Source organism: Arenibacter sp. S6351L (genome assembly GCF_023016025.1).
GTDB lineage: Bacteria > Bacteroidota > Bacteroidia > Flavobacteriales > Flavobacteriaceae > Arenibacter > Arenibacter algicola_B.
The window spans coordinates 115,343-173,013 of sequence record NZ_JALKBB010000010.1; the positions used below are offsets into that span (position 1 = coordinate 115,343).

Consider the following 57,671-nt stretch of genomic DNA (forward strand, 5'->3'; position numbering starts at 1 on the left):
AGTCCTGCACTATGCACTACAATATCCACACCGCCAAACTCCAAACAAGCTTTCTTATAAGCCTCCGCAATAGATTCACTTTTGGTAACATCGCAAACCGCATAACTGGCAGTATCCGACTTATAGGTACCCACGGCCTCCTTCAATCGATCTTCGGCTATATCTGTCAATACCACATTGGCACCTTCCTTTGCCAATTTATCAGCAATGGCCTTACCTATACCACCACCTGCTCCAGTAACTAACGCTACTTTTCTGGATAAGGGCTGTTCTTTCGGCATACGTTGCAATTTGGCCTCCTCTAGTAACCAATATTCAATATCAAAAGCTTCCTGTCTTGGCAAAGAGGTGTATTCCGTTATGGCCTCCGCGCCCCTCATTACGTTTATTGCATTAATATAAAACTCACTGGCAACCCTCGTAGTCTGCTTGTTCTTTGCAAAACTGAACATTCCTATACCCGGGTAAATTATAATAACCGGGTTAGGGTCGCGCATGGCCGGGCTATTGTCCTTTTTACAGGTCTCATAATAGTCTTTGTACCCTTGTCTGTATGCCTCAAAGGCCGGTTCCAGTTTTTTCAATACGGCTTTGTCATCGCTAAGATCCTCATTAGGATCCAGATCCAATACCAAAGGCTGTATTTTGGTTCTCAGAAAGTGATCGGGACAGGAAGTTCCCATTGGCGCCAAGCGCGCCAAGTCATTGCTATTGATATACTCCAAGACCACATCACTATCCGAAAAATGTCCTATCATTCTATTTTCGGAAGAACAAAGTCCCCTTAACAATGGTATTAATTGAGAAGCTTTTTCAGCGCGTTCCTTTTGGGGCAGGCTTTTAACTTTTTGTCCTCCAAAAATGCTGCCTTTTGCTTTAATCTTTTTAGCTATGTACTCTGAAGCCATTTCTATGACCTCCAAGCTGTTCATATAGCACTCATAAGAGGTATCCCCCCAGGTGAAAAGTCCGTGGCTTCCCAAAACAATCCCCCTTATACCGGGATTGTCGTTCAAACATTTTTCCAATTGCAGGCCTAGATCAAATCCTGGTCTTTGCCATGGCACCCAGCCCATGGTATCTCCCCAAATTTCCTTGGTCACCTTTTCACTATCCTTGGCCGCGGCTACCGCTATCAAGGCATCGGGATGCAAATGATCTATATGTTTAAAGGGAAGTAGGCCGTGCAAGGGAGTATCTATGGAAGGAGCTTTACTTTCCAGATCGTAGATACAATGATCAAAAAGACCTACCATTCTATCCTCATCCGCAAGACCTCCATAAACGTTTTTCAAGTTTCTTAATCGTTCTGTATATAATCCCGCGATACCGGCCTTGTTCAAAGTACCTATATCCCCACCGGAACCCTTGATCCACATTACCTCTACCTCTTCATTGGTCAGAGGATCCTTTTCAACGGTCTTACAACTGGTATTACCTCCACCATAATTGGTGATTCGAAGATCGGCCCCTAAAATATTGGACCTATAAAGAAACAGTTCTACCTGATCGTCGCCCAGCGCCTCCGCCTTGCTCTCTTCCCAGAGATAATTAACGTATTTAAAATTCTTTACGGAATGATTCATAATTTAATAGCTTCAAAAGTTTTATGATTGCTAAAGTATTGCACAGTTCTCCTGTATGCATCCTGTACTGTACTGCAACCAGTATTTTTTTTTAATTTTTTCAACCTTCCTGAAACCAAAAGAGCTTTATTTTATTAATAAATTTAAAATTAAATAGCTTATTATTGAAGAATAAACAAAAGCGGCAGACTTATTATTTTATATTACCATTATTATAGATTAGCTTAGATATGTTCAAATACCTCAAAATAGATGAAAATTCCAGGATCCCTAAATATAGGCAGCTAGTAGATTCCGTAATCAACAACATTTCCAATGGCAACCTAAAGATCGATGATAAAATTCCTTCCATCAATAGCCTTAGTGAGGAATTTCTGCTTTCACGTGATACGGTTGAAAAAGCATATCAGATATTAAAGGAACGTAAGATAATTACCTCTATTAGGGGAAAAGGCTATTACATAACCAGGACAAAACTTATATCCAAGGTCAATATTCTTTTCCTCATAAATAAGTTGAGCGCCTATAAAATGCGCATTTACAATTCGTTTATAAATACCATAGGGGGCAACTCCCATACGGATCTTCACATTTACCATTGTGACAACTCCCTGTTTGTAAATTTAATAGAGAAGAACATCAACGCATACGATTATTACGTCATTATGCCACATTTTAAGACAGACGATCTTAAACACATTAGTTCTACCGATGAAGCCATTAAGGCCATCAATATGATTCCCAAGAACAAACTAGTTTTGATGGACAATAATAAACTTGAAATTGAAGGGGATTTTATTGAAATCTATCAAGATTTTGAGAATGATATCTATAATGCCCTAAAAGAAGGGTTGCCAAAGATCTCGCGATATGGAAAATTGATTCTGGTCTATCCCGAAAATGCTGTTTATCCTTATCCCAGAAGAATTTTGCACGGCTTTCGTAAATTTTGCGTGGAGCACAAAATAGATTTCGAGGTTCTAGATGAGATTTTTGATGACATCATCCTCAGAAAGGGAGATCTCTTTATTACCATAGAAGAAAACGACTTGGTAAGTTTGGTGAACCAGATCCGGGACAAAGAGTTTATTTTAGGCGTTGAGATAGGGGTTATTTCCTACAACGACACGCCCTTAAAAGAACTGCTCGGAATTACCGTTATTTCTACAGATTTTAAGGTAATGGGGGAAACCGCCTCCAGAATGATCTTGAACAAGGAAAAAGGAAAGATTAAAAACCCGTTTAATTTTATAGACCGGAATTCCATTTAAGACCTTTAAGGAAACTCCCTTATCAAAATTAACAACTAAACTTTCCAATGGACACCGATTATCTTGAACCACAATTGGTCCTCATAAGCTATGAAGTTACTTCTTATTGCCTTTTAACAGCATACAACAGGATAGTTCCCTAAAATAACCAACGTAAGTTTAACCTTTAATTAGAACTGACCAACAAAGAGTAGGTCTCTTATGGGTATTCAGGTTTTTTTTGGCGGTTCCGGTAAGGCTAACTAAAGCAGGGCCCAAAAACTAAATGTAGGATATATATTTTAAAACTATTCCAAATCAACCAATATGACACATTTCAAAACCTTAGTCTTTTGCTTTTTATCAATCCTTTTTATGGGGTGCAAATCCAAAATGGAAGATAAGTCCAAGCTAAAAGCGACTTCTACCAGACCCAACATAATTTTAATATTGGCGGATGATTATGGTATTATGGACAGTCAGGCCTATGCCCAAAAATTTTCTGGAGAAGACGCCTCCAAAATGTATTATGAAACACCCAACATTGACCGATTGGTCCAAGAAGGCACTGCCTTCTCGCAGGCCTATGCCAACCAGTTATGTTCTCCGACCCGAGCAAGTATCATGACGGGAAAATATGCAGGTAGACTTGGTTTTACAACCGCCATGCCCCCGCGAGAAACCTATTACAATCAAAATTTACCAGTCCCTGACGGATATTATGCCCATGATGTATTGGAACATAAAGATAATATTTTGATAGAGCAGGCATTGAACAATGGCACCTCCAATTCCGCAGTACCTACCGGAAATTCTTATGATAAAGGTAAGGACGAACTTTCAATAGCCGAGGCATTAAAGGACTACCACTCTGCCTTTATTGGCAAATGGCACATAGGTGGTTTCGGAGCACAGGGATACCAGCCTGCGGACCAAGGGTTTGAACCCTTGGCCTGGTTCGACGCTGGTGGCTCGGTATATTATAATTGGAAAAAAAGCTGGGATAATAAAGAAAAGACCCGCTTTCCAAAAATGCCACAGGAACATTCGGAAATAGGCGATTCCGGTCAGGAGACCAATGAGGATTACCTAACGGACGACTTGACGGTTCAGGCCCTAAATTACATAGATAAAAGATCAAAACTTAAAGAGCAGCCTTTTTTCCTTTATTTTTCACATTTTGCCATCCACTCCCCCTATCAGGGCAAAGAAAATGAAGTTGCTTATTTTGAGAACAAGCCTACCAAAGGATGGAATGGTCATAAAGATCCAGTCTACGCTTCCATGATAAAAAGTTTGGATAGATCAGTAGGTGAAATTCTAAAAAAACTTCAAGAAACCGGCCTGGACGAAAATACTTTGGTGGTATTCATGTCTGATAACGGAGGTATCGATTCTAAAATTACCCCAAATGGTGAAGGCACGGACAACAGTCCGTTTTTAGGGGGAAAGGCCTGCGTAACAGAAGGTGGTATTAGGGTGCCCCTTATCTTTAGATGGAAAGGAAAGATTAAAGAAGGGCAATGGATAGACGTACCCGTAGATTGCACCGATATTTATCCCACAATTTTGGAAGCTACGGGTTATGATGCAAAAACTATTGCCAAGACCAACAAGCTTGATGGGGAAAGTGTCCTGCCCCTACTTTCAGACCCCGAAAACAGTAAGAAGGCGTATAGCAAGGAAACCCACTACTGGCACTACCCTTTTAATGTAATTTACAATAGTCCTTACGAGCCATATGCCCTAACACCACATTCTGCAATTCGGGATGGAGATTACAAATTAATATTTGATTGGTACGGTAGGTTCCATCTCTACAATATTAAAGAAGACCCCTTTGAGAAAAACGATTTGGCCACTACAAAGACCGTTTTACGGGAGGCCTTGTTCAAAAAACTGATGGACTGGCTAAAAACAAATGTAGAACAAAGGTACTGGCCAACAGTCAACCCAGATTACAATCCGGAGAATGAGGTAAGGAAAATACCTTTCCGCGATTTGTTCAGCCATTACAAAGAACAATAACTTCCTGGCCATAAAACATCTAGCAACCAGCTAAATACACTTAATAATGTGTTCTTCAATACAATCTTAATTAACCTTGGAAATCTTTGAACACCATTGTTTCTCGGCAATTTCAGTGACGTGCTCTTCAAGGCTACAATACATCATTGGACACCTACCAAGAATTGGTCATTTTATATTAGCACAAGTGTTTGTAAAACTATAGGGTCATGTCTTATTAAAAATCAAATATTTGGATACTGATCAAACATTCCAGGCCTGGGTTTTCAACCTCCTTCATCGCGCTTCAAGTCAATGAATTATTAGTTATTGAACATTTTTGGGATCGGCAATAAAAAATGTTAGTTGATACTAAATAAACTTGTTTGAATACTATATGTGCATGTTAAAAATTTAACAGACTAATCATTATCAGACATGTTAAAAAATTAACAGTTCGAACCAGTACAGTACAGGACAGTTATAGAAATTCACATCCATATATTTGAATAATCCTTAATTTTTTGTGACTATTTTAAGGATTACTAATTAAACTAAACTAAATAATACAAGATTATGAAAAGAAGAATTTACAGGATTTCCCGGAAATTCCTATTCCTTTTAACTATGCTTTATGGCATTACAATGCAGGCACAAGATGTAACGGTAAGCGGTACTGTGGTATCTGCAGACGATTCGATGGGCTTGCCGGGGGTAAACGTGGTTGTAAAAGGTACAACAACGGGTACGGTAACAGATTTTGACGGAAACTACAGTATTGTTGCTCCCAGTGCGAACAGCACTTTGGTTTTCACTTACATTGGTTTTACAGCCCAAGAAATTCCGATTAACGGAAAAAGTCAATTAGACGTAACCATGGCCGAAGATGCTGCTGCTCTTGATGAAGTAGTTGTTGTGGGTTACGGTACCCAGATCAAAAGACAGGTAACAGGGTCGGTATCTACCATACAGGCCGATGAACTTGCCGATATTCCGGTTTCCCAAATTACCCAAAAAATACAGGGTAGGATTCCAGGGGTTCAGATTAATCAGAGTACAGGAAAGCCTGGACAGGGTATGTCGGTACGTATTCGTGGGCAACTATCCGTTTCTGGAGGTAGCGACCCATTGTATGTGGTTGATGGCTTCCCTATTTCCGGAGGGATCAACAATATAAATCCGGATGAAATTCAGGATATTTCTATTTTGAAAGATGCCGCTTCCACTTCCCTTTATGGTTCAAGGGCAGCCAATGGTGTTGTTTTGATTACCACCAAAAGTGGAAAAGCCGGTGAAACAAGTGTAAGTTTAAATGTTTCCACCGGTATGCAGAGCGTTCCAGATAGAGGAAGGATAGAAATGATGAATGCCGTTGAATTCGCCCAATTTAAAAAGGAATACTATGAAGATCAGGGCGATCCTGTTCCAGATATCTTCCAGAACCCTTCCCAATATGAGGGCCAGAACAACGATTGGTACGATGCTATGCTTAGAACTGCTCCAATGACCAATTACAATCTTACCATTACTTCCAACAAAGAAAAGTTGCGAACCTCAGTGATTCTAGGCTTCTTTGATCAGGAAGGTGTGGTCTTAAGTTCGGATTATAAGCGATATTCATTAAGGGCTAATTTGGATTATAGCTTATCGGACAAGGTCCGAATTGGAGTGAATATAGCACCAAATTACATCTTGGACAATATTCCAAGAACAGATGGTAGTAGGGGTACAGGGCTTCTTTTCAATGCCTTGCACACTTGGCCCATCATGCCTATCTATAATGAGGATGGGACCAGAACGGAATTCAATCGCTTTCCGGCAAATACTGGTAACATTTTCTCTTATGCCAACTGGTTAAATTCCGCAGAAAGAATTACAGACGGTACCAAGGAGGTAAATCTTTTGTCCAATGCGTATATTGAATATGAGCCAATAGAAGGGCTTACCATTAAATCCAGTTTAAACGCTGAATTGTACAATGAACAATATGAATACTTCAGTCCAACCAATGCCACCTATGCCATTAACCGTCCCATTCCGACCAATAATGAGGCAGTTTGGGACGATAGGACCACTTTTTCTTGGTTGAACGAAAACACGGTCAATTATAACAAAAGCATTGGTGACCACACTTTTTCTCTGTTGGGAGGTTTTACTTACCAAAAATACCGTATGGACCGAAATAGAGTTGCTGCCAGCGATTTCGCCGATGATAGATTACCGAATATTCAGGGAGCAGCAAACATTAATAGAGGCGGCACCTTCGACCAGGTACAGGAATGGAGTTTAGTGTCCTTTCTTTCAAGGCTTACCTATAATTACAAAGGAAAATATCTATTGACAGGCTCTATTCGTAGTGATGGATCGTCAAGATTCGGGTCTGATAACAGATGGGGTACCTTTCCTTCGGTATCTGCAGGTTGGATCGCTTCCGACGAAGCTTTTCTAGAAAATGTGGAATCTCTTTCACTTCTTAAACTGCGTGCTAGTTATGGTGTTACCGGTAACAATAATATAGGTAACTATACCCAATACGCCTTGATCGACAATACGGTGAATGCTGTATTTGGCAATGATTTTGCACCAGGTTCTGCGGTTAATTCCCTATCCAATTCCAATTTGGGATGGGAAACCACAAAACAGTTCGATATTGGATTGGATTTAAGCCTTTTTAATGATAGGGTATCTTTTGTGTATGACTATTATACCAAGAACACTACCAATTTACTTTACAATGTGCAAGTTCCAAGGGAATCCGGTTTTACCAATTTTAGCGATAACATTGGTGAAATTAAGTTCTGGGGTCATGAATTTGGTATAAATACCGTGAATACCACAGGTAAATTCAAATGGACCACCAACGCCAATATCTCTTTCAACAGAAATGAGGTAGTAGCTTTGGCCGATGGAATTGACAGGGTCTATGGTCCAGGTGGATGGCACATTACCAAGGTAGGAGAACCCTTTGGTCAATTTTATGGGCATCTGTCCGATGGGGTTTATTTAAACCAACAAGACTTGGACAGCTCACCTCAAGTTCCAGGTCGTTCTACAGTAGGTAGTATTAAATTATTGGATGTTAATGGTGACGGAATAATCACGAATGGAGGAGATTTTGACGACCGCGCCGTAATGGGCAGTCCATTCCCTGATTTCACCTATGGTATTACCAACACCATTAATTACGGTAATTTCGATTTTTCCGTAGTGGGTACCGGTTCTTATGGTAATGAATTGTTGGTTAGACATTTGTACAGTACCACCAACTTGGATGGGGTGTTCAATCTTTTAAAAGATGTTAAATACAGGTTTAGATCCGTTGAAAATCCAGGAAGGGGCTTTTATGGAACTACCGTAGGTGGCGGTAATGTTACCGGTATAGAAAGGGATTGGATCAATGACCGTTTTGTGGCGGATGCCTCCTATTTCAATATTCGTAACATAACCTTAGGGTTTACTATCCCTAAAATGGACAAGTATTTCAAATCGGCCCGAGTATATGGATCAATTCAAAACGTACACATATTCACTAAGTATTGGGGTGGACCAAACCCTGAAATTAGTGTACAGAACAATGGAGAGGGAGATGGTGGAAACCTTGCCTCCGGGGTAGATATTTCAGGATATCCGGTTCCACGTATATTTAGTTTAGGTTTAAATTTAAACTTCTAAATCGAAAACTATTATGTCTAAAAATATTTCACTTTCGACAAATTTTAAAACTGAAAAAATGAAAAAAATATTCTATTTTATCGCAGCAATGTTAGGTTTTCTGGCAAGCAGTTGTGACAAGGAATTAACGATTTTCCCAGAAGACTCGTTAAGTGTACCCACTTTCTTTAAAACGGAAGAGGATTTTACACAAGCCATCAACGGGACATATGTTCCCTTAAGGAACATCAACAACGCATCCAAGCCCTATTTAGCCGAAATGCACTCGGACAATACCTATTATGCACGTAACACCGCTTTCGGAGCTACTGACAACCAAGAGGATATTGCCGACCACTCCATACCTAGCGATGGAGGTATTACTGCAAATACCCATGTATATAATGTTTATGTTGGTTATTATGAAGTTATTGCCAGAGCCAATCAGATTTTGGCAACTATAGATGAGGCTGAAATAGATGAAGCTGTGAAAGCGAACGTAAAAGGGCAAGCGCTGTTCTTAAGGGCCTATTCTTATTTTGACTTGGCACAGTTTTTTGGTAGTGTACCTTTGCATCTTGAACCCGTAGTAGACCGTGAAGGAGCTGCTTTACCCCTTGCTTCTGAAGATGAGCTTTATGGACAGATTATCGAGGATGCCAAAGCGGCCATTCCCTTATTGCCCCTTAAATCCCAACAACAGCCTGGTAGGGCAACCTCCGGTGCTGCCCAAACACTTTTGGGCAATGTATATGTAGTGCGTAAGCAATGGGGCGAGGCTGAAACTGTGTTACAGCAAGTTGTAGACAGTGAGGAATACATGCTAATGCCCAATTATGAAGATGCCTTTTCCGGGAATAGCGACAATAAAAACAATATGGAGTCTGTCTTTGAAATCCAATATCGTGAAGGTGCAGACGGACTTAACGGAAGTTTTTTATACAACTTTCTACCAAGACCACTTACTGCCGAAGAAGTAGGTTCAATAACTGGAACATCCAATCCACAACCACTTAACGGGGAAGGGAACAATATACCTACGCCCGATATCATTGAAGCCTATGAAGATGGGGATTTGAGGGAAGATGCCTCCATTATGTACATCACGGCTAGTGAGAGTTTTTGGGAAAATGGGGTTTACCCTATCATCAAGAAGTATGTGGAGCCACATGCATTAAACGGTAACCATGGTATGAACTGGCCAGTATATCGCTATTCGGAAGTATTACTATTATTGGCCGAATCGCTCGAGGAACAAAATAAGGCCGGTGCGGACACCTACTTAAAAATGGTGCGCGATCGCGCTGGTCTAGGGGATTATTCCGGAGATCTGGGAGAGGCCATTTTTAATGAAAGAAGGGTAGAACTTGCATTTGAGAACAAAAGATGGTTCGATTTGGTAAGAACAGGTCGCGCCATAGACGTGATAACAGCCCATGGGAATAAAATAAAAGCCAATCCAATAGACTATTACTACCCTGTGGGTGCAGAACCAAGAGGTAATGCTTTTACCAACATTTCTGAACGGTACGCACTTCCAGCCGCAGAATCGTCATTAAATCCTAATTTCTAATTATATTAGACACATAATTAAAAACTAAAAGATAATGACCAGACTAATTGCCGTACTTATTTTTTCAATGCTTTTGTCCGTTTCTTGTGAGGACAACAAGAAAATGGAAACCGCAAGTGGCCAGGAGCTCCCTCCAAAATTGGCTAAGCTTAAATTACAGCCCGGTTTTGAGGCGGAACACCTGTACAGTCCGGCCGATAACGATCAGGGGTCATGGGTAGCCATGGCCTTCGACAACAAGGATCGACTGATCACTGCGGATCAATACGGTGCGCTATATCGCCTGGAACTTCCTGCTATTGGGTCTGAAGTATTGACGCCAAAGATTGAAAAACTCAAGATACAGACAGGGGAGGCCGTAGCCGATTCTATCATTCAAATGGGTTATGCCCAGGGATTGCTCTACGCTTTCAATAGTCTATATGTAATGGTGAATCATCGCGGCAATGATGAATTCGAGAAGAGCAGTGGGCTCTATCGTTTGCAGGATACGGATAACGATGACCAATATGACAAGATCACCCAGTTAAAGGCATTGAACGGTGCAGGTGAGCACGGCCCACATAGTATTGTTTTAAGTCCTGATGGAGAGTCTTTATACGTTATTGCTGGAAATCATACCGATCTTCCGGAAATGGATACTTATCGCCTGCCCAATGTTTGGCAGGACGACAACCTTTTCCCCCAGGTAAAGGATCCCCGCGGCCATGCCAATGACCGCGGTGCTCCAGGGGGCTGGATTGCAAAAATAGACCCGGAAGGAAAGAACTGGGAGTTGATCAGTGCCGGTTTCAGGAATCCATTTGATCTGGATTTTAATGATGAAGGGGACATGTTCGTATACGATTCGGACATGGAATGGGACTTGGGCTTGCCTTGGTACCGTCCTACCCGTATCTGCCATGTCACCAGCGGTAGCGAATTTGGTTGGAGAACGGGGAACGGAAAATGGTCTCCTGCATATCCGGACAACCTTCCTCCTATCGTAAATATTGGTCAGGGATCTCCCACCAATGTGGTTTACGGAAGGGGAGCGAAATTTCCGGAAAAATACCAAAAGAGCATTTATGCCTTCGATTGGAGTTTCGGTATCATCTATGCTATTCACCTAAAAGCCAATGGATCTTCCTATGACGGGGAGAGGGAGGAATTTTTATCAGGGATCCCGCTTCCTTTGACCGATGGGGTCATTGGCCCGGATGGTGCCATGTATTTCATGACCGGAGGACGAAGATTGGATTCCGACCTTTACAGGGTTCACTATACAGGAACTGAGGACGTAACGCCTGCCAATAAGGCATCCGAACTTACCGAAGGGAATAAGATTAGAAGACAGTTGGAGGAATACCATACAGGTCCAAAAAGTGGCGCGGTCGACTTTGCTTGGCCGTATCTGAACAACGCGGATAGATTTATCCAATATGCCGCACGTATTGCGGTAGAGCACCAGCCAGTTAAGGAATGGCAAGCTAAGGTTCTTTCAGAAAAGGATCCGGTTACCTTGGCACAGGGAATTATAGCCCTAGCCAGACATGGGAATAAAGCCCAGCAAGAACAGATGCTCAATGCCCTTTTAGGCGTAGATTATTCCAAGTTAACATCGCAACAGCAAGTGGACCACCTAAGAGCATTTGAACTGACCCTATCCCGTTTTGGGATTCCAGGCTCATCGGTTAAGAACAAGGTCATTGCTTATCTTTCGCCACAGTATCCGGCAACTACAGATGTCTTGAACCAAATGCTTAGTAAAACACTGGCCTATTTGGACGACCCTACCGTAGCCAATAAAACTTTGGCCCTGTTGGAATCCAATTCAGGGGAAAATGTGGATGTGATGGCCAATACGGCCACCGAGGCTTCGGATCTTATTTTGAGAAATCCACAATATGGAATGGATATAGCCCTAACCCTGAAAAACATGCCTCCTGCCCAGCATACCTATTACGGAATGGTATTGGAGGACGTTGATAAGGGATGGACTCCGGAACTGCGTGAAAAGTATTTTAAGTGGTTCAACAAGGCCTTTTCCTATAAGGCGGGAAGAAGCTATATCGGTTTCATTGACAAGGCCAGGAAAAAGGCATTGACACATGTCCCTAAGGATAAGTTTGAATATTACGATAAGATGTCCGGTGCCGACCTATTGTCCAGCTCGGGCAATGATCTGGCAGTTACGACCGTACAGCCCAAAGGCCCACGCCACAATTGGGAAGTGGAAGATATAGAACCCTTGTTGGCCGATGGCCTCAAAGGGAGGGATTTTGAGTACGGAAAAAGTATGTTTGCGGCTACCACCTGTATCACTTGCCATTCCATGCAAGGTGAAGGAGAGAATATTGGCCCGGACTTAACGCAATTGGGGACCCGCTTTTCGCCCCAGGATATACTCAAGGCCATTATTGAACCCAACGATGTAATTTCGGACCAATACAATACCACAGTGTATACCTTAAAGGACGGAAAATCCGTCGTAGGAAGATTGATGAACGAGACTGAACAAAATTATATTGTCTCGCAAAATCCCTATGCACCGGATCAAACGAGGGAAGTACCCAAGGACCAAGTGGTAAGCACCAAGCTTTCCACAATATCCTGGATGCCTCCCGGAACCATCAATAGGCTCAACGAAGAAGAAGTGAAAGACCTATTGGCCTATTTGGTTGCCGGTGGAAATCCTGATAATCCAATTTATACAGAAAAAGAGGCCAACAACTAGCAATGGCTAATTCAATTGCTTTGACCGGTCCTTACAGGTTAAAAAGACCTGCACCGTTTATGTTAAACGCTATTAACTTAAACGGTGCAGCGTTTTTAATATGCGCTGTCTTTTTACTAACAGGCACTTTCCTTTTTGCACAGGAGAAACCCTTAAAATTTACCAAGCAACAGATAGCTTCCGAAAGTTACGAAACCGCAGGGGTGTTCGATGTGGACAACGACGGCAAACTGGACCTTGTCTCAGGAGCCTATTGGTACAAAGGACCCCATTTTCAAACCCGGCACTATATAGGATCGGCAAAAAGATATGGGGAATACTATGACGATTTTTCTACCATTCCTATGGATGTTAACGGGGATGGACTTACTGACTTCATTACCGGTGGCTGGTTCGGGAAACAATTGGTATGGAAGCAAAACCCTGGGGATGGAGGTGAATGGCAGGAACATTTGATAGCCGAAGCAGGTAACATAGAGAGCAGCCGTACTTGGGATTTGGATGGGGACGGTATCGTGGAAATAATTCCCAATACTCCCAATGACTCTTTGGTAATTTATAGATTGCTGTTGAATGCCAACAAAAAAGGTGTAGGAAGTTTTAGCAAACACTCCATTTTAGGTCCGCACGGACATGGCCTTGGGTTTGGTGATATAAACGGCGACGGACTTACAGATATCATTGTTTCCAAAGGTTGGTTACAAGCACCCGAGAATACCTTTACGGGGGAATGGAAATTACATCAGGAATTTGAATTGGGCACTGCAAGTGTTCCCATAATAGTTGCCGATGTAAACAAGGATGGCCTTTCGGACCTTATTGTTGGTCAAGGACATGATTACGGCCTATTCTGGTACGAACAAAAACCCGCAACCAAGAAACAAAAAACCCAATGGATAAAGCACCCCATAGACCCATACAATTCGCAGTACCACAGTATGGAATGGACCGATATAGATGGGGATGGGGAAAATGAACTGGTAACTGGTAAGCGTTACCGTGCCCATAATGGAAAAGACCCAGGCGGTAACGATGACCTTGGACTTTATTATTTCAAGTGGAACGGGGAGAATTTTAGCAAACAAGTTATAGATTATGGCCCCTATGGCCATGGAAAGGGAACCGGAGTCTACTTTAGTGTTTCGGATGTGGACAATAACGGAATGAAAGATATTATCGTGGCCGGAAAAGACGGCCTTAACATTTATTACAACGAACCTATTAAACAATAAAACATGAATTTGAAAAGAACTTTTAAGCCACTTATATTAGTGCTGATTGCCATTGTAGGCCTACAATCCTGCAAAGAGAAAAAAGAAGATAAACCGCAGCAGGAAGTGGCAGCGGCCACAACAGAACAGGATGGATTTGTACAAATATTTGATGGCAAAACGCTTGACAACTGGGAAGGAGACCCCAATTATTGGAGGGTAGAAAACGGCAATCTTGTAGGAGAGGTAACCCCCACAACCTTATTAAAGAACAATACCTTTATTATCTGGAAAGGCGGACAACCTGCAGATTTTGAACTGAAGCTCGAATTCCGCATAGCGGAAGCTGGAAACAGCGGTATAAATTACCGAAGTGAAAAAATCGACACCATTCCCTTTGCATTACGTGGGTATCAGGCCGATATAGACGGTAAAATCAGATATACCGGACAGAACTACGAAGAGAAAAAGCGAGCTACTCTGGCCTATCGTGGTGAAAAAGCAAGAATAACGTCCCAAGAAAATCCGGATACTCCTGGATCTTTAAGGGCCAATGTGGCGAAGAATGCTTGGCAGAGCAGGGAAGTTTTGGAATCACTTGGGGATTCGGACGAACTAAAGACAAAGATCAAAAGTGAAGATTGGAACGAAGCCCACCTTATCATCAAAGGAAACAAATTACAGCATTACATTAATGGTATTCTAATGAGCGAGGTAATCGACGATGACACCGTTAACCGGGCGTCCAAAGGTCATTTGGGAGTTCAGGTACACGTAGGGCCACCCATGAAGGTGGAATATAGAAATATAAAATTGAAGAACTTATAGTATTGAAAATTTCTTCTCTTTAGAAGATTTGAACCTGACCGTTAATTGTTAGGTAGCGCTTAAGCATAAAAAATTAAGACTTGGAAAAAGGGGTGAAATTCAAAACTTTCATCCCTTTTTTTTTATGGTCCATAGGGAATCAACTCCCCCACTCCAACCTCAAAATAAAAATAATTTTCACTACGGACAGGACAGCACAGGATAGGTAATGGGCATATAAAGATTAAGTTTGATAAAGTCTATTTCTATGGAAGTAATTCCGTTTTTTTTTTAAATCTGGAGTAACATTTCCAATTCATTGGAAAACTACTTTTTCTTTTGAAATTAGACTTGATAAATCTTAATTTATGAACCAAATAACTATGGGCAAATCCTATTTGCCGATTAAAAACAAAAAACACGGATTGATGAAAGTTAGAATTATTGTTGTAATACTCCTTTTCGTTTGCGCCATTCCATTAAAAGCACAAAAAGCAACGCAACAACAGCAAACTAAAAAACCCAATATTATCTTCATTTTAACGGATGACCAAAGATTTGATGCCTTGGGCTATGCAGGCAACAAACTCATATCCACTCCGGAAATGGATAAATTGGCCGAGGAAGGCACTTATTTCAAGAATGCCATTGTAACCACCCCCATCTGTGCGGCCAGTAGGGCAAGCATTTTGACCGGCCTATATGAGCGTACCCATAACTTTAATTTCCAGACGGGAAATATTCGAGAATCCTATATGGCAGACTCCTATCCGACCATCTTGAAAAAAAACGGATACTACACCGGCTTTTATGGAAAGTACGGTGTTAGGTATGATGATCTAGAAAAACAGTTCCATACTTATGAATCCTATGACCGAAACAATCAGTATAACGACAGGCGCGGGTATTATTACAAAACCATAGGCAAAGATACGGTACACCTTACCCGATATACGGGTCAACAGGCTATAGACTTTATTGCGAAAGCCGATACCGATACCCCATTTTGTCTTTCCCTAAGTTTTAGTGCGCCACATGCCCACGACTCGGCCAAAGATCAATATTTTTGGCAACAGGAGTCGGATTTGCTGCTTCAGAACATGGATATGCCCGGACCAGAACTGGGCGAAGACAAATACTTTGAAGCTCAACCAAAATTTGTACGTGACGGATTTAACCGTTTACGATGGACTTGGCGGTACGACACTCCCGAAAAATACCAACATAGCGTAAAGGGCTATTATAGGATGATTTCGGGTATTGACCGTGAAATTGCCAAGATCAGGGAGGAACTAAGAAAAAAAGGGCTCGATAAGAACACGGTTATCATTTTAATGGGGGATAATGGTTATTTTTTGGGAGAACGTCAGCTTGCCGGAAAATGGTTGTTATATGATAATTCCATACGGGTGCCCTTAATTGTGTTCGACCCGCGTTTAAAAAAACAGAAGGACAACGATGCCTTGGCATTGAACGTTGATGTGCCGTCCACCATTCTAGATTTGGCAGGTTTGGAACAACCCAAGGGATGGCAGGGAAAAAGTCTAATGCCGATCATTAAAAATCCCAAAACCGATTTTGAGCGCGATACCATTTTGATAGAACATCTTTGGGAATTTGAGAATATACCTCCCAGTGAAGGGGTACGAACCAAAGATTGGAAATACTTCCGCTATGTAAACGATCAGTCCTATGAGGAACTTTATAATTTAAAAGACGATCCCAAGGAAATCAACAACCTTGCGAAAGATTCAAAATATGCCAATAAACTTGAATCCTTTCGAAAGAAAACGAACAGCCTTATACTTGAACTATCCGATGATTATTCCAAAGGACCTGCCAATTTAATTGTAGAATGGATAAGAAACACCGCCGGGGTTAGCATTATTGATCCCAAGCCAGAATACGGCTGGGTAGTACCGGAAGGCGCTGTTACCCAATCGGCCTATCAAATATTGGTAGCCTCATCCGAAGAAAAAATAAATAACAACATTGGTGATGTTTGGAATAGTGGACAAATAAGATCCAATGCCTCAACGGAAATAGAACACGGAGGAACCCAGCTAAAAAGTGGGGAGACCTACTACTGGAAAGTACGTATTTGGGACCAGGACAATCGACTATCAAGATATTCCAAAACCCAACCATTTACTATGGGCAGTCCCCAAGCAACCATTACAACACCGAACAGTTTTCAAATAGATAAAATAAAACCGGTCCTATTCGAAAAAAGAGGGGACACCTATTTTGTAGATTTTGGAAAAGCGGCCTTCGCTACCATTGATTTTACCTATAATGCCAAAACCGATCATATCCTTACTTTCCGAATCGGGGAACAATTGGAGGGTAATAGCATTAACAGAAAACCTTTTGAAAAGAGCCATATCAGGTACCAAGAAATCAAGGTACCGGTGACGCCCAAACAAACCCAATATCAACTTCAGATCAAACCGGACAAAAGAAACACCCTGCCGGGCAAAGCACTTCCTTTACCTGAAGGCTTCCCGGTCTTAATGCCTTTCCGATACGCAGAAGTGGAAGGGGCCCAAGAACCCTTGACCGCTGACAATTTTACACAACTTGCCTATCATAGTTACTGGGAGGATGATTCCAGCAGTTTTAGCAGTTCCAATGATATTTTGAATCAGGTTTGGGATTTATGTAAGTACTCTATAAAGGCCACTACCTTTAACGGGCTTTACGTAGATGGGGACCGCGAGCGGATTCCATATGAGGCCGATGCCTATTTGAACCAATTGAGCCATTATACTACCGATAGAGAATATGCCATAGCCAGACAGACCATTGAATATTTTATGGAACATCCTACATGGCCTACCGAATGGCAACAGCATGTGGCACTTATGTTTTATGCCGATTATATGTATACGGGCAACACAGAACTCATACAGAAATACTACGATCAGCTAAAATATAAAACCCTTTATGAGCTCGCTAACGAAGATGGCCTGATAACCTCAACCAAGATGACCCCGGAATTAATGGCCAAGCTTGGATTTCCAAAGACCATGAAGGAAACCTTTAGGGATATAGTGGATTGGCCCTCTGCGGGCTGGGGTGGAGATCCCAATAACAAAGGAGAGCGCGACGGTTACGTTTTTAAGGATTACAATACCGTGGTGAATGCATTTTACTACCAGAACATGAAAATAATGGCCGAATTTGCCATGGTTCTGGGCAAAACACAAGAAGCATTGGATTTTAAATTAAGGGCCTTAAAAGCGAAGAAAGCCTTTAATGAAAAGATGTTCGATGCCAAGAGAGGAATTTATATTGATGGAATCGGTACGGACCACGCCTCCTTACATGCCAACATGATGCCCTTGGCATTCAATATGGTTCCCAAAGAACATATAGGTTCGGTAGTTGAATTTGTAAAATCGAGGGGAATGGCCTGTAGTGTATATGGTTCACAATACTTAATGGATGGCCTGTACAATGCGGGCGCGGAAGATTATGCCCTAGATCTATTGACCGATACCAGTGACAGAAGTTGGTACAATATGATCCGTATCGGCTCTACCATCACCTTGGAAGCCTGGGATTTAAAGTATAAGAATAATCTGGATTGGAACCATGCATGGGGGGCGGTCCCTGCCAACGCCATTCCGCGTGGACTATGGGGAATTCAACCCAAAACCCCAGGTTTTGGCATAGCGTCCATTAAACCGCAGATGGGCGATTTAAAGAACAGCAGTATTGAAGTCCCCACCATTAAAGGAACTATAAAAGCAAGCTACACCTACACCAATCCTAGATTGCAATTATATACTATTGAAATCCCCGCCAATATGGTCGCCGAATTTGAAATGGCCCCCGCACCTGGAAAAGAGCTAATGCACAACGGGAAGAAAGTGGCGTCGGCCTTTGGTTCGGTTAGGCTGGAGCCTGGTAAACATGAGATAAAATTGGTAATCAATTCATTTTAGATAATTGAACAATTCTACTTGGAATTACAAAGAACCATGAAATTTAATATAGTATTATATCTTTTTGTTCTGTTTGCCATTAGTGGATCTGCGTTATATGCACAGGCTGCCGACCCCTCCATATCAATTTCTAATGAAGAAATTGCGCTCGTAGTCTCTAAAAACGACTATAATTCCAAGCAATATACCTCAGAAATTGAAAAAGCATATAGCACTGCAGAATTAGGTATCCCAACGATTAATCCACCAGGTGGGAGAGTGGCCATTGTCGCCGATGGTAACTCGCCCGACCCGGATGACCTTGGCGGAACCGCAGTTTCAATTGCTTTACTACGGGCTTCGGGACTGGAAAATAGACTGGTTCATTATTCACACAGTTGTGATTTGGTAGGTGACAACAGGATTTCAGAAGCGGCTGAAAAGGAAAGACATGCATTGATGCAAGCTGCCTGCGATGTAACCGCTAGACGCTGGGGCGGTTTTGATGGACTAACTTTCTTGGATGCAAAATGGCAACAAGAAAAAACCGTTAAGGATCTGAGTACAGCCATTAATGCTTCTTCCAAAGAAGACCCCTTATGGATTATTGAAGCTGGTGAACCGGATATTATTGGAATGGCATTGGCAGCATCAAAAAAATCCAAACACAAATATGTAAAAGTGATCACACATCACCCGGCAAATGATGATGCCGGTGATTTTTATACATGGCAGCAAATATTGGATTTTGGGGTCGAAGAAGTTCGCATTCCAGACCAAAACACTTACTTAAAAGTAGCACTACCGGAATGGGATTGGGCTAAAAACCACCTGGATCCTAGAATGCAATGGGTCTGGATACAAGGAAAAATTGCAGAGGTTGACGATGTTGTTACATTTCAAAAAGGCAAATGGGATTGTTCGGATGCCGGCATGGTATTGTATTGGATTACAGGGGCCACCAATGGCGGTCTTACTTTGGGCACAGTGAACGATATTAAAAAAATATTGTTGTACTTTATAGAAAATTCCGAAGATAATTGAACAAACATTACCTCATAACCTTAACATACTAGCAAGACCATGAAATTATACCTCACTTACCTCCTACTGATATTATCTCTATCGATTACCGCACAAAGTAAAATGAAAGTGCTTATCGTTGACGGGCAAAACAATCATCTTGTTTGGCCCAGATCTACCATTATGATGAAGCAATATCTAGAAGAAACAGGTCTTTTTGAGGTTGATATCCAACGTACCCAATACCTGTGGAAGGCAGAACGGGAAATGGATTATTTACCCCTTGCAAAAACTGGAAAAAGTGAACTATTGGGACAACCCAAAACAGACCCGGAATTTAATCCTGATTTTGAAAAGTATGATGTGGTTATATCCAACTTCGGATGGAAGGCAGCTCCATGGCCCATAGAAACCCAAAAATCGTTCGAAGCCTTTATACAAAATGGAGGCGGATTTGTAAGTATCCATGCCGCCAACAACTCCTTTCCAGAATGGGAAGCCTATAATAAGATGATTGGCTTAGGAGGTTGGGGAGATAGGACCGAAAAAGACGGTCCTTATGTTTATTTTGACAACTTGGGCAATAAGGTGATCGACACAAGCGAGGGAGCGGCCGGTGCCCATGGGGACAGACACCATTTTCCAGTTACCGTTCAACACATAGATCACCCAATAACCAAGGGTATGCCCAAGGTGTGGATGACAGGCATTGATGAATGTTATGCCAAATTACGCGGTCCGGCCGAAAATATGACGGTATTGGCCACGGGTAAGGATTTAAGTGAAAATGCCCCTACGGACCGTCAAGAACCTGTGCTTATGACCATAGAATATGGCAAGGGACGTATATTTCACAACGCTTTGGGCCACGATACCGATTCTTTTGAAAATGTTGGGTTTATCGTTTCCTTTTTGAGGGGAACGGAATGGGCAGCATCGGGTAAGGTAACGCAAGTCATCCCAATCGATTTTCCAACAGCACAAGAACCTAGGCAACGAACATTTAAGCTTGCCAACCATTAAACGAGTATGCTGTGCAGAATTTAACAACAACTAAAAATATAGCTTTTTTAATCTCCAATACCAGTCCTAATCCTTTTGGACAAAATGATATCGAACTCCCCATAAAAAAATTGAACTATAATGAATGGATACCCCTTTTGGGCCGAACCCTATCGCAATGGATAGTGTGGACCGGCATAAATGAACCTTCAGTAAAAAGCTTTCCACAGAACTATAAACAGGAGGAACGAGGTAAAAATAAAGCCCCCACAGGACATGGTGATTCAATAGGTATATTTAAAGTGGATAGGGATTGCTTTATGCAGGACATTAATATTCATCCCATTTTGGAATTCCCAGAACAAATCATAGCGAAGGGGCTAACGTACCTAAACGAAGACTATTTGATTATTTAGAAAGTATAGGAGCCGAATACCCCAACTATTATAAACTTTATGATTCACAATTGTAAAAAGAATTTGATAAGAAAATGGTCGTAGAAAAACTATCAGGTATGGAAACATATAGTTTATATATATCAGAAACAGAGTAAACCCCAACGAAAGCCTATATAGCCATTAATATGATTAAAATGTACTACAACAAAGCAAGACATATCAACCTAACAATCCTAAGCATAATTATAATAATATTACATAATTCATGTGTATCTGAAAAGAAAGAATTTTCAAAAAATTTAATCGAGGATTTTAAAAATCCACCGGAAGCATACAAACCCATGCCCTTTTGGCACATCAATGGTGAACTCACTACCCAAGGCATTCGAAAGCAAATGAAAGATGCCAAAGAACTGGCTGGTTTTAGTGGTATTAGTGTTTTACCCCTAGCACCAAAAAATAATGGAAAGCCAGGTACAACTCCCAAGTTTCTTTCTCCACAATATCTAGACCGTTTTCAGGATGTTTTGGATACTGCCGAAGAATTGGATATGAAGGTAGTATTGTACGACGATAATGATTTCCCTAGTGGAATGGCTGGAGGAAAAATAGGCGAGCTTTTTCCTCAACATACCATGAAACGTTTGGATAAGGTAGAAAAGATTGTAAAAGGACCTTCTAGTTTCAAGGATAACATACCAGAGGGCAAATTACTTTCTGCAGTAGCAATGAACCAAGAAACATTACAACGCTTTGAACTAAGTGATTATGTAGAAAATGGAACTCTTAAATGGCAAGTACCCAAAGGAACATGGAGAATCATGTTCTTCGTCATGGTCAAGGACAGTTATCATAAAGCATTTCCAGTAGTTGATTATATGGATACCACAGCGGTCAGGGAAATGATACGTATTACTTATGATGTATACAAAGAAAATTTTGAATCCTATTTTGGAAATACCATTAAAATGACCTTTTTTGATGATGTAGGTTTTTGGAAACACCCAAGAACCTGGACTGGTCTTTTCAATAAAAAATTTAAGGAACTAAACGGTTTCGACCCTAAACCTTGGTACCCCGCACTTTGGTACGATATTGGATCCGATACTGAAGCCGTACGCCATGCCTTCTTCAATACCCGTGCGGAATTATTGGCAGAAGGGTTTCCTAAATTGGTTGGGGAATGGACTCGGACAAACGGACTCAAGGATACGGGACACCCCCCAGGTAATTATGATCCAACCCCGATAGATATGAACGGTGACATCTTTAAATTCTTCCGTCATACCGCCATACCTTTAACAGACGCCATTATTGAATATCAATTTGGTCAAAACGGTCATAAGCTTATAAGTTCGGCTGCGGATTATTATGACAAGCCCGTTGTTTCTACAGAAATCTACGGGGCCTACAAAGAACAGTCATTTGACTCGTTAATGTTATATCGGTCTGCAATGGATCTTTTCTCCAGAGGTGTAAATTTTGTAGTTCCACACGGGATGTGGTATAACCCCAATGAGGTATATATTCCACCCTTGGTTTCCCCATACAGTAAAAAATTAGCTCCTGCACTACCCGCATATTCCAATTACATAGGTAGATCCTGCATGTTATTGCAAGGGGGGAAACGTGTTGCCAATATAGGTGTGTTATATCCCTTTGAAGAACTGTCAGGTTGGTACCGTTTTGAGGACCCAAAAAATCCAAGACAAGGTTTTTTTGTTTCCCCAGAAACCAACTATCAGGAAATCGGTGGTTTTTTGACCAACGATATTAGGCACGATTTTACATTTATCCATCCCGAGTATTTTTTGGATGATAAATATGAAATAAAGCAAGGTTCCATACTCTTGAACAATCGTGAAAATAATCAAAAGTACGATGCAATAATAATTACCGGTTGTAAAGTCATCTCATTAAAAACGTTACAAAAAATAAAGAAATATTACGATCAAGGCGGGGTGGTAATTTCAACGGGACAGTTACCTTATAAATCTTCCGAAATGGGACAAGATGAAAAAGTTAAGGAATTAATATTTGAAATATTCAATGTGAATCCAGAAGACCCCTTACTTTCAAAAATCAAATTCAATAGCAATACTGTTGAAGGGGAGGCAATTCATATTCCCAATCCTGACGGCGATAATTTATCCAAAACTATAAAAAGGCATGTGGATTCCGATGTTGAATTTTCACCAAACCCAATATTATCAACAAATATGGGTAAGTTTAACTATATTCATAAAATTAAGGATAGCAAGGATATTTATTTTTTTTCTAATTCTAGTGATGACATTATTGAAACTGAAGTTACCTTAAAAGGTAAGTTAGATTTACACCAAGCCAACCCGCATAACGGAAATATACAGCGCATTAAAAATATTTCATACTTTAAGATCAACAATCAAGAATATACTAAATGCAAATTAATCCTTAAGCCTGTAAGTTCCATATTTTGGATAGCCTATCAAAATTAAAATGAAAAAAGAAAGTCGAACAATTATTCTAACCCTGATTTATTCAACCCTATCAAGTTACAAAGAAGAAGTAAAAATGTATTTACGTGAAGTGAATATAAAACCTTTTCTTCTTTCCCTATTTTTAACCGGAAACCTAATAGTGGGTTGCCAAACAGGGCCCAAGAATAGTGAAAAGGAAAATGCAATAGCAAGCCCGATGCAATTGGGCGAGCGACCCAATATTTTGTGGTTGGTAACCGAAGACATGGGCCCCTACATTCCGTCTTTTGGTGATTCCACTATTGTGACACCTAATTTAAGTCGCTTGGCTGCAGAAGGTGTGGTATATCCAAATTTGTATTCTACTTCAGGAGTTTGCGCTCCCAGTAGGGCTGCCATTATAATGGGGATGTACCCTTCCAGTATTGGGGCAAACCATATGCGCACCACGTCCTATACCGAGGTTACCGGGTTGCCTTCCTACGGGGCAGTGCCACCAACCCAAGCCCGTATGGTTAGTGAACTACTTCGTATGAACGGTTATTACTGCTCCAATAATTATAAGGAAGATTATCAATTTGAAGCCCCTAAAACAGCCTGGGACGAAAGTAGTCCCTATGCCCATTGGCGCAATCGTGATGAAAATCAACCCTTCTTTTCAGTGTTCAATTTTACGGAAACACATGAGTCGGGACTTTTTGAGCCCTATGGTTTTAGGAATATAGAAACAAGGCATTATCACGAGGGGGATAGATCTTACAAATGGGATGGAAATCGTATGGCAGAAGAGGAAACGCCAATACATTTGCCAAAAGATACAGAGTTTGATATTCCCCCATACCTTCCGGATACTCCCAAAGTACGGAGGGATATGTGGAAGCTATACAATAATGTGGCGGAAATGGACAAGCAGGTCGGGGCCGTATTAAAGCAGTTGGAAGAGGATGGGCTATTGGAAAATACTATCATCTTTTTCTATGGTGACCATGGCGGACCCCTGCCCAGGGAAAAGCGGTTGATCTATGATTCCGGTTTAAACACCCCAATGATCATAAGGTTTCCAAAAAAACAACTTGCCGGAACCAAAGATACCCAACTGCTCAGTTTTGTAGATTTTGCCCCTACCCTTTTATCCCTCATAGGAATTGAGCCTCCCTCCTATATGCAAGGACAGGCGTTTTTAGGGAAATATAAGGCCGAAAACGAGCGCAAATATATTCATGGTGCCGCAGATCGTTTTGATGGATTTACTGATGCCATCCGTGCCGTTCGCGATAACCAATTTAAGTATATAAGAAATTACAGACCGGAACAAGGATATTATTTACCAGTGGATTACAGGGAAAGGATTCCTGCCATGCAGGAATTGTTGCGTTTGCGTGATGAAGGGAATTTGGATAGCACACAAGCACTTTGGTTTAGGGAACAAAAGGATCCGGAAGAATTGTATGATTGCATTACCGATCCCCATGAATTACATAATTTGGCCCAAAACCCGGATTACAGTAAAAAAATGGAAGAATTACGAGCCGAAATGGATCGGTGGCTAAATGAAATTGGGGATGTGCCCAACCTTCCTGAAAAAGAATTGATATCCAAGCTTTGGAACGGTGCCAAAACCCAACCCATAACCTCAGCACCCAACATAACCTCCTCCAACAATAAAATAACACTTGAATGTGCTACTGAAGGAGCTTCTATAGGGTATAAAATAATAGATAAGAACGGCACTACCCCAAAAGTATGGTCCGTATATCAAAAACCATTTGAAGTTCCAGCGGGAAGTGGGCTAATTGTTCAAGCCTATAGGATTGGATTTGTGCCCAGTGAAATAGTGGAAACAAGAGTGGAATAACGTATTGGATTATAGGGTTTACATAATTCTGCATTCGTCCAGAAAACAAATAAATCATATTTCTATAATTCCAATTTGGTATCTTTAACCAGCACCTTATGGTTTAAGAACGGATTGCACATCTTATGTGTTAAGTTCAACACCTCATAGCAGTACAGTGCAGGAAACGTTCTTTTATTCTAAATACTAATTTTAAATATCTTTTCATTCTTGATTGCTATACAATTATGAAAAAACAATTGAAACAATGATTGGATTGCCCATTCATAGTGCCTTTTGGGCCTATAACCGGGCTAACTTTTAATACTTAATTAAAGAGAATGTCAGTAGAATCTAACAACAATACTTTTGACGCCATTGTAGTAGGAACAGGAATAAGTGGCGGCTGGGCGGCAAAGGAGCTATGCGAGAACGGTCTTAAAACCTTGGTTTTGGAACGTGGAAGAATGGTAAAACACGTGCAGGACTATCCCACTATGAACCTTGATCCTTGGGATCTGCCCAATGCTGGGGAGACCCCAGCAAAAATAAAGGCAAAATATCCCAAACAATCCCGTTGGGGCTTTGATGAGACTACCCGGCATTTCTTTAATGACGATTCGGAATATGATTATGCCGAAGCAAAACGTTTCGATTGGATTAGAGGTACACAGGTAGGTGGCCGATCTCTGATATGGGGAAAACAAACCTATCGTTGGTCAGATTTGGATTTTGAAGCCAATGCCAAGGACGGCATTGGGGTTGATTGGCCCATACGTTACAAAGATATTGAGCCTTGGTATGCCCATGTAGAAAAACATATTGGTGTTAGTGGCGAAGCTTTAGGGCTACCTCATTTGCCCGATAGTGTGTTCTTAAAGCCTATGGAATTGAACTGTGTGGAAGAACATTTGAAAAAAGGCATTTCAGAAAATTACGATGATCGGGTTTTAACTATCGGGAGGGTGGCACATATTACCGAAGGCACAAAACCCGGGGCAGGAAGGATTAGCTGTCAGTACAGAAACCGATGTAAGCGCGGCTGCCCCTATGGTGCCTACTTCAGTTCAAATTCGTCAACAATACCCATGGCAGAAGCCACTGGAAATATGACCATCAGGCCAGATTCCATTGTATCCGAGGTACTATACGATAAGGATAAAAAGAGAGCTACAGGGGTTAGAGTAATCGATGCCAACACTAAGGAAGTGTTGGAGTTTAGATCTAAAATTGTATTTCTATGTGCCTCATCCATGGCCTCTACGGCCATATTGATGCAATCCATATCAGAGGCTTTCCCGAACGGAATGGGCAATGCAAGTGGGGAATTGGGCCACAACATTATGGACCATCAATTGGGCGGGGGCGCCAATGGAAAAATTGACGGATACGATGATAAGTATTATAAAGGACGAAGACCTAACGGATTTTATATTCCTAGGTTTAGAAACGTAAATAATTCTTCCAAAAAATTAGATTTCATAAGGGGATATGGTTATCAAGGTAGTGCCGGCCGTAGTGATTTTAGTACGTTCATCCCGGAGTATGCCTATGGAAAGGAATTTAAGGAGGCCGTGTTTCAACCAGGAGAATGGCGAATTAATCTAGGGGGCTTCGGAGAAGTATTGCCGTACCACGAGAACCATATGTATCTGGATTATGACAAACTGGATAAGTTTGGCCTGCCCACTATTGTATTTGATGCAGAGTTTAAGGAAAATGAGAAGCGTATGAAAAAAGATTGGATAGAACAAGCGCAGGAAATGCTGGAAAATGCCGGTTTTAAAGAGGTAAGGGCCAATCATAGAGAGTCCTATATGGGTGGAGGTATACACGAGATGGGAACTGCTAGGATGGGCAGAGACCCTAAGACTTCGGTCTTAAATAAATATAATCAACTTCATGAAGTACCCAATGTATATGTAACTGATGGTGCTTGTATGACCTCTGCAGGCTGCCAAAACCCTTCCTTGACCTATATGGCCATAACGGCAAGAGCGGCAAATCATGCAGTTGCAGAGCTGAAAAAAATGAATTTATAATCTAAAAGATTAAGTTTATTTTAAGCGCTTAATTAGAGGGCATTGGTAATTTCTCGGTATTTGATTAATTATTCAAATAATGGATTATCCTTAACTGATAGTTTCGGCAAAGACTGGGACTAATGTAATGCCTTGTGCTTTTTAATCTTAGGTTTTATGTAGTGGAAAAAATCGATTAATATATATTGAAATTATCCTTTCATTTTACTCAAGTGGTTGTTATTGTTTTTAATAGGTTTTCGTGAAACTTCGATTTCTTTGATGTATAAAGAAACCGACGCACTAAGTTCATGAATATCTACTTCTTTCATTTTCTTTGCTTGTCCAAAGAAACCGACGCAGGAGGTTCATGAATACCATATTGCAAAATAGACATGCAATGAATAAAACGAAACAAAAGAAAAGACCCTTCTTCACTAGGTGGCCCCTAAAATCTCTGGATTTTAAGGACCGATGCCATGGCCTAAATTATTTCCAAGGCTTCAATAATTCTTTACGGCCATGACATCTCCACGACGGAAGAAGAATGTCCAAACAATGGACTTCGAAGGCAATGTTCAAGAGCATTCAATAATCATCAATAATTTTTCAATTTCGACTTAAATTAAGTAATTCTATCTTTTCTAATTTAAGCACAACTTTTAAGATTGATCCGTAATTCCAGTACCAACTCTGGGCAATGCCTAAATTGAAAAACCCCGACAGTTCGTCGGGGTTTTTGTTTCATCATATGCTACTGGTGCTAAAGTTTCAACTTTTCTGAAGGATAGCTGAATTGGTAGGTGCCTGAGCCCAATTCCAGTTGCACACCTTCATCCGTTTGCCTCAATGTTTTTAACAAATCTGATTTCAGCTTGCTGTTATTGAGATGAATGCTATCCGGGGTGGCTTCCGGTAAAGTAACACTGGCCGTGGTATTGGCCGGAATCACAACTTCATAATGAAATTTCCCATCCTTAACTTCCCATGCAGATTTTATTTTTCCGTAAAGGGACAAAAATTCAGCATCTGCAGAAGTTAAACCTCCACCTGGGTGCGGGTCAAAAATGATATGCTTGTATCCCGGGTTCTCTGGGTCAATTCTTAATCCGCCCACATGGGTATAGAGCCATTCCCCAATAGCGCCGTACGAATAGTGATTAAAGCTGTTCATGCCTTCTATAATGGTGCCATCGGGTTTCTGCGTATCCCAACGCTCCCAAATGGTAGTGGCTCCCATCGTAATAGGATAAAGCCAAGAAGGGAATTCCTTTCTATTTAACAACATAAAGGCCAAATCGTCGCGACCTATTTTAGAGAGTGTAGTACAGAGTAAGGGGGTACCTAAAAATCCAGTGGTCAAGTGGCCGAATTTCTCTATATCCGCTGCAAAATATGCCGCCGATTTTTCAATTAAACCTTCAGGAATCAAATCGAAGGAAATGGCCATGGCATAAGCCGTTTGCGTATGGGATACCAAGCGACCGTTGGGGGTAATATACTCTTGTATAAAGGCTTTCTTTATATTTACGGCCTGTTCCTTATACTTGCCTACATCTTCCGTTTTACCAATAATGGCGGCTATTTTAGCTAAAAGTGTTGTGGAATAATAGGCATAGGCGGTCGCGATCAAATCTTTCTCGGTAACCGAACCATTGTAATCGGGCTTATCCGCGTTATAGGCCAACCAATCGCCCCAATGCCAATGCTTGGGGTCGTTCCATAGGTAATCTTTACCTGATTTTACGGCTATAAAATCTACCCAGGCTTTCATACTTTCATATTGTTCTTCCAAAATTCTTTTGTCACCATAGGATTGGTATACGGTCCATGGAATAATTACGGCAGCATCGGCCCATCCGGTGGCCCCACCTTGGGCACTTACGCCTTCACCCCCAGTAAGTATATCCGGAACTACATTGGTTACCGACCCGTTCTCGTGTTGGTCCAGGGCTAAATCTTTTAGCCATTTGGTATAAAAGGCGGCCACATCAAAATTATAGGCAGCGGTCATACTAAATACCTGGGCATCCCCTGTCCAACCTGCCCGTTCATCGCGTTGAGGACAATCGGTAGGGATATCCAAGAAATTATCTTTTTGCCCCCATTGAATATTGCTTTGTAGTTGATTGATCATAGGGTCTGAGGTCGTAAAACTTCCAGTAGGAGCAATATCAGAATGAATGACTATCCCCGTTATATCATCCAGACTTAAGGTACCCGGGTAATCTATTACCTGAATATATCGGAATCCGTGGGATGTAAAATGGGGTTCAAATATTTCCTCTCCATCACCTTTCAAGGTGTACATGTCGGTCGCCTCGGCTGCACGGAGGTTCTTGGTATAAAAGTTACCATCTTTATCCAGTACTTCGGCAAACTTTAAGATAACACGGTCACCTTTGTTACCTGTTACACGCATTCGTGCCCATCCAACAATATTCTGACCTAGATCCAATACAATTTCCCCTTTAGGGGTAGTAATCAACTTTTTGGGTTTAATTTCATCAATGGCCTTTACAGGAGGACCTTGGGGAGCCACCAATATTTCCTTGGAATGGTCAAGGATTTGGACCTTTGTCCATTTGTTATCATCAAATCCGCTTTGTGCCCAACCGTCCATTTCAAGACGGGCATCATATTTCTCCCCGTTGTACATATCGGATTCCAAAATGGGGCCATAGGAAGCCTTCCACTCCCCGTTGCTCACAATGGTCTCATTGGTACCATCGGTATAATTGATGTTAAGCTGTACCAATAATGCAAGTTGTTTACCATAAAAGGCATAGTCGCCTTTCCAACCAATGTTACCGCGGTACCAACCATCTCCCACAATGGCTCCTATAGCGTTATTGCCTTGTAACATTTCAGTTACATCATAGGTTTGATACTGAAGCCTTTTATTATAAGTAGTATATCCTGGAGTAAAAAGATCGTTGCCCACTTTTTCCCCGTTCAAATATAATTCGTAGACACCTAAGGAAGTAACTTGGACTTTGGCAGATTTAATTGCTTTTTTGGTTTTGAACTCAGTTCTAAAATACTGGGAAGGATGCGATTTCTTTTCAGTGGTAATATCGTCCATGGCAATATATGATGCGGTCCATAATGACCTATCCAAAATACCCATTTCCCATAACGCTGGGCTACTCCAGGAGGTAGAACGGTTTTTATTGTCCCAGATCCTTACCTGCCAATATACGCGTTGCATGGAGGTAAGCGCAGGTCCGCCATAAACCACATTCACAGATTGGTCGCTCTCAACTTTTTGTGAAGACCAGATAAGATTTTTTCCGCTTTCCAGATCTTTCTTAGAATTGGCCACCCTAATTTCGTAGGCGGTCTGCATTACATTTTGTTCGCCCGAATTTAATTGCCAACCCAACCTTGGTTTAAGCACGTCAATACCTATGGGGTTTATTTTATATTCGGTGACCAGGTTTATTACTTCTGCCTTTTTCATCGAAAAAGAAGTGATTATACATAGAAGAAGTATAAGTGTAACTCGTTGAATTGTTGTTCTCAAGATAGTAATTGTTTAGTAGTTGATATCATTGTAAAAGTACCTATAGGCCAAGGCAAGTGCATCCTGCTCTGTCCTGTCCATTTTACCACTTTAGAGCAGAATGAATAGGCCGAAAGATCCGATACGCAACTAGATTTCGGAATATTTATTGAGGCGCTCCAATAACCCTTATCGGGCTGCCGTCCGATCCGCTGGTCCTAGCTTTATTTTCTACGAAATAGGGTTGAAAGGTATAGGATGAATTTGGATCCCATTGCACGTTGGTTTTGGGCAAGTACCTTTTTAGCCGCTCTATTTCCTTTCGATATTCGGGATTTTCAGCTTGATTGGCGAATTCGTTCTTATCGTATCGATGATCATAAAACTCTTCTCCCCCATCTTCATATTGGATGTAACGAAACTTATCGGATTTTACGGTATGATTGTTCATTCCAAATGTCGTTATGGCCACATAAGGTTCGTCCACTTCTTTATCCTGCATTAAAGGCACTAAACTTTTACCCTCATTTCTTTCATAGGCAGGTAACCCACATAATTCCAAAAGGGTTGGGTAAATGGAAAGCATTTCTACCGGTGTATCCATTATCTTACCCTTTGGCAATTGGGGCGCAGCGAAAAATAGCGGTGCATTGGTAGCGGAATTCCACAGGGCATGCTTGGCAAAGGTGCCCTTCTCCCCTAATCGATATCCATGATCGGACCACAGGACAATAACCGTATTATCTGCATAACTACTATTATCCAAGGCATCTATCAATCTACCTATTTCAAAATCCACATAACTAATGCAGGCCAAATACGCCTGGATAATCTTAGGCCATTCCCCACTTTCAATGGCCCATTCCGTAGAGGGCATCATGGGCAGATCATTGATCTGTAGCGCAATTGGCGGAACATCGTTAAGATCATCCTTCCTATATGGCCTTGTTTTTATGCTATCCAGCGGATGCATATCGAACCATTTTTGCGGAACATACAAGGGTACATGTACCCGTAAAAACCCGATTCCCATAAAAAAGGGTTTGTCATACTTTATATTCAGGCGTTCGGCTACCCAGTCCACCGATTTATGATCGGGCATTAAAGAATCAGCTTCGGGAAAAGCTCCCCAGTCCGTACTCGTTCTTCCATATTTTTCCCTGTCAGCTGTACCATAACCGTCCCAAACCAAGCGTTCCGGAGGATATGGTCCAAAACCCTTTACCCTGCCACCGGATTCGTCCAAAACACCATCGGGAGCATGGTCATGAAACAATTTCCCAATACCCATGGTATGGTATCCATTATTCCCGAAGTATTCGGGCAACATAATAATGTCCTTGGTCGCCGGGTTTTCCGAGCGAATCTTATTGTCATTTATCATACCATAAATCCCTGTTGTGGAAGGCCGTAGACCTGTCATTAAGGAGGCTCTTGAAGGGCCGCACAAAGGAGCCTGACAATGGGCGTCGGAAAACATTACGCCCCTTGCAGCCAATTTATCCAGATTGGGGGTCTTGGTATTGGAATACCTATCCAAAACCCCTAACATGTTGTTGAGATCATCCACCGCAATAAAAAGTACATTGGGGTGTTCTTTTTTTAGGATTTCACCTATTTTATCTCCTTCCTTACAGGCGTTCAAAAGAAGTAAACCCAGCAAAAAAATTATATAAACTCCATTTTTCATTTATCGATCGGATATTTTTATGGCGGTCCCTTAAGAAACTTCAATACTTATTTCAACTTCCTTTGCGGTTTCTTCAAAAAAGGCCATGACAGGTATGGCCTCTGCACCGGGTACCATATTGAATGTTCTTTCCCTTGGAATTTCTTTTATCAACAAAGGAACATTGGCCTTGATGCTCACTTGCCCTTCGGGTTTTTGAACAGTAATTTCGTTCGGGTTAGGTTGAAGAACCTTCTCCCCTGTAGGCGATATTATGGGAAGTACGAATGCCGTTTTTTCTTTTATGGGTTGTGCAGTTTTTGCAGTAATCCGCATTACATCCTTTGAACAAGTATAGGTCAGTTCAAAATCTGATGCAGTTTCAGTGACCGCTTCATTTTCTGTGTTCTTGAGTTGTGCTTTTGCATTTAACCGTATTTCCCCCTCGGTATCTCCGGAGGTCACGGTTGCCGCCCTATCAAATATATTGCTGTACCACACATCGTCCTTAAATGTTTCCACACGGGGGGTAAAGGCAAAATCTTCCCCGGGGTTCGGTTGCTGATTATAGGGTTCCACCAATTTATAAATGGCCATACTTGCCGCGCACAACAGTCCTACCCTGTTATGGTACAGTACCGACAAGGCCCCACCGGTTGCCTGTCTATAATGTCCATCTTTATAAATGGCATCATAGGCAGTGACCGTTCCACGCCAATCGCCACGGGCGAAAAGATTGGTATCCAATTCGGGAAAATACTTTATTCCATCGGCTGTGGTTCTGGGCAAGGGTGCTGTAGTATTTATTTCGGGTAGGTGATCCCAATGGTCGAGCATAACGGCCAAATTTTTGGAGTGGGAAAAAGTATGGTGCACACAGGGTTTTATACCATGGGATAGATAATGGATACCGCCATGCAACAGTCCGTCGGCCGTGCAACGATGCAACAGTTCCGTGCTTTTTACAGCAGCCGTACCCAATGCCGGGTTTTTGTGCGCCATCATTCCGAAGGCAGGCTGGCATCCGTCCGTGGTGCGACTTCCCCAATAAGACCATTTAAATTGACGGGTACCCCAACTATTGTCCCAGCCCCCATCAGGCAACATAAATTCCAAATGGCTATTCAAGGATTTGGTGATCAGGTTCAATAGTTCTTCATCATTTACATGTAAGGCATACATGACCAGACTATTCAGGGACTCTTCCACATTATACCCCAGATCAACTGCCGGCAATCCTTTGGCACTTCTTTTATCACTAGGTTTCCCTTCTCCGAACAATAGACGGTTTGGTTCAGTAAAATAAGCCTTTACCTCCTCGGCCAACTCCTTGCTACGCTTTATATAGTTATCGTTATTAAGTACCCTTCCTATTAGGTTAAGCCCGTAAACGGCAGTGGCCGGATAGTTTATATTGGTGAACGATATGGTAAACTTCTCATAAATAAATTCTGCCGCTTGGCCTAAACGATCTTTCCAACGTTCATGTCTAACATCATCCAATAGATCGCTATAATAATGTAAGGCTTCGGCAAGGGCTATGGCACCAAAAATGGTGGTGCCGTTCCACGATTTGGGATCCAGGCCATTGGACCAACTTCCGTCCGGAAGGCTAACGTTCCTCTCCCATTCAAAAGCAGCTATTCCTGCCTCCAGATACTTCTTTTCACCCGTAGCCTTAGCCATATGTAAGAAAGGGTAAACGGCATCCATACTCCGTGCATGAACCACATCACAGGCAGGGCATTTCAACATTCCGTGTACCTTGGTATCACTGGGATCCAAAATCTGAACACGGATCATTCCATCGCACCATTCCTTTAGCAGGTCGAAGGTCAGCTTCATAAATTCCGCAGAATGTGTAGGCTCCGTTTTATGGCTACATGAATTTAGCCATGAGGCCATGGGGAGCGTTAAACCTATTCCACCTATTGTTGAGAGTTGTATAAATGCCTTGCGTTCCATCTGCTCTATTTAATTATTTAGCTCCATTTATGTTCTAGGGGATGGTTGGTAAATCCTCCTTTATTTGCCGCCAACCATTTTGTAAATTTCAGAACCGGCACTTAAAAAGGCACCTGTTCCGTACACCTCGGTTTTATCCGGACTTGCATTTCCCGGTTCGGCTCCAATGGGTTGTACATAACCCAACATGCCCTTGTCATTTACATAACTTGCCATGGCATTCCACCCTTTAACCACTGCCTTTTTGTACTTAGTTCCTTTTAATATTCCATTATTGATGCCCCATGTTAGACCATACACAAAGAATGAAGAACCACTTGTTTCTGGAGTAGGGTAGAATTTTTGGCCCAATAAGCTCATTGCCCAATGCCCCTCTGGAGTCTGTAGTTCAAGAAGTTTTATGGACATTTTATTGTAAATATCCAGAAAGTATTCATATTCCTTGGTTTGCGGTTTTAGATTGGATAGAATATCTGCTAGACCGGCATATACCCAGCCATTTCCACGTCCCCAAAATATTTTGGTTCCCTGATCCAATTTTCCTTTAAATCTTTCATCCCTATAGTACAGGTGTTCTTCGGCATCAAATAAGAAATCGGTAGTGGCCTTGTACTCCTCCAACATGAAGTCCAAATATTTTTGTTCCCCTGTAATATTATAAAGATCGGCCCAAACAGGAGGCGACATAAAAAGAGCATCACACCAATTCCATCGATCTTGATGATAAGGGCTTCCCCAGTTTAATTTAGTGTTCGCCGGATGGTGCATAAGAAAGCCAAACTGTTCTATAGTAGGCTCCAACATTTCTTCTTCACCATATTTTCTGTAGAGGGCAGCATACATGCGGCCAACGGCATGATCATCCGCATGATACTTTCGTTCGTGCAATTGCCAATTGTTTTGGTTGCCTATTCCTTTTAACCAATTAAAGTAGGTGTCATCATCGGCCATTTGGGCCCATTTGGCCATACCAACATAAAGGGCTGCATTGGTCCAATGCAGTGGATGGTGTGGTTTTTTATTACTGTAACTGTCATTGATATGGTCCATTTGCCAATCGGCGACCTTTTTCATTATGTTTCTTACCTCCTGTGGTTTTATGTCCTGTGCAAAGCATAAATGACCTAACAATAAAGAAATGAGCAGTAATTGAAATGTTTTCATGTAGTCTTTTTAAGTGATTGATTATCTTGAATTAATAGAGCCTTATCCTTCCATAAGAACTCGGAATATAAATAAGAATGTCCTTTACAATTTTAGTTTACTTAAAATGAATTTGCATCCTGTACTGTCCTGTGATTCACATACATTACTTGATATTTTTATACCCGGACAAAGGATATGTGAAAATAATATTGGAGACAATTATGGTTATCAAATCTTGCTTTCCGCCAAAGATTTTGGCACTCCATATGGATAAGGCTTTTCCTTTTACAGTAAACCAAAAATGCAGGTCCTTGGACCTGCATTTTTCAAATTACCATGATTATATATTTTAGTTGGTGTAGGGCACTGTACCTGTTTCATCAACTGGGTACCCCCACTTTTTAATGTATTCCATTCCCTGAAGAAATTCATCCCCAGTTTCTTTCAAGCGTTGGGATAGCTGTTTTTCCAATTCGTCCTGAAGGGTGGTATAGCCCTCATTACCCACAAGGTTGAACAATTGATATGGGTCATTGATGTTATCGAACAACAGCCACGGGCCATTCAAATCGCGGGCATAGGTATACTGTAAGGTCTTTATGGCCCTGTACTCCCTTGCCCCATGTTGTACTTTGTTCCATTGCCCAAAAGGTTGTACACAGGTTAACAAGGTAGCATGTCCTATTTCCTCTTTCCCCTCCATATAAGGCCTATAATCCAATCCTTCCACAGTGTTGGGGATGGAAATATCACAAAGACTTAGAAGGGTGGGCATAATATCTTCGGAATTCATTAAAGCGTCCCGTTCTCCTGCAGCAATTTTTAATTTTTCAGGAATATGGTACAGCATGGGTACCCTTGCCGATTCCTCATAAGGTTGCTGCTTTTTATAGGCACCATGGGAGCCCAATAGATCCCCATGATCTGCAGTAAACACTATGATGGTATTCTCAAATTGACCGGAATCCTTTAGATTTTTGATCACCTTGCCTATCATATCATCCAATGCCGCTATATGGGCGTAATACCCTGCCAAATCCTTTTTTGCCCGTTCTTTAAGGCTATCCGGCACATTTCTACGAAGTTGAATCTTTTCCGGATCAAATCGGTTCCTATATTCCAATGGGGCGGTATGGTATGGTGCGTGGGGTGTACCATAGGAAAGGATCATCATAAACGGATTCTCTGCAGACTTCCTTTCCTTGATATAGTCAATGGCAGCATCTGTCTGTTCAAAGGTGTCATAGCCGTCCCAAATTTTTCTTTTGGAATCATCGTTGTCATAGTACACAGATTCATTGTAATCGTGGGTACATTCGTTGCCTTTCCAGAACTGGAAACCCTGTCTTCTTTGGCCAGGGGCCACATTCTGCAAACGTCCATGTCCGTCCAAATGCCATTTACCGATATAGCCGGTATCGTATCCTTCCTTGTTGAACACCTTTGCAATGGTTACCGCATTGGTGTCCAGCTGCACATCGTTCATAAAGACCCCATGGGTCAATGGGCGTTGCCCAGTCAAGAGCGATGCCCTAAAAGGAGAACAAACGGGCATCCCGGATACCGCATTTTTGAAATTGACGCTTATGGCTGCCAAACTATCCAGATGCGGGGTGTCCACATTGGGATCACCTGCATAACCCGTAGCCTGGGCCCGCCATTGGTCTGTTAAAAGTACCAAAACGTTAGGCTTGGTGGGGGTTTGGGGTTCTTCCGTTTTCTTTTTCTCAGCACAACTTCCAAGAAGGATTACACCCAATAAAATGATTAAATAACTACTTTTTTTCATGCTTATTTTTCTTATTTATAGTTTAGGATTCCAAGAGGCTTCCAACTTATTCCTTAAATCGTTTACAACTTCTGGTTTTTCATCTGCCAGGTTTACTTGTTCAAAAGGATCTTTAAAAATATTGTACAACTGGATTTTTTCATTTGGCCTGTTATTTGGGTCGGGAACTATAAGCTTATAAGGATTGGTCATCACCATTCTATATTTAAGTCCTTCCTCAATGGTATTAAAGTCATGGTTATAAATTTCCCCAAAAACGGCCTCTCGATTATTGAGTTCAGTTTCATCCAATACATTGATTCCGTCCAATTCCTCGGAGGACTCCAGCCCCAAAAGATCTAGTACCGTTGGCACCATATCCAAGCTACTTACCAAAGATAGTGTATCCAGTCTGGGCGTAATTTTGCCTTTCCATTTATACATGATAGGGGTCCTCAATCCATAGTCATAAGGCGCTTGTTTAGAGATTGGATTGTATGCTCCATTGTTTTCATTCTGTACCCAACCATTATCGCAGACATATACGAACAGGGTATTTTCTGTTTGACCCTTCTTTTCAATATAATCCATAAGCTCCCCACATGTGATATCGAACCATTCGCACATGGCCCAATACTTGGCTACAAACTCCGTAGGTGCCCTGGGCAGGTATTTCTGCAAAAGACTGTCCGGTGGATTATGGGGCGAATGCGGTAAAAAGGGAGCATACCACATAAAAAAGGGCTTCTTCTTTTCCAAGGCCAAATCTATGTAATTATAGAGGGTATCCATACCTTTACGACCAATTTCGAGGCCATAATCGCCATGCCTTCCCCCTCGGTCTGGATCACCGTGCGTCATACCGTAATCGAAACCTCCATTGGAATAATTTCCAAGCCACCACTTACCGGTTTGAAAGGAGAGGTAGCCTTTTTTCTTCAACATTTTGGGCAAAGTGTTCAGGTTTTTAAAGTTTTCTATTACCGGCTCATAATTTTTGGCCCTCCAAGTTGATAACCAAGCAGGTTTGTTTCCCAAATCATCGCTCGGAAGTACCCTATCATTTCCCAATACCATATGATTACGTGGATAAACCCCGGTAATCATGGATGCCAAGGAAGGGGCACAGAGTGAGGTTGGAACATACCCCCTTGAAAACGTTAGGCTCTCATTGGCCAATCTATCCAAATTTGGCGTTTCAATATGTTCATGGCCCATAAAACCATAATCTGTCCAAGCTTGATCATCCGAAATTATAAAGACAATATTCGGAAGCTCCTCCTTTTGCTTCTCTGCTATCTCCTGCTTAACCTCTTTGCAAGAGGTGAAAAAGATGGCTATCCCTAGCGTTAATACTACTAATGATAAATTTTTCATACCATATCCTTTTTTAAAATTTCAATTCCTGTGGGTGTAGCTATTTGTACTCCCCAATCCTTACCTTCATTACAAAAGGGCAAGTAACATAGTCCTTTCCCCCTTTTACATTCTTAGTTCTTTCGCCATTTCACTATTTCTGATTGCCCTTGACACTTCATTATCATAGTCTACTAATTTTCAACTAAGATAAAAAGATCAAGGGCAATAGATTTACATAGATCAGGAACCTCTTTTTAATACCCAGGATTTTGTGTCATGTTGGGATTTAGATCCAACTCATTATTTGGAATCGGGTATACCAACTTATCTTGGGTTATAGCAAAGGATTCTGGACCGTAGGCAATGAAATCTGGCGGAACCAGCGTAGGGTCCGCTTTTTCCTTTATACCGAAAGCAGTGATAACCTCAATGGCCTTACCAGTCCTTACCAAATCGAACCAGCGGTGATTTTCAAAGGCCAGTTCAACCCTTCTCTCCTGGGCTATGGCATTCCTAAAGGATACTTGATCTGGCAAATCGGTTGTTGTCAATTCGGGCAATCCGGCACGGACCCTTACCCTATTTAGCATAGTAAAGGGTACACCGGTTTGATAACTTTGTTCATTAATGGCCTCTGCAAGCATTAACATTGCATCGGCATATCTATACACCGGCCAGTTGTCCGGAGATCTTGAAAAATCGGGATCTGTATCGTGATTATACTTGTTAACGTAATATAGAGGACTGGGATTCCTGTCAAAGTAAGCTACCGATATATCCTTTCTTTTATCATTGGCTTCATAGGCTTCCACCATATCCTTTGTTGGTATATTCCTTCCTGGAGAATTTTCAGGACCTAGAACTACGACACCCCTAGACCCTACGGGTGCAAATTGGTATATAAAATTGCTGGATTCACCCTCCTGTCCCTCTTTAAACTGAACTTCAAAAATAGATTCTTGGTGGTTCTTATTTGCCGGATCAAAGATCTCTGCATAATCGTCCAACAAATCGTACTGATCTGATCCGATAATACTATTTAGTTGAATTTGGGCATTGCCATACTCACCTCTTGTTAAATAAACTTTGGCCAAAAGCATTCTCGCGGCTCCTTGGGTAATTCTACCCACATCATTACCGGTATAGGCAAGGGGCAAATTGGAAATAGCAAATTCAGCATCATCCACTATGGCCTGATAAACTTCGGAAGTAGGATTTCTTTTTAGGGCAAACGCATCTTCCGCCGAACTTACCGGCTCTATAAGCAGGGGTACATCTCCCCAATAACGCACCGCAACAAAGTGGTAAAACGCCCTAAAAAAACGTAATTGGGCTTCCAACATTTTGGCCGAATCTGGATCTATTTCAGCACTGTTAAGATAAAACAAGGTTACATTACAATCCTTTATTCCACCATAAATATTGTTCCATGCATCCGAAATGGGACCAGCAACCGATGTCATTTTGAATTGGTCCAAAAAGCCATATTGCCTTCCTCCTCCCAATGAACCTTGATCCAAAAGGTTATCATAAGTAGTATTATCCGATCTGCCTTCCTCTAAAAAATGAGCGCTTAATACATAATCTTGCATACCTCCATAAACGCCAAGCAACGCTTGATCAAAATCTTCCTCTGTTTGGTAAAAATTGCCTTCAGTTAAATAATGGTCTGGAGTAACATCCAAAAATTCTTCATTACAACCTAGGAATACTAATATTGAAACTATAAATAGTATCCTTTTTGACCCTAATATTGAGCTATATTTTTTCATCGCGGATATTTTAAAAATTAATATTGACACCAAGGGTGTATGTTCTGTTTATAGGATATGAAAAGTCGTCCACACCTAATGCCTGCGGATTGTTCCCAAAATTACTTACTTGGGGGTTCCAGCCAGAGTAACTGGTGAATTTCGCCAGATTCTGTACGCTAAAATGGAACCGCAGACTGGATATAAAGGTTTTATCCAATACCGAAACAGGTACTTGGTATCCTAGTGTAACATTCTTTATCCATATATGGTCCCCATCTTCCACCCAAAGATTGGATGCAGCATGTTGATTTGCATAATGAAGGGAAGGAATCAAACCCTTGCCTGGATTTTCCGTTGACTTCCATCTATCCAAAAATTCCGTACTAACATTCCATCTACCTTTTTCATTATAGAGCACTTCGTTCAGCTGTGGAATAATTTGATAGCCGAATGCACCCGTAGTCAATATGGAAAGGGATAAATTTTTGTAATTGATTACATTATTAAAGCCTAAATTAACTTTAGGATGTGGATTGCCAATATAATCTCTGTCCAAACCAGTAATTGAACCATCTCCATCTACATCCCTGTAAATATAGGCCCCAAGTTGTTTGGAGCCCGGCCATCCATGAAGGTTAGGGTCGTCCAATTGTTCCTGGGTATTAAAAATCCCGTCAATAATATAACCTCGTAACGATCCTACAGGTAGACCTACTTGAGTAACGTTCCATGTAGAGATAATTTGTGATATTTCTTTAGGAAGATAGGTTACTTCATTTTTGATGAACGATAGATTTAAATTACTGTTCCATGAAAAATTATCATTGTTTACACGGGCAGCCAACTCAATATCAACACCCTTATTTACCATCTCCCCTATGTTGGTCCTTGTGGAGGCAAATCCAGAAGCCCTTGGTATGGAAAGGTTGAAGAGCATATCTTCTGTCGTTTTCTCAAAATAGCTTGCGTTTAAAGTAATGGCATCCCTAAGGAATCCCATGGAAAGCCCCAAGTCCAATTGCTTACTTGTTTCCCATTTTAAATTGCTAGAGCCCAAGGAAGTAAGTGATTTCCCTACCTGGATATTGTCGTTGAGTACATAATTAAAGTTATTGTTCAGGTTATTCAAGTTGGGGATAGAAAGTATGGTCCCGAATCTATCAAAATCACCGATAGCGGAATTACCTGTGATACCATAGCTAGACCTAAGCTTTAACTCGTTCATAAAGAAATCCTCCGGGTAAAAGCTTTCTTCCGAGACTCTCCATCCAACCGATGCCGAAGGGAAATTACCATACTTGTTATCGTCTCCAAATCTAGAGGATCCTTCCCTCCTAAAATTCACTTCCGCCAGATACTTGGATTTATAGTCATAACTAAGACGGGCAAAATATGCCGCCAAGGACCAGTTGGTCAAATCTGTTACCGCAGCTGAAACTTCAGAAGCCTCCAGAAAATTCAAGGTATTATCACTAGGAAAACCAGTGGCATTGATTGTTGACAATTCCCCTGTTTGTTTTTGGGCGGTATAACCCAATAGGGCACTAATGGAATGTTGTCCAATGGTAGTTTCATAGGTAAGGAGATTATCGATGCCCCAATTGGTAATATCACTCTTTTGATTGGTACCTGAATTTACGAACGGAGGCGCTCCAGGTGAAAGATTGGAGGCGTTTCCAATGGCAAACCGTCCAATGGTACTTGGTGTAAACGTATTTATCTCCCTTGTCAACAAGCGTCCATAAAGTTGTGGTTTGTAATGTAGACCAGGAAGAATTTGCATGTCCAGATTAATACTGGCATTGATATCTCTTTCTATTCTATTATTGGTAAGCGAATTCGCTTCAAATATAGGGTTGGCATAGGCAAAATAACCTGGGGAATCAGCGGGAATATAAGGCTTAAGATCGCCGTTTTCATCATAAGGGGACTGTAAGGGACTAGCCGTTACCGCCTTCATGATAATACCCCTGGAGCCATCCTCCGGTATGGAATTGTTGTCCGAAAAGGCAACAAACATATTGGAGCCAACACTAAGCCAATCGCTGATAGTGGCGTCCAGATTGGATCGGAGGGACAATCTTGAAAAGTCAGTGTTTAGAAGCACACCTTCCTGATTTAAATATCCGGCAGAGACTACACCCTTAAATTTACTGTTACCACCTCTATAGGTAAGGTTGTGGTTCTGAAATACCGCACTTCGCATCAATAGACTTTGCCAATCCGTACCACTGCCTGGAGCGCTGTTCAGTGCATCCAAATAAATATCTGGCACTGGAGTATTGCTCCCGCTACGTGCATTTACTTCCTGGACCCTTTCCAAATTGTATTGGGCATATTGTGGTGCATCAAGGGTTTGCGGACGCCAGTTATTCGGTACCATTTGAAATCCACTGGAACCATTATAAGTAAGTTCGCTTCTGGATTCTGTTGCCTTTAGGGTCTGTATCAAGATAACCCCGTTGGTTCCCCTTGCTCCGTAGATGGAAGTGGACGCCGCATCCTTTAAAACGGTAATTTTTTCAATATCATTGGGGTTAAGACTCTGGGGAATACCATTGCCTACTGGAAATCCGTCAATAACCACCAGTGGTTCAATTCCTGCATTAATAGAGCTGATCCCCCTTACTTGTATGCTAGGAGCCTGTCCTGGAGAACCATTACTTTCGGTAATTGTAACACCGGACACCCTACCCTGAAGGACTTGGCCCGAAGTTGAATTGGGCATATCCTGTACACCTTTCATATCCACTTCAGAAACCGCTGAAGTTATCTTTTTCTTACTTTGAGAACCATATCCTACTACAACCACTTCATCCAAACCAGCCGCACTTTCTTCTAAGGTAACATTAATGGAACTTTGACCGTTAACAGGAACTTCAGTGGTCGCAAATCCAATATAGGAAACTACCAAGGTGGCATTTTCATCGGAAACTGCAATAGTGTAGTTACCATCAAAATCTGCAGTTACTCCGTTGGTAGTACCCTTTTCTACAATATTGGCCCCAGGCAAAGGGTTGCCGTCATTGTCGGTAACCACCCCACTAATGGTTTGTTGCATCTTTTTGGACTCAACTACTTTAGGATTTTTCTTCAAGAAAATTGCTCCGTTGTCCGTAAACTGAAAATCAATGTCGGTAAGCATGGCACATTTGTTCAGCAGGACACCTACCTTTACCGTACCCTTTTTTATTTCGACAAGGGGACTTCCAACAAAAAGATCCGATCTATAGATAAAGTTGTAATCGGTCTGTTTTTTAACAACCTCCAACACTTGTTCTATAGAAAGGTTGGCGTCTTCTGTAAACGTAATTTTCTTGTCTTGGGAAAATCCATTTTCTACGCTAAATCCGAACGAAAGAATCGAAAAGAAAAAAATGAAGATTTTCATAGTGATGATTAGGGACGTCTTGACATAGGCAAGACTACCCCTATTTGGTTTAGTTTTCATAAATTTGAATGTTAGTTAATTTTTGATTAATTAATGTACTAGGGGATGGAGATTTCAATTGTCCAGATTTAGACTCCATTCCCCTTTTTTAAAAAAAAAAGCTTTACTTCATATTAATTGTTTTACCGTTTATTTCATATTTAACCTCGTTAGTGTTCTGTATTATGTCCAAAATTTCTTTGAGGCTTAGCGTTTTTCTAAAAACACCATTGAAAGTCAATTCCTCCGTAGCTTTCTCGTGAAAAACTACATCAACATCGTACCAACGCGCAAGTACCTGCATAATGTCTTCCAAAGACCTATTTTTAAAACTGAACAGTCCGTTTTTCCAGGATACCTCGTTATAAACATCTACTTTGGAAATGCCTATTTTTTTAGAATCCCGATCCATGGTAGATTGGTGTCCAGGGCTAAGATTTTTAGATTCACTTCCATTTTCAACAATGACCTTACCTTCCACCAATGTTGTAGAGACGTTTTTATCCTCGTTATATGCTTTTATGTTGAATTCCGTACCCAACACTTCTACTCGCTGCCCTGCCGTATGTACCACAAAATGGGAACCGTTATGCTCAGTACTCGGGGATACGTCAAAATAGGCTTCCCCATATACCAGTTCCACTTCACGAGTTTTATTGGCCACAAATGCCACGGGATACCTCAACCGTGTTTCGGAATTGACCCACACTTTGGTCCCGTCGGCAAGAACCAAAACAAACTGCCCTCCCCGTGGTATGGTAAGGATATTTTTTGCAATAATTTTTTCAGGTGATTCCTGACCATCGGCATACACCAATTGTTCCCCATTACTAGAGGCTTTATCCGTTTCAACACTTTCTCCTTTCTCCAGAACAATTTCCGAACCATCGTCCAAGGTAAGCGTTGCCTTATCGGTACCGATCTTAATGGAATCCTTTTGGATCACTACTGCCTCCATTGGAGGATTTACCTGGATATTTTCTTTATTCCCAAACCAGAGAGTGCCTGCAGTAATAAGAAGGACGATTGCTGCTGCATATTTATAAATAGAATACCGTTTTTCCTTTTTATTGATTTTGGATGAAACCCCAGACCAGCCTTTCTTGATGTCTACAAGATCAATTCCTTTTTGATAGTTATTCTCAACCTTATGGAAATAGCTACGGTGATCTTTGGATTCCTTGTACCAAGAATCGAAAATATGCCCCTCCTCTTCGGTTAAGGTATTGTTGATTTTCTTTATAATAAGTCTGAAATCCATTGGGATTTTGTTTGTCTATATTAATAAGACAATCAAATTCCTAAAATGGGTGACAAAAAAATGTAGAAATAGAAAAATAATGGACAATAAATAAGAAAATAATATTTGAAAGGAGGTTTTATTGTACTATTGAAAATAGAACTGCAATATAGATCACTAGTTTTCCCAACTTCAATTTGGCTCTTCTAAGCTGGGTCTTTACGGTATTGACAGAAACATCCAGTTCATCTGCTATTTCGTTAAAACGATAGTTATCCACAAAGCGTAGCTTGGCGATGTTGCGCATCTTTAAAGGAAAATTGTCTATCACCTTTAAAACTTGTTCATAGAGCAGATGCTTTTCGTCTTCTGGAAACCAGTCAGGACTGTAACCTACATCTATATTAGTTTCCGCCTCCGTAATTTTTGAAACATGAGTGATCTTTATAGCTTTTAAAATATTAAAGCATCTATTGCGCACCATGGCGTACAAGTAGGACTTCAGGTTGGTTTCAATGTCAATTTTGTTGGATTTTTCCCAAAGACAAACAAATACTTCCTGTACCACATCTTCACTAGAATCTTTGTCAAATAGATAACCATTGGCATAAACGACCAATTCATGGTACAAGCCATCGAATAGTCTTCTAAACACAAAATGGTTCTTCTTTTGTATTTCCGCTAAGATTACTTTTGAGTCCAAAATGATCTATTAATATTTCTACAGAAATGAATTTAATACCAAACAACTCTTGAGAAACGGACAATTAAATGCAATTATACCCACTTCCAATAGTTCCTATTATATGAAAACTATCACCGATTTAACAATTAAGAGATGATATGTTTTCTTTAGTATTACAACAAGTTTATAAAAAAATATTAATGGGAGTATCCTGTACTGTGCTGCAAGCTTGTGATGCAGGTTATACAGACCGATGCACTTTTTTTATAATCACCATAACATTCAGGTTACTATTTCCAAACTCGGCATCCCTTAAATACAGAAGCCATGAACCGACCAGATCAGCTCCATTCATGGCTTTATACCCTAAGCATTAGTCAGGAACAAAATTGATTCAATAACTACTTTACCCCCTTAACCCTAAAGTTATATGTCCCGGAACCTATTTCAAGAATGGTTTCTTCTCCATTGGATTCCAAAATTTTAATGGAGGACACCTTGGATATTGCTTTGTTTCCTTCCTTAATATTGGATATTTCCGCTGTAGGAATATGAACTTTGGCGGCAGTGTTCACAGGGATTTCGATATTCATCTGTACTTCCCTCCCTTTCCAATTCCAGGCCGAAGATATGTTGCCGTTAATACTTTTATAGCTCCCATTTATAAAATCCATCTCATTACTAATGGCAGGTTTTATAATGATATTGCGATAGCCCGCATCTTCGGTATCTATACCTACGGCATGTTGAAACATCCATTCTACCACCGAGCCAAAAGCATAGTGGCTAAAGGAATTCATCTTGGCATTCAGGTCCGAGTTCTCTGCATCATCTTTGGTATAACTATTCCATCGCTCCCATATGGAAGTACTTCCGTTTTCTACGGAATATCCCCAACTGGGGTATTCGGTCTGTTGGAAAATCTTATAAGAGATATCGTCATAACCATATTTGGACAAGGCCAACATTACATGTTTTGTCCCCAAAAATCCAGTTGAAAATTTAAAGCTGTTTTTCTCTATTTTTTCCGCTAGCCTAGCTGCTCCTTTTTCTGCCAGATCGTTGGGGTACAAATCGAAATATAGGGCAAGGGCATAACTGGTTTGGGTATCCTCTGTAGTGCGACCGTTATCTAAAATATACTTTTGGGCAAAGGCCTTTTTAATGTTTTCAAAAAGGTTGGCATACTTTGTAGCATCTTCCGTTTTCCCCAATGCTTCTGCCATTTCAGCCATCAGTTTTGCATCATACCCATAAAAGGAAGCTCCTACAAAATCGTGACTGGTCTCTTCGTTTACGGCAAGCCAATCCCCCCAATTGTTTCCTCCTCCAGGTCTTAGATAATCCGTGCTGGCATCTTCCTGAAACTGCATAAATTTCTCCATCCCCTTGTACATATATTCCACAATACGGGTATCATTATAGACCTTGTACATATTATAGGGTATAATAACCCCGGCATCCATCCAAGCAGGGGCATATTGATTTGGCCTAGAGTATGGAAATGGCGCAAAGTTGGGATAGGCCCCATACCATCGTTGGGCGTCATCCAAATCGACCAAAAACTTGGTCATAAAGGCAGCGACATCGGAATTATAGGTGGCAGAACGCATGTAGATCTCGGCATCTCCCGTCCATCCCAAACGCTCATCCCGCTGTGGACAATCTGTTGGTATTTCAAAAAAATTGGCACTTTGGGTGGTTTTGATATTCTTGAAAAGTGTATTGTTCATTGCATTTGAAGAACCGAAGGTACTGGCATCGGTTTCTATAGAACTTAATACGTGTCCTGTAATGGTCTCCAGTGTAGGTTTTCCTGGAAAACCTGTGACTTCAACATATTGAAACCCATGATAGGTGAATTTTGGCTTCCATGTTTCCAAGCCTTCCCCTTTTAAAATATAGGTGTCCGTTGCCCGTGCTTTTCGTAGGTTTTCTGTCTGTATCTGGCCATCGTTCTTTAAGATTTCCCCGAACCGGAGTTGGACTTTGGTGCCTTTAGGTCCCTGTACCTTGAGTTCAGCAATACCGGCAATGTTCTTTCCAAGGTTAAAGACATAGGTTCCCGGACTAGGCTCTGTCATTGCTATGGGCTTCAGTATCTCCGTATTCTTGACCTGAGTTCCCGGATAGGCTTGCAGTTTTCCATTGGGATAAGTGTAGACTTTAGGCTTTTTCCATTGGCTATCGTCATAATTGGGAGCGTCCCAACCTACATTTTCCAAGCGGGCATCATAGGTCTCGCCCATAATGATATCCGCCTCACGGATAGCGCCTTCGTTGGATTTCCACGTTTGGTCCGAAGCAATGGTCTCCATGCTTCCATCTTCGTATTCAATTTGTATTTGCCCCATAAAGGACGGATTTACCCCATAGAACTCACGCACCTTATCCAAACGTACCAGCAGGGCATACCCAATATAGCCGGCATACCAACCATCGGCAATGACTGCCCCTATGACGTTCTCCCCTTCCCTTAAGTTGTTGGTAATGTCGAAAGTCTGGTAGTATAACCGTTTGTCATAGTCCGTCCATCCCGGTAAAAAATTAGCCTCCCCTACCTTGTTGCCGTTTAAGCGCAGTTCATAAAGACCCAATGCCGTAGTATAGGCCGTTGCTTTCTTGATTTTCTTGTTCAGGTTAAAGGATTTGCGCAGGTAGCGGGCAGGTGGAAGGTACAGACTATCGTATTTATCGGCCTTATTATATCCTACATCATGACCTATAAAGAGTCCTTGCCAATTGGCAAATTTCAAAAGCCCCATGGACCAATAGGCGGGTGTGCTCCAGGTGGATACCATATCCGATTCGTCCCAAACACGCACTTTCCAATAATATTTGGTGCCGGACACCAACGGAATCCCCTCATATACGATTTGATTGGTCTGGTTGGAAACCACCTTTCCGCTATCCCAAATATCAGCTTGATCTTGCGAAAGTTTTTCCATGGAGGAAGCCACCGTAATTTGATAGGCCGTTTGTGCCCTATTTCTGCCTTCCCCTTTTAAAATCCAACTAAATCGAGGCTGAAGTACATCGAGCCCTTCAGGATTTTGGTGATACTCTACCCTAGGTTCAAGTATGCCAAGGGATTTTGAATCCTTATTTTGGCCATAGGAACTGCAAACTGTTAAGAGGGTAATAAAAAGGAGCGCTAGTCTGTTCTTCATCGATTATTTACCTTAAGAATTATAAAAATTAAAATATGGTCTTAAACTACAATATTAACACCCATTGAAATTAAACCCATCCTGTACTGTGCTGTTTTAACTTTCCCCTATAAACTTGGAGCTCTGAACTATAATCAATAGCAGCACGGTACAGGATAGATAGACCTTTTTCAAATCCTATTTTTACGAAAAATAGGATTTATTGACTTTGTGTTAACCCAATTTAAAATATGAAAAACGTACTACCATTATTGATTGCACTGTTGTACCTACAATTTGGCTTTGGACAATTGCCCCCTGTATTTGGAGAGGAATATAACGACAAGGTGCAACATTCGGAAATGATCAAAACCTATTTAACGCCCCAAAGGATTGTTTGGCAGTCAGATGACTCCAATGAATCCATGCAAAATGTCGAAAGCCTCTTAAAAAAGGGAAACGGGCAGGTGGCCGTGAACGAGGAAAACCTATTTAGATTGATCAGCACAGCGGATAAAAAACCTGCCATACTATTGGATTATGGCAAGCAGATCCATGGTGGAATAAAAATTTCCGCCGGCATCCGTGCAGATAAAACACCGGTAAGGTTGCGATTGCGATTTGGCGAATCGGTCGGGGAAGCAATGTCCGACATTGGGGGAAAACAAAATGCGACCAACGAGCATTCCCTGCGCGATTTTATTATTGAAGTACCTTGGTTGGGAAGCGTGGAAGTGGGTGAAACCGGGTTTCGGTTTTTGCGCGTAGATGTGGTGGACGCCGGGATAGACCTCCCTATAAAATCTATAGAGGCCGCCTTTGTGTACAGGGATATACCCTATTTGGGCAGTTTTGAAAGTAATGATGAGCGTTTGAACGAAATCTGGATTACAGGGGCCTATACCGTACAACTCAATATGCAAAATTTCCTATGGGACGGCATAAAGCGCGACCGCTTGGTTTGGGTGGGTGACATGCACCCCGAAGTAATGACGATCAATACCGTTTTCGGAAACCATGAAATCGTCAACAAAAGTTTGGACCTGGCCCGTGACCAACACCCCCTGCCCCAATGGATGAACGGCATTAGCTCCTACTCCATGTGGTGGCTGCTTATCCACAAGAACATCTATGATTACCATGGGAACCTTGCCTATCTAAAGGAACAGGAAACCTATATGATCGGTTTATTGGATCAATTGAGCACATTCATTGACAAGGACAACAAAGAGATTTTAAACGGACATCGGTTCTTGGATTGGCCGACCAGCGAAAAACCCGAAGCCATACATGCAGGACTTCAGGCCATGATGGTAATGACCTTTGAGGCCGGTTCGGAGATGATGGCAATTTTGGGCAAGAACGACCTAAAATTGAAATACGAAAAAGTGGCCAAACAACTTAAAAAACATAGACCAAAGGATATTACCACCAAACAGGCCGCTTCGTTGATGGCATTAGCAAACCTTCATGATGCCGAAAAGGTGAATAAGGAAATACTCACCAAAGATGGAGTACAGCGCATGTCCACTTTTTATGGATACTATATATTGGAAGCCATGGCCAAGGCCAAGGATTATAATGGTGCACTACGAGTAATTCGAGATTATTGGGGCGGAATGTTAGATTTGGGCGCCACCACTTTTTGGGAAGATTTCGATGTCCTGGATGTTGCCAATAGTGGCAGAATAGATGAATTGATTCCTGCCAACAATTTTGATATCCATGGCGACTTCGGAGAATACTGCTATGTTGGCTACCGCCATAGCCTATGTCATGGTTGGGCCAGTGGACCTACCTCTTGGCTGAGTCAACACGTTTTGGGCATCAACGTTTTGGAAGGGGGTGAAAAGATTAAAATTGAACCCCATCTAGGAGATCTGGAGTGGGCAAAAGGCAGTTTCCCAACAAAATATGGAGTATTAAAAGTAAGTCATAAGAAGAATGCGGATGGCTCTATAAAAACAGAAATAGACGCCCTGGAAGGGCTTACAGTAATTAACTAGGTCCAGATTTGGGAGGCATTTCAAAAATGTCTTCAAAGCTTATATTTTGGGCGTTCCCTCCTACGTCGGGCGGGCCCTTGGCTATATCCCTTGCGCTGCTGCGGGGATGCCGCCGCGGTCCCTAACGCGGAACATATTGTTCATTGGGATGCTGGGCAGATCTTCGTCTGTAGTGAAGATATCATGGCCGCACCCTGAGTCTACCTGCGGTAGGTAAACCCACAATGACGACACCAAGGGCTCCTTCCCTTTAGATAAGCCTGTCCCGCGTTTTCCGCGGGAGGACAAGGTGGATCCTCCGCTGGATGCGGAGGAGACGGAAGGGATTGACAGCCCAGGTCTTCGGGGAGGGTGACAATAGATTGGGGATAGGTTTGGGGTGCGGGATTTCAATCTCCCCTTTCTTCCCCCGCTGATCGCGTGGAAATTCATTCCCCTCTTCGTTCCAAGAGGGGAGCCGTTAGTTTTAACATACAAAAGGAGTTCTTTCCCAATAGTTCATGACTGCGCCAATCTGCGGAAGGCAGGCCTCCCTATCGGCAGGTAAACCCGCAATGATGACACCAAGGGCTCCTTCCCTTGGTTAAGGGAAGGTGGATTCTCCGCCAAGTGGCGGAGGAGACGGAAGGGATTGACAGCCCAGGTCTTCGGGAGGAGACTGTAGATTGGGGATAGGTTTAGGCTGCGGGATTTCAATCTCCCCTTTCTTTACCCTACCTAACGGCAGGGCAATTCATTCCCCTCTTCGTTCCAAGAGGGGAGCCGTAACTAATGTATTCAAAAGGAGACCTTTGCCGATGTTTAAATTATTTTATCGTCATCCCGATTTGTACATTTTTCAAAAATGCTAGGTCACGAGGTGACAGAAACACAACAATCTGATCATAAACCAATTAATCCCCATACCTAGATACATCCGTTAGGGTTTCCATAAAGGCAATGATATCCTCAATTTCCTGCTGGGACAGCTCCAAGGGCGCATCTGGCAAAGTTTGATTATCCACCTCCAAGCCCATTCCTGCGCCTCCTCCTAGGTTGTAGAACGCCAGAACATCTTCCAGGGTATCAAATAAACCATTGTGCATATAAGGTGCTGTCAGGGCTATATTTCTGACGGTAACCGTTTTGAACGAATTTTTAAGAAAAGGATGATTGTCCAATTTTAGACCATTGCCCATGCGCCCCAAATCCGTATCCAACTTAGGGGCAATGGAATCGAAGCCCTGGGTAATCCCCAAAACCTCCGATTCCGATTCCAGATAAAAAGGAGGAACGGTGCCATTGAAGACCGGTGCAAAATGACAACTTCCGCAGGCCGCTTTCCCCATAAACAAATTAAAGCCCCGTTTGGCATTCTCGGGATACTCCTTGGTTTCATTACGCACATATTTATCGAACTGACTATAGAAGGATTTTAAAGAGTTTACATAGGCCGCAATAGCATTGCTTATAGACCGCTGATTGATATCCTCTTTGGCAATACCGCCATAAGCCTCTTTAAACAATTTGTTGTAACGGTCACTTTTATTCAGTTTAGCAACAATCGCATCAAAATCGGTATTGAACTCCAGATCGTTATCAATAACGTGTATCACCTGTTTTTCAAGACCCAAGGCGCGCATGTCCCAAAAATAGCGTGCGGAATAGCCAGCATCCATCAAAGTGGGGGCGTTCCTATCGGTAAAAACCCCTTTTTGATTGGAGACACTCTTGGGCAAGCCATCCGAAAAACCTTTGTTGGGGTTATGGCAGCTGGCACAGGACATGACATTGTCCTTGGAAAGCTGGGGATCCCCGAACAACAGTTTCCCCAAGGCTATGGTCTTGGGATTGTCCAAAGGCAAATACACCAGTTCCGAATAAAAATCCGTATTGAGAAAATCTTTGTCGAAAAGATTCTTGGCCTTATAGTTTTGGGCATGCTTTTTATAAGGCTCCAGCTTAATCTTGTTTGCATTTTGAAATTCCAACAAGGCCGCATACAAGGGGTTTACGACCTCCTTTAAAAATGCCAACCTATCAAAATCGTTAAAATGGATATTGGCTTTTAATATATTCTTGCCCTTGGTAAAGTGTTTTTTAATGGCTTCAAATTGGGACTTGGCTTCTGGGGCCATCCCTGCTTCAAAATAGAGAAATGTAGTTTCCATACTTTGCCAGCTCACGGCACTTTCCATCAACCCGTTTACAGACCCTGGAGTATCGTAACCTGTTAGTCCCAGCGTAAAGATCCTGACAATACCGGAGCGGATGCATTCAATGATCTGGCTCGACTTTAAATGTACCGGTAAATGTATATTCGCTATAAAATCTACCCGCTCTTTGAGTCTGTTGGCCAATACTTTTATGTGCTGCAAATTTTCATTGGAAGCTGAGTCATAAACCGCTTCATCCAATGCCTGTAAGCCACCTGGCGGAATCACTTTTTCGGCTTCAAAATACTCGCTTACCTTAGGCAAAGGGGCTCCATTGATATAAGTACCATTATAGAAGGTTTGGTAATAATCAAAAATAAACTCGATTTCCTTATAAGCCAATCTGGTTTTTTCAACCTGCTCTTTCAGCCCCTCCCATTCGTTCACAGAACTTGCCTTATTGGCTAGGGCGGCCAAGGCGTTAACTTCATTTTGAAACTTGATAAAATTGGCCATATATAAAGCCGCGACTTTCTCCGGAACAGTATCCTTTTGATACGGGATGGCCATTTGCCTCCCGGACAACATCAACAGGCAAATAAAAAAAGATCCCAATAAAATGCTTGTCTTCCTCATTTTCAACAACCGCTTTTTACCATTTTATAGGCTTTTTAATACCGCTGGCCTTGCTTAAGGCTTACTATGGAAAGGGCATTTTAAATATAACCCTTTTGGCCCAACTATTCTATGGTAATCGACTCGGTATACGCTTTATTTTTTGTAATGACTTCAATTACATACATGCCTTTTGGCAGCTTGCCCACATTGATGGTTTTCTTTCTAGTTTTCTTCACCAATTTCCCTATGTTATTATAGAATTTGACTTTCTTAAGCTTGTCATCCTTATCCACCGTAAGCTTTACCACATCCTTGTCGGCATCATAGACTAGCCCATCACTTTTATGTCCAGAAGCAGAGCCATCCGACTTCAACGACACCCCGGATTTGTTGATGGTAAAATAGTCCTCAATATCATCATTTTCCCTAATAAACTTTACGGTCAGGTTCTGTCCTCCCCTACCGTCATCTTCCACCTCCATAACACAGGATCCCAATTGGTTCAGGGACACGGACATGGCTTGGTGGTTTAGGTCGCCCCCAGATATTTTACCGGCGGATCCCGTAGTTATATAAACGGCCCCTTCCGCAGCGGCACTGGCCTTTTGGTAGGCTCCATTGCTATCCACTTTCCCGTCCCCATAGCCATTGGATCCAACGGTATGGCCTCCCTTCGAAATTTCAGCCGGGTTAAAAGTGTTGGCAAACCCATAATGTCCGTTCAAGAAATACGAGCGCTCATAAGAATGGCTATGCCCGTTTAAGATAAGGTCCACTCCGTTGGCCTCCATCATGGGCATAAAGTTTTCCCGCATTTCTATAAGTCGGTCTTCGGTATCGGAGTCATGGGACCCTTTGGTGTATACCGGATGATGAAACAAGGTCACTATCCAATCCTGATTGGTGTTCTGTATATCGGCCAAGGTCCAGTTGTACATGGCGCCCCCAACTTCGCGACTCGTATGATGGGAATCCAATATGATAAAATGGATGTTGGCATAATCAAAGGAATAATAGGCCTCCGTCCCCGAGGCAGTACCTCCAGCCTGGGCAGCCGTTGGGAAGGTAAATATATCATAGTAAGGACCTGATTGTGTAGCCGAATCGGCCGACTTCCCATCGTGGTTTCCCAAGCAGGACCATGCAACGGATTTTTTCAACATATCGTCATAAATATCGAACAGGGCATTTTGATATTGCTCATCCGTACCACTGCCATAAGCGTTATCCCCCAAAAACAACATCATATCGGTCTTACCGGTATTTTTGGGAGCAGCGTCCACATAATCGTAATAGGCATCCCGTACGTTCCTCTGGTTGTTATTGGCCGTACCCGCATCACCCAGAATCCATGCCCGTACAAATTGTTTGGTACCTGCTTTAGGGGCTGTTATAATGTACATATCGCCAGAAGTACTTTCGGACAACACTCCCTCTTTATTACCAATATTGAAATAATATTTGGTGTTGGGGCTTAGACCTGAAAGACGAACTTCATGTTCCGTGGTCAAGGCAGTGTTGGATGCTTTCTTGGATAACGATTTTAATGATTTTCCGTAATGTACCACGGATTGGGTTGCGATATCCGTTCTCCATTTTACCACCACAGAGGTTGGGGTACCGCTCTGTAAATAAGGTCCCCTTACTACGGTTACCGCAGCGGAATGCTGTGGAAGGCCAACAGCGTTGGTTACCGCAACAGCACTTACATTGGGAAGATCTACATGGGAAGTTTGGGCAATTGAAACCACCGAACATAGGGCGGCTAGCAAAAAGGTACTTTTTTTGATCATGATTTTTGGTTGTTAATGGAGCTTTCCAAGCTTTTTATTTGTTCTTTTAATTGTATTACGGGACTCATATTCCTAAACTTGGTATCCAATTGCTCAATGGCAACCGAAGCCAATTTTAAGGATATAAAGGCCTCATGTGGTCTATTTATTTCCGTTAAATACTTCGCTTTTTTATAATACCAGAATTCGTTTCTGTTGTATTCCAGGATAAAATAATTGTACTGTTCCAAGGCCTTTTCGGTTTGACCCGACTCCTTTAAGTAGTCCAATTTTTTAAGTTGAAGCGAAATGGTATGCCGGCCAAGTTGGTCCAGGCCAAATTCCAGAGCCTCCAAAGCCCCCTTATAGTTTTTGTTGTTTTCGGCAAGTATGATGTTGCAGTATTCCAATATATCCTCGGGCCGAATGTCCTTCATATTATGGATAACAGTGCGGTACCCCTCCAAGGATTTTTTATAGGATTGCAGCTGGAACAATATTTGGGCCTGCAGTTTTTTAGCGCTTAGGTCCTTGCTATCCGATTCCAAATAGGAGGCTATACTTTGCAGGGCCTCCTGGTAGGCTTCGGTGATATAGTTCACCTCGGCAATTTGATAATGTAGTTCTTTGGTTGTATTTCCCAAGGATTGGGACTTTAGGTAATCTTCCAGGGCAGAGTCGAATTCCATATGCTGTTGGTACAACAAGGCTCTTTCATAGTATAGTGCAGAATTGTTGGGATCTTCGGATATGGCCACCGTTTTTTCCGCTATCCGCATGCTTAAATCCCCATGGGCAAACATGGACATGGACAAGGACAAAAACAGCAACACTAGTAGCGTTCTTTTCATCATGTACTGTAGATACCCCTTCGTATTAAAAATCATTGCCAATGGTTAATATAATTTCCTTTTTTATGAACTTCCTCCATACCATAAAATTTAAAAGAGAGACACGACTAGGGAGGTACATTTTCAAGCTATGTGGCCCCCACTTTCGTTTAAGTTCTCATTTTAAGATGGAATATTATCATTTTTAAACGGCTCCAAGGCCCCGCTATCAAACGTATTGAAACAATATTAAATGTGTTTTTCTAAGGCGTTAATTTTTTGTTAAAAGAGTACGAAATGTCTTTGGGCAAGCACTACAAAATGAATGGTTTTTTTTTAAATAAGTGCATCTGCATTTATCCTAAAAAATAGGAAGAATTAAAGAGTTTCACTTAATTTTATATGAGCAAATAGCATTTCCCCTAGGTATATAACTTCATGGTCAATAACATTTAAATACAATGCAAAACATCCCCATAAGGCAACTTCCCGAAAGTAACCAAGAGCCAACCTTAGTGGGAAGTTTTAGTATTAGAAGTCTCGAAGCCATCCTGGACGGAAAGGAGTTGGTGGAAGAGCTGCACCGGCATGATTTTTTTTTAATGCTCATACTCAAAAAAGCTAATGGCCTACATGAAATTGATTTTGTCTCCTATGAAGTCGGCCATTATTCCATCTTTTTATTAAGGCCCGGGCAGGTGCACAAACTACACCTTAAACATGGCAGTACTGGTTATTTGGTACAATTTAAAACGGACTATTTCCTCTCCCACAATAAATCTTCCCCACAGTTGTTGCGCAAGGTGGGCAACCAGAACCACTATCCGTTAAATGCCGATCTCTTTAAAAAAATGGATCCCTTATTGTCATCAATTTTATTGGAATATAATGGGAAGCAAGCAGAATATCACGAGGTCATCAAAGCCAATTTAAGTATTTTGTTTATTCAACTTTTAAGGCAGCGGGAAGATCCCGATCCAGACCAAACCCATACCCCATATCAGCAGGAGAAACTAGAGAAGTTTTTGGAACTGTTGGAAGGGAATATTACCCAATACAAGCAGGTTTCCCAATATGCGGACTTATTGCACCTCAGCGTGTATCAGCTCAATGCCATAACCAAGGCATTATTAAACAAAAATGCCTCACAGCTTATAAACGAATATAGTATTC

Annotated in this window: 31 protein-coding genes (2 of these 31 running past the window's edge); 16 read left to right on the plus strand and 15 right to left on the minus strand. The window is 41.7% G+C overall.

The genetic code is table 11. From position 1 onward, the window contains the following. Positions 1 to 1,586 carry the 5' portion of a bifunctional aldolase/short-chain dehydrogenase gene (locus MWU82_RS10635; RefSeq protein WP_247096347.1) on the minus strand. The gene continues 520 nt to the left of window position 1, outside the view, so the window shows 1,586 of its 2,106 coding nt (coding positions 1–1,586); its start codon is at positions 1,584 to 1,586; its stop codon lies off the left edge, out of view. 230 nt (positions 1,587 to 1,816) lie between these two features. On the opposite strand from MWU82_RS10635, the gene MWU82_RS10640 reads away from it, so the two are divergent. From MWU82_RS10640 to MWU82_RS10705, 14 genes are all read left to right on the plus strand, one after another. Further along, positions 1,817 to 2,857 (plus strand): GntR family transcriptional regulator, encoded by a 1,041-nt coding sequence (locus MWU82_RS10640; protein ID WP_215946810.1) that lies wholly within the window; start codon positions 1,817 to 1,819, stop codon positions 2,855 to 2,857. Between the two features lie 354 nt (positions 2,858 to 3,211). After that, positions 3,212 to 4,864 carry a sulfatase gene (locus MWU82_RS10645; RefSeq protein ID WP_247096348.1) on the plus strand — a complete coding sequence of 551 codons (1,653 nt, stop codon included), beginning with the start codon at positions 3,212 to 3,214 and terminating at the stop codon, positions 4,862 to 4,864. Between the two features lie 555 nt (positions 4,865 to 5,419). Then, positions 5,420 to 8,515: a TonB-dependent receptor gene (locus tag MWU82_RS10650; protein ID WP_247096349.1), complete on the plus strand. Its 3,096-nt coding sequence runs from the start codon at positions 5,420 to 5,422 to the stop codon at positions 8,513 to 8,515. Between the two features lie 58 nt (positions 8,516 to 8,573). Continuing rightward, positions 8,574 to 10,067, plus strand: a complete 1,494-nt coding sequence (locus MWU82_RS10655) for a RagB/SusD family nutrient uptake outer membrane protein (RefSeq protein WP_247096350.1) — start codon at positions 8,574 to 8,576, stop codon at positions 10,065 to 10,067. 34 nt (positions 10,068 to 10,101) lie between these two features. Further along, on the plus strand, positions 10,102 to 12,783 hold the full coding sequence (locus MWU82_RS10660; protein ID WP_247096351.1) for a c-type cytochrome: 2,682 nt from the start codon (positions 10,102 to 10,104) through the stop codon (positions 12,781 to 12,783). A 2-nt stretch (positions 12,784 to 12,785) separates the two neighbouring features. Further along, the gene (locus MWU82_RS10665; RefSeq protein ID WP_247096352.1) at positions 12,786 to 14,015 is read left to right on the plus strand and encodes a VCBS repeat-containing protein; all 1,230 of its coding nucleotides are present in this window, start codon (positions 12,786 to 12,788) and stop codon (positions 14,013 to 14,015) included. 3 nt (positions 14,016 to 14,018) lie between these two features. Continuing rightward, on the plus strand, positions 14,019 to 14,822 hold the full coding sequence (locus tag MWU82_RS10670) for a DUF1080 domain-containing protein (RefSeq protein WP_247096353.1): 804 nt from the start codon (positions 14,019 to 14,021) through the stop codon (positions 14,820 to 14,822). Between the two features lie 347 nt (positions 14,823 to 15,169). Beyond that, positions 15,170 to 18,751: a sulfatase-like hydrolase/transferase gene (locus tag MWU82_RS10675; RefSeq protein WP_247096354.1), complete on the plus strand. Its 3,582-nt coding sequence runs from the start codon at positions 15,170 to 15,172 to the stop codon at positions 18,749 to 18,751. A 36-nt stretch (positions 18,752 to 18,787) separates the two neighbouring features. After that, a complete protein-coding gene (locus tag MWU82_RS10680) occupies positions 18,788 to 19,774 on the plus strand; it encodes a hypothetical protein (protein ID WP_247096355.1) in 987 nt (328 codons plus the stop codon). Positions 19,775 to 19,813: 39 nt separating this feature from the next. After that, positions 19,814 to 20,776: a ThuA domain-containing protein gene (locus MWU82_RS10685; protein ID WP_247096356.1), complete on the plus strand. Its 963-nt coding sequence runs from the start codon at positions 19,814 to 19,816 to the stop codon at positions 20,774 to 20,776. 11 nt (positions 20,777 to 20,787) lie between these two features. Next, a complete protein-coding gene (locus MWU82_RS10690; RefSeq protein WP_247096357.1) occupies positions 20,788 to 21,171 on the plus strand; it encodes a hypothetical protein in 384 nt (127 codons plus the stop codon). Positions 21,172 to 21,347: 176 nt separating this feature from the next. After that, positions 21,348 to 23,630: a glycosyl hydrolase gene (locus MWU82_RS10695; protein WP_247096358.1), complete on the plus strand. Its 2,283-nt coding sequence runs from the start codon at positions 21,348 to 21,350 to the stop codon at positions 23,628 to 23,630. Between the two features lies 1 nt (position 23,631). Then, complete coding sequence (locus tag MWU82_RS10700) at positions 23,632 to 25,467, plus strand: sulfatase-like hydrolase/transferase (RefSeq protein WP_247096359.1); 1,836 nt, start codon at positions 23,632 to 23,634, stop codon at positions 25,465 to 25,467. 320 nt (positions 25,468 to 25,787) lie between these two features. Continuing rightward, entirely contained in the window at positions 25,788 to 27,488 is a 1,701-nt protein-coding gene (locus MWU82_RS10705; protein ID WP_247096360.1) for a GMC family oxidoreductase, read from the plus strand. A 742-nt stretch (positions 27,489 to 28,230) separates the two neighbouring features. Here MWU82_RS10705 and MWU82_RS10710 read toward each other — a convergent pair. The 11 genes from MWU82_RS10710 to MWU82_RS10760 form a co-directional block, all read right to left on the minus strand. Continuing rightward, entirely contained in the window at positions 28,231 to 30,930 is a 2,700-nt protein-coding gene (locus MWU82_RS10710; protein WP_247096361.1) for a glycoside hydrolase family 78 protein, read from the minus strand. Positions 30,931 to 31,138: 208 nt separating this feature from the next. Continuing rightward, positions 31,139 to 32,662, minus strand: coding sequence for a sulfatase (locus tag MWU82_RS10715; RefSeq protein WP_247096362.1), 1,524 nt, complete (start codon positions 32,660 to 32,662; stop codon positions 31,139 to 31,141). 30 nt (positions 32,663 to 32,692) lie between these two features. After that, positions 32,693 to 34,606, minus strand: a complete 1,914-nt coding sequence (locus MWU82_RS10720) for a hypothetical protein (protein WP_247096363.1) — start codon at positions 34,604 to 34,606, stop codon at positions 32,693 to 32,695. Between the two features lie 60 nt (positions 34,607 to 34,666). Further along, the gene (locus MWU82_RS10725; RefSeq protein ID WP_247096364.1) at positions 34,667 to 35,770 is read right to left on the minus strand and encodes a glycoside hydrolase family 88 protein; all 1,104 of its coding nucleotides are present in this window, start codon (positions 35,768 to 35,770) and stop codon (positions 34,667 to 34,669) included. A gap of 331 nt (positions 35,771 to 36,101) precedes the next feature. Continuing rightward, positions 36,102 to 37,541, minus strand: coding sequence for a sulfatase (locus MWU82_RS10730; RefSeq protein ID WP_247096365.1), 1,440 nt, complete (start codon positions 37,539 to 37,541; stop codon positions 36,102 to 36,104). A gap of 15 nt (positions 37,542 to 37,556) precedes the next feature. Then, positions 37,557 to 38,897: a sulfatase gene (locus MWU82_RS10735; protein WP_247096366.1), complete on the minus strand. Its 1,341-nt coding sequence runs from the start codon at positions 38,895 to 38,897 to the stop codon at positions 37,557 to 37,559. Between the two features lie 236 nt (positions 38,898 to 39,133). Further along, a complete protein-coding gene (locus MWU82_RS10740) occupies positions 39,134 to 40,651 on the minus strand; it encodes a RagB/SusD family nutrient uptake outer membrane protein (RefSeq protein ID WP_247096367.1) in 1,518 nt (505 codons plus the stop codon). A gap of 10 nt (positions 40,652 to 40,661) precedes the next feature. Further along, the gene (locus MWU82_RS10745; protein WP_247096368.1) at positions 40,662 to 44,084 is read right to left on the minus strand and encodes a TonB-dependent receptor; all 3,423 of its coding nucleotides are present in this window, start codon (positions 44,082 to 44,084) and stop codon (positions 40,662 to 40,664) included. Positions 44,085 to 44,187: 103 nt separating this feature from the next. Beyond that, complete coding sequence (locus tag MWU82_RS10750; protein WP_247096369.1) at positions 44,188 to 45,324, minus strand: FecR family protein; 1,137 nt, start codon at positions 45,322 to 45,324, stop codon at positions 44,188 to 44,190. A gap of 118 nt (positions 45,325 to 45,442) precedes the next feature. Beyond that, positions 45,443 to 46,006 (minus strand): sigma-70 family RNA polymerase sigma factor, encoded by a 564-nt coding sequence (locus MWU82_RS10755; protein ID WP_215946795.1) that lies wholly within the window; start codon positions 46,004 to 46,006, stop codon positions 45,443 to 45,445. A gap of 383 nt (positions 46,007 to 46,389) precedes the next feature. Next, positions 46,390 to 49,158 carry an alpha-L-rhamnosidase gene (locus MWU82_RS10760; protein WP_247096370.1) on the minus strand — a complete coding sequence of 923 codons (2,769 nt, stop codon included), beginning with the start codon at positions 49,156 to 49,158 and terminating at the stop codon, positions 46,390 to 46,392. A gap of 230 nt (positions 49,159 to 49,388) precedes the next feature. On the opposite strand from MWU82_RS10760, the gene MWU82_RS10765 reads away from it, so the two are divergent. Next, positions 49,389 to 51,143: a hypothetical protein gene (locus MWU82_RS10765; RefSeq protein ID WP_247096371.1), complete on the plus strand. Its 1,755-nt coding sequence runs from the start codon at positions 49,389 to 49,391 to the stop codon at positions 51,141 to 51,143. An 893-nt stretch (positions 51,144 to 52,036) separates the two neighbouring features. Here MWU82_RS10765 and MWU82_RS10770 read toward each other — a convergent pair. From MWU82_RS10770 to MWU82_RS10780, 3 genes are all read right to left on the minus strand, one after another. Continuing rightward, on the minus strand, positions 52,037 to 53,914 hold the full coding sequence (locus MWU82_RS10770) for a cytochrome c peroxidase (RefSeq protein WP_247096372.1): 1,878 nt from the start codon (positions 53,912 to 53,914) through the stop codon (positions 52,037 to 52,039). Positions 53,915 to 54,018: 104 nt separating this feature from the next. Further along, positions 54,019 to 55,689, minus strand: a complete 1,671-nt coding sequence (locus tag MWU82_RS10775) for a metallophosphoesterase (protein ID WP_247096373.1) — start codon at positions 55,687 to 55,689, stop codon at positions 54,019 to 54,021. Then, the gene (locus tag MWU82_RS10780; protein ID WP_247096374.1) at positions 55,686 to 56,555 is read right to left on the minus strand and encodes a hypothetical protein; all 870 of its coding nucleotides are present in this window, start codon (positions 56,553 to 56,555) and stop codon (positions 55,686 to 55,688) included. The genes MWU82_RS10775 and MWU82_RS10780 overlap by 4 nt, the downstream gene beginning before the upstream one ends. A gap of 404 nt (positions 56,556 to 56,959) precedes the next feature. On the opposite strand from MWU82_RS10780, the gene MWU82_RS10785 reads away from it, so the two are divergent. Further along, positions 56,960 to 57,671: the 5' portion of an AraC family transcriptional regulator gene (locus tag MWU82_RS10785; protein WP_247096375.1), read on the plus strand. 149 nt of this gene lie beyond the right edge of the window; 712 of the gene's 861 nt are visible here — the first part of the coding sequence; the start codon lies at positions 56,960 to 56,962; the stop codon falls past the right edge of the window.

Excerpts from the sequence above, each read along its gene's own strand:
- MWU82_RS10670 (WP_247096353.1), top strand. The coding sequence starts at position 14,019 with ATGAATTTGAAAAGAACTTTTAAGCCACTTATATTAGTGCTGATTGCC.
- MWU82_RS10725 (WP_247096364.1), bottom strand. The coding sequence starts at position 35,770 with ATGAAAACATTTCAATTACTGCTCATTTCTTTATTGTTAGGTCATTTA.
- MWU82_RS10700 (WP_247096359.1), top strand. The coding sequence starts at position 23,632 with ATGAAAAAAGAAAGTCGAACAATTATTCTAACCCTGATTTATTCAACC.
- MWU82_RS10730 (WP_247096365.1), bottom strand. The coding sequence starts at position 37,541 with ATGAAAAAAAGTAGTTATTTAATCATTTTATTGGGTGTAATCCTTCTT.
- MWU82_RS10650 (WP_247096349.1), top strand. The coding sequence starts at position 5,420 with ATGAAAAGAAGAATTTACAGGATTTCCCGGAAATTCCTATTCCTTTTA.
- MWU82_RS10770 (WP_247096372.1), bottom strand. The coding sequence starts at position 53,914 with ATGAGGAAGACAAGCATTTTATTGGGATCTTTTTTTATTTGCCTGTTG.
- MWU82_RS10655 (WP_247096350.1), top strand. The coding sequence starts at position 8,574 with ATGAAAAAAATATTCTATTTTATCGCAGCAATGTTAGGTTTTCTGGCA.
- MWU82_RS10765 (WP_247096371.1), top strand. The coding sequence starts at position 49,389 with ATGAAAAACGTACTACCATTATTGATTGCACTGTTGTACCTACAATTT.
- MWU82_RS10710 (WP_247096361.1), bottom strand. The coding sequence starts at position 30,930 with ATGAAAAAGGCAGAAGTAATAAACCTGGTCACCGAATATAAAATAAAC.
- MWU82_RS10735 (WP_247096366.1), bottom strand. The coding sequence starts at position 38,897 with ATGAAAAATTTATCATTAGTAGTATTAACGCTAGGGATAGCCATCTTT.
- MWU82_RS10775 (WP_247096373.1), bottom strand. The coding sequence starts at position 55,689 with ATGATCAAAAAAAGTACCTTTTTGCTAGCCGCCCTATGTTCGGTGGTT.
- MWU82_RS10715 (WP_247096362.1), bottom strand. The coding sequence starts at position 32,662 with ATGAAAAATGGAGTTTATATAATTTTTTTGCTGGGTTTACTTCTTTTG.
- MWU82_RS10750 (WP_247096369.1), bottom strand. The coding sequence starts at position 45,324 with ATGGATTTCAGACTTATTATAAAGAAAATCAACAATACCTTAACCGAA.
- MWU82_RS10680 (WP_247096355.1), top strand. The coding sequence starts at position 18,788 with ATGAAATTTAATATAGTATTATATCTTTTTGTTCTGTTTGCCATTAGT.
- MWU82_RS10665 (WP_247096352.1), top strand. The coding sequence starts at position 12,786 with ATGGCTAATTCAATTGCTTTGACCGGTCCTTACAGGTTAAAAAGACCT.
- MWU82_RS10740 (WP_247096367.1), bottom strand. The coding sequence starts at position 40,651 with ATGAAAAAATATAGCTCAATATTAGGGTCAAAAAGGATACTATTTATA.
- MWU82_RS10695 (WP_247096358.1), top strand. The coding sequence starts at position 21,348 with ATGTACTACAACAAAGCAAGACATATCAACCTAACAATCCTAAGCATA.
- MWU82_RS10760 (WP_247096370.1), bottom strand. The coding sequence starts at position 49,158 with ATGAAGAACAGACTAGCGCTCCTTTTTATTACCCTCTTAACAGTTTGC.
- MWU82_RS10660 (WP_247096351.1), top strand. The coding sequence starts at position 10,102 with ATGACCAGACTAATTGCCGTACTTATTTTTTCAATGCTTTTGTCCGTT.
- MWU82_RS10745 (WP_247096368.1), bottom strand. The coding sequence starts at position 44,084 with ATGAAAACTAAACCAAATAGGGGTAGTCTTGCCTATGTCAAGACGTCC.
- MWU82_RS10705 (WP_247096360.1), top strand. The coding sequence starts at position 25,788 with ATGTCAGTAGAATCTAACAACAATACTTTTGACGCCATTGTAGTAGGA.
- MWU82_RS10685 (WP_247096356.1), top strand. The coding sequence starts at position 19,814 with ATGAAATTATACCTCACTTACCTCCTACTGATATTATCTCTATCGATT.
- MWU82_RS10780 (WP_247096374.1), bottom strand. The coding sequence starts at position 56,555 with ATGATTTTTAATACGAAGGGGTATCTACAGTACATGATGAAAAGAACG.
- MWU82_RS10720 (WP_247096363.1), bottom strand. The coding sequence starts at position 34,606 with ATGGAACGCAAGGCATTTATACAACTCTCAACAATAGGTGGAATAGGT.
- MWU82_RS10640 (WP_215946810.1), top strand. The coding sequence starts at position 1,817 with ATGTTCAAATACCTCAAAATAGATGAAAATTCCAGGATCCCTAAATAT.
- MWU82_RS10675 (WP_247096354.1), top strand. The coding sequence starts at position 15,170 with ATGAACCAAATAACTATGGGCAAATCCTATTTGCCGATTAAAAACAAA.
- MWU82_RS10645 (WP_247096348.1), top strand. The coding sequence starts at position 3,212 with ATGGGGTGCAAATCCAAAATGGAAGATAAGTCCAAGCTAAAAGCGACT.